Below are 54,320 nucleotides of genomic sequence, written 5' to 3'. Positions count from 1 at the left end.
GCAACCGTCTCCAATCCCAATCAGGATCAAACATCTCTCACCGGTCTCCGGCTTGAGAAGCTCGACCTGACAGAAAAGCTCAACAACACGATCAACGTGGTTGCCGAGCGCAATGACCAGCTGAGCAAGGTCAAGGCGCAGATATCGGATGTGAAGGACGGGGTTCTGAGCGAACTTGGCGCCGTCATCAGCAACGCCCAATCGAACGTCTCGATCTACGAGGCGCGGCTTGCCGAGCAGGATGCGCTGCTGCAGCGCGCCACCGTGCTTTTGAAGAAGGGGATGACCTCCGAAGCGAGTGTCGAGCCGCAGCGCCAGAAACGCAATGCCGCCCAGGGCGAGCTCGATGCAGCCCGCGGCGAACTGAAGCGCAACGAGATCGTCCAATCGCTGGTCAGCCGCGACATCTATACGGGCGGTACGGTCGCAGCCAACCTCCTGACGCTGGAAATGCAGCGCACCAAGCTCGCCGGCGACATCGCCGAAGACAATATCGAGATCAATCAGATGACCGAGCGCAAGGCGCAGGTCGAGAAACTGATCAACCGCGAGGAAGGCCGGCTGGGCAAATCGGGGGCTGCCGAGGTGGTCGCCGATCATCACGGCCAGGTCGTCAGCGTCGACGCCTCCTTCGGCGATTTCGTCATGCAGGGACAGGCGGTCGCCAAGTCGCTCGACTGCACCGAAGCATTCGCTGCGGCGGTCTACAGAAGCCGGGACGTCTCCTCCCTCGATATCGGCACGCCGGCGATGGTCAATTTCCGCTCGCTCGGCGTCAAGAAAAGCGGCCACGTCTACAAGATCGTCCGCTACTTCGACAGCGGCCAGCAGAACCGCTATTTCGCCAAGTTTCCGAAGGCCGAGGGCGACGAGGTCTATGTCCTCGTCAAGGTCGACGACGATCCCGTCGAGCTGACCGCTGCCGGACAACCGAACAACGACAAGTTCTTTGGATGCAATGTCGGTGAGGACGTGATTGTCTCGCTTGGAGAGACCGTCGTCGCGCGCCTCACCCGCTATTCGAAAATGGCCGTCGACAAATTGTCAGAGGCGGACGGCCTGCTCTCCGCGTCGGCCTTTTTCGACAAGGGCCACAAGATGGCGAGCCTCCAGCAGTAACAAGCGCGCTTTCGCTTCACGTTATCGAGCGGCGATAACAGGGAAGACTTTGATATGGTTTTGCGTAGAACGTTCCTAGCGGCGATGCTCGCCATGGCGGCATTTGCCTTCATCCCACCGCCTGCTGCGGCCGCAGGCAAACATGACGAACTGGCCTGCACGCTCTGCGACGGCCTGGCCGCGCTGATGACGGGTGAACCGGAGCAGGCTTTCGTCTTTCGCAGTTTCGAACCGGCGAACGGCGGATCGAAGCTGCACCCGGCGCTCGACAATACCGGCTTCACCTATGACAACGCGCTGGCGATGATGGCGCTCTATGGCTGCGGCCGCGCCAAGGAGGCCAAACGCGTCGCCGATGCGCTGGTGTTGGCGCTGGAAACCGACCGCCACTATCACGACGGACGACTGCGCAACGCCTATCGCTCCGGGCCGGTCACAACAGGCAAGGACGGCATGTTGCTTCCCGGCTACTGGAGCACGGCCAGCAATTCCTGGATCGAGGACGGCTATCAGGTCGGTAGCGCCACCGGCAGCACCGCCTGGGGCGCGCTCGGTCTGCTCGCCGCCTATTCCGAGACCGGCCAGACGGCTTATCTCGACGGCGCCCGCAAGATCATGGACTTCATCCACCGTTCGACTGCCGACCCCAAGAACCCCGGCTATTTCGGCGGCTTCTTCGGTCACGAGCCAACGCCCGACCGGATGACCTGGAAATCCACCGAGCACAACCTCGATATCTACGCCGCCGATCATTGGCTGGCGACCATCGATGAGGCCGGCGACTGGGAGCATGACGGCGAGAGCGCCAAGGACTTCCTCGACGCCATGTGGAACAAGGCAGAGGGCCGCTTCTATATCGGCAGCGTGCCGGACAGCAACGCGCCGAACGTCAACATGTCCGGTCTCGATGCCGAGCTTTGGCCCCTGATCGCCGTCAAGGATTTCGCCGCCAAGGCACCGCAGGTGCTCGAATGGACCGAGGCCAACCACGGCGTTCCCGGCGGCTTCGACTTCAACAACGACCGCGACGGCATCTGGCTGGAAGGCACCGCGCAGGCGGCGCTGATCTATCAGATGGTCGGCGACGCGCAGAAGGCGGAGCCGCTGTTCCAGACCATCTCGGCCCAGATCTCACCCGAGAAACTGATCTACGCCACAGTCGATGAGCAGCTGACCACCGGGCTGCAGGTCGGGCCGAACTCCGAGCCCGGCGACTTCAAATATTATCGCCTGCCCCATGTCGGGGCGACGGGATGGGCCGTGCTCGCGGCGCTCAGGCTCAACCCCTTCAATGCAGATTCCTTTGCGGCCAAGAACGAGGAAAAGCCATGTCCCCAGAAGTAGTCACCCTCTCGGATGCCATCCTCTTCTCGCTGGTGACCCTTGCCCTCATTCTGGGCTGCGCACTGCTGCTCGACAGCAACAGGAGCAAGGACCGCGCCGTCTTCGGCACCATCCTGATCCTGATGCTTGCGAACTACGTCTATTTCCGGCTGACGACGACGCTGCCAGCTTTCGACTGGAGCGCCTACGCGATCTGGCCGCGCATCTACCTGGCTTTCGAGGCCGTGGTCATCCTCTACACACTGCTGTCGATCGTCTTCTTCTTCCGTCGAACCGACCATACGGGAGCAGCCGATACCAGCGAGGCGATGATCTCGCGCATGGGAAAGCCACCGGCCGTCGACGTCTTCATCTGCACCTACAACGAGGATGTCACCATTCTGGAGCGGACGATCCTGGCCGCCAAGGCGATCGACTACGGCAACTTCACCATCTGGATCCTCGACGACGGGCGGCGCGAATGGCTGCGCGACTACTGCGGCGAACTCGGCGTGCGCTATCTGACGCGCGACGACAACAAGGGCGCCAAGGGCGGCAACATCAACAATGCCATCCGCTGGTCGAAGCAGATCACCAACGCCCCCTTCATCCTGATCCTCGATGCCGACTTCGCGCCGCAGCGGCCGATCCTTAAGCGCATCATCGGCCAGTTCGTCGATCCCGAGATCGGCCTGATCCAGACCCCGCAATTCTATTACAACGCCGACCCGGTGCAGCATAACCTTCTGGCGTCCAAAGCCTGGGTCGACGACCAGCGTATCTTCTTCGACGTCATGCAGCCGTCGAAGGACGGCTGGGGAGCGGCCTTCTGCGTCGGCACATCCTGCGTCGTCAGGCGCGATGCCCTTGAACTGATCGGCGGCATGCCCGAGGAGACGGTCACCGAAGACATTCATCTCACCTACCGCCTGATGCAGAAGGGATTGCGCACCCGCTGGCTGAACGAGCGACTCAGCGTCGGCCTCTCCGCCGAAAGCCTGTCGGGCTACATCACCCAGCGCTGCCGCTGGTGCCTCGGCACCATCCAGGTCGCGCTTCTGCGCGACGGCCCGTTCTTCGGCCGCGGCTATACGCTGATGCAGCGGCTGCACTATTTCCATGGGCTACTGTTCTGGTTCTGCCGGCCGTTCATGCTGCTTCTGATGGCAGCGCCTATCCTCTTCTACTTCCTCGGCCTGCCGGCGATCCTGATGGAGCCCGAAGCCTTCTTTCTCTATGCCCTGCCGATGGTCGGCGCCATGTGGACTTTCCACGCCTGGGTCTCCGGCTGGCGCAGCCTGCCGCTGTTCACCGAGGTCTCGCAGATGGTCTCGGCCATTCCGATCACCATCGCCATCTGCCACGCCATCGCCCACCCCTTCGGACGGCCATTCAAGGTAACGGCGAAGGGCGAGGACCGCACCCGCGTCGATATTCTCTATCCGATCGCCACCACCTTCGCGCTGATCATCATCCTCACCTTCACCGGCATGCTGAACGGACCGCTGCTCAGCAACTATAGCGGCCTCGACAGCTTCAGCGTCGCCTGGGGGATGGTGGTCATGGTCTATGCCTTCGTCTCGATGCTCGTCTGCATCGAGTTGCCGCGCGAACCACTGGATGCCATCCGCTTCCCGCTTGGGCGCAAGACGGCGATGACCTGCAACGGCCAGGCCCTGCCCTGCACCGTCGATAGCTTGTCTCTGACACAGGCGGAAATCAGCCTGCAGCAGCCGCGCATCGGCATGAATGCCGGTGTCGGCGATCTGCTTCTCTTTTCGCCCTTCCCCGGCTTCGACGTTGCCGGACGCATCGACCGCGTCGATCAGAACCGGTCGTCATTCACCGTCTCCGTCGTCGCGGTGAAGGAACGGCGCGAAAGCGAGGATATCCACGCCCATCCGGCGATCGTCCGGCGCAAGATGATCCAGCGGCTCTACAGCGAGATGCCGGAAGCAATGCCGGGCCGGGCCTATCCGCTGGCAGCGCTCCGCGCCCTGTTCAGCCGCATGTTCCAGAAGCCGTCCGCCTATTCCGGCCAGACGCGGATGGCAGCCAACACCGTCTCCGTGCGCCGCTCCAGATGGCGCCCGTCGCCGGGCGGCATCCTGGCGAGCGGATCAAGGGCATTGCCGGCGCCGGGCCAGGGATTGCTGCCGCCCGCGGCCGAATAGGTCACTCCGAGGGCGGTTCCCAGGTATCCGGCTCCCGCACCATATGGACGATGCCGGCTGGATTGAAGATCCAGCCGCCGCGAAAATTCTCGCCAAGCGGTTCGATGGCATCGCAGCGCGTCACGCCAGCCTGGCGAAGATGCTCTGCGGCCTGGCCGAAATCCGGCGTCAAGAGCTCCAGCCAGAGTTCCGCCTGGCTCATGCCCGGGCTCTCGTCGATCCAAAGCCGGATCGGCCCGAGTTCGAAGCCGCGCGTACCCTCATTGCCGATTTCCTTCAGCCCGACGACATCGCGGTAAAAATTCAAAACGGGCTGATATTGGTGCGGCGGCACCTTCATCGCGACATCGACGCCGCCCTCGAAAGCCGCGCTCATGTCCGCGCCTCGTAGTCAGGCGCTTCGGCCGGCTCGCCGCGCATCTCGCTAAGGAACATGCCGTCGCGCAGGTTGATGCCGTGCTCGACGAAGGCCTTCATGCAGCACAGCATGTTGGCCCAGCCCTCGCAATTGAGATAGGTGCCGCGCCGCCCGGCTTCGTCTTCGTGCCAGCCGTCTTCGGAGATGGTCACCATCGTGCCGCCATCCTCAAGCGCCTCGAACTTCATTTCGACCGTCGTCTTGTAGCGGACCTTGTCCGCATCCGTTCCGCCTTCCCAGCGCAGCACGATCAGGCTCTCCGGCACCAGATCGACCACCTCCACCGGCGCGTCCTTCCACCAGGTCACCGTGGTTCCCTTGACGAGCCGCGCGCTCGCGCCGCCGACCGTCGTGAAATAGCCCGAGAGCTTCTTCGGATTGACCACCGCATCGAAAACCTCCGCGGCAGGCCGGCCGATCCGGCCTCCGACACGAATACCGAGGGACATGGCATTTCCTCCTCTTTTCCATTGTGATCGGCGCCATTATGTTATAAAAACATAACATGTCAAGCGAATCGGAAAACGACCCCGTCTTCAAGGCCCTCGCCCATTTCCGGCGCCGCGAGATCCTCGACCTTTTGAAGGACGGACCGCGCACGACCGGCATGCTTTGCGAAAATTTTCCGGATATGGACCGCTGCACGGTGATGCAGCATCTGAAGGTTCTGGAGGAATCCGGTCTGGTGATCGCGAAGAAGGAGGGCCGCGAACGCTGGAACCACCTCAACAGCCTGCCGATCAAACATATCTACGACCGCTGGATCAGCGCCTATGCCGGGCACGCTCTTTCGATCATCGACCGGCTGAAGAGCGATCTTGAAGCGCAATAGAAAACGGGCGCCGAAGCGCCCGTTGATTGCACGACCGTTCAGGCCGCCCTGCGCATCGGCTCCGCCGCCGGAACCACCCGCCGGTCGAGAGCCGCACTCTTCAGCGTCAGAAGCAGCGCACCAACGACCAGAATGGCGCCGACCCACGGTGTCGCCTGCAGGCCAAGCGGCGACTCGACGACCAGGCCGCCGATCCAGGCGCCTGCGGCAATCCCGAGGTTGAAGGCGGCGATGTTCAGCGCCGAGGCCACATCGACAGCTGCCGGGCGGACCTGCTTGGCAAGCTGAACGACATAGAGCTGCAGGCCCGGCACATTGGCGAAGGAGAGGAAGCCGAGCGCCACCAGCGTCGGGATCGTCAGCCAGGGAGAGACGGCCGTGAAGCTGAAGAGCACCAGAACCGCGGCCTGGGCAACGAAGAGCCAGGTCAGCGCCCGCACCGGATCCCGATTGGCGATCCGCCCGCCGACGATGTTGCCGGCAGCGATCGCCAGGCCGTAGAGCACCAGGATGAGGCTAACTGAGGAAGCCGAGAAGCCGGTGACCTCCTGCAGGATCGAGGCCAGGAAGGTGAAGGCCACGAAGGTGCCGCCATATCCGAGCGCCGTCATTCCGAACACCATCAGCAGGCGCCCGCTACCGAGGACGCCGGCCTGCTGGCGCAGCGTCGCCGGTTCGGCCTTCGTCAGCGTCGATGGCAGCAGGACGGCAATCGCAATCAAGGCGATGACGCCCAGCCCGGCAACGGCTGCGAATGTCGCGCGCCAGCCGAAAGTCTGGCCGATGAACGTGCCGAGCGGCACGCCGGTGACGATCGCCACCGTCAAGCCCATGAACATCATGGCAATGGCCGAGGCACGGCGATTTTCAGGAACCAGACCGGCGGCGATCGTCGAGCCGACCGAGAAGAACACGCCATGGGCAAAGGCCGACAGCACACGGGCGACCAGCAGCGGCAGGTAGCCTGGGCTGAGCGCGGCCATCGCATTGCCAAGGACAAACAGCGCCATTAGCCCGAGCAACAGCGGCTTGCGCTCGATCCGGCCGGTGAGCGCCGTCAGGATAGGCGCACCGAAAGTGACGCCGAGGGCATAGACGCTGACGATCAGGCCGGCGAGCGGCAGCGTGATGTGAAGGTCATCGGCAACGGTTGGCAGCAGACCGACGATGACGAATTCGGTGGTTCCGATCGCGTAGGCCGCGATCGTCAAAGCAAAAAGTGCAAGGGGCATAATGAGATCCGATGTGAAAGCCGCATCTGACAGGCGCGGCAAATTCTTGTTCGGCTCACAATATGGGCGACCGCCATTGCCAAGATAATCCGGATGGAAACCCCAACACTTGTGAATTCAATTCACCAAATCAAACTCGCTCCGGTATGTGCAACAGCCGTCCGTTTGTAAAAATTGGAAATAGTTTGTGACTAAGTCTATACAAAAGCTGACGTTTTTCGACTTGCGGCGGAAACCGACATACCGGATATTGAAGGCAACTTCGAGGACGCCGTTATGATCAGAATGATTCAAGATCCCGCCGAACTGGCCGGAGAAGACATCACTGGCAAATATATCCTGCGCAAGCTGAACTATCACTGGTTCGCTTACGGCAAGGCCGCGATCGTGACAGCCTGCAAGGGCACGATTCTGCATCTCGACCGCGAAGAGACCGTTTTCTCCGAGCGCTGGGGCCGCCGTGCGTATACCGGCAATGGAAAGCGCTATCCGGGCGGCATCTGTCCGATATCAGCCGTTGCCTGCATCTGCGATACCCCGGAGGACGTCAACGCCGTCATCCAGCTCGATGTCGATGCACAGGACGAGTTCTACCAGCTGATTGCCAAGGCCGAAGCAAGAGTCCAGGCGCTCGCCGCATCCTCGCAGAACACCATCTATCTGGCTGCAGCCGAGTAAGAACTTATTGCTGCGGCCCTGTCTGGCTGAGCAGCCACTGCCTGAAGAGCGCGACTGACGATCTTTCCAGGGCGCCCGCCGGATAAAGCATCGCATAATTCAATGCCGCCGGCTGCTGTTCGACGAAACAGCGCACCAATTTTCCCGACTGAAGATCTGCATCCACCAACGAACTTCGAACGAGCGCAAAGCCTTCGCCCCGGCCGCAGGCTTCCAGCATCTCCTCGAACGTATCGAAGACCTGTGCTTCCCGCACCGCTTCGCCAATATCGAAACCGGCCAGCTCCTGCGAATTCAGGTCGCCACCAACCTGCTCGAACCATCGCTGCCAATCGAGAACTGTATGACGCATGCCGCGATAGGCAAGCAGAGGTGCCGCACGAACCGCACCCCGGCGCGGAAGCCGCGCGGAGACTTCCTGCGCACACACCACGAATTCGTCGTCGAGCAATAAAGATTCGGTCACAAGCTCTGAGCCGCCATGCCCAAGCCAGATCGCCAGATCGACGCTGGTGAAATCGGGGCGCTGATAGGTGACCGCGGTGCGCACCTCAATCTTCGGATAACGGCGGCAGAAGGCTTCCAGACGCGGCGCCAGCCATTGGCTGGAAAATTCAGGTGTCGTGGCAATGACCAGCGAAGGATTGAGGCTTGCCGCGCGGCCCTGATGCAGGGCCGTCTCCAGCGCGGTCATCGCTGCGGAAATTTCCGGATGAAGCTTCGCTCCGAGAGCTGACAGCCTGGCCCCATGCCGCCCGCGGTCGAAAAGCCGCCCGCCAAGCCAGCCTTCCAGCTGCGCGATCTGGTGGCTGACCGCCGTCTGCGTCAGCCCTAGCCGCTCCGCCGCTTTGGCAAAGCCACCGGTTTCCGCAATTGCGCAGAAGGCCTGCAATGTGGCGACAGGCGGCAGAACTCGATTTGGCATGAAAATCCTTCACCATTGAGCGGGGGGAGTTTCATTATACCGCGCTACTCTACAGCAGTAAATTGGCGTCATGGAAGGAAAGACCATGACCGTTTCCATGAAATTTCTGAATATCTTGCTGCGCTTGGTTCAGCCATATCGGGCCAAATCGGCGGCCAAACCGCCCCGCCCCGCCAAGGCCAACGACCTAAGCGCTCACCTGAAGAAGGACGTGGCAATCGGGGAAGGGAAACTGTGAAGGGGAAAAAGTGCGATCCGCGGCAACCGGTGGATGTTTACGATCCTGGGTGCCTACAAACGTAGGTGGGCGCCATATGTCCAGGCCCACGAGCCTAGTCAGGGACAGCTCCCGTTGGATCGAGTATGGCCCCAGGGATTGTGATTCCTGTCGAGAGGCGCAGATCGCCTTCAATATATAAGGGCGTTCTCGAGGCCGCGCCAGTGGCAGAAGACAGTGTTTCGGCGAATTAATTCAGCTCGGCAGGCGTCCGGCCGTTCAGCTTTTCGGTGATGCTACGCAGGCGGCTGGTAACTTCGCCAAGCGCCGATGCCAGCGTCTCCTCGGTGCGCGAGGTCGCGGCAAGCACCGTATCACGGTTGCTGCGCAGACCATCGAGCTCCGCCTCGAGACCCGCCACCCGGCGCGTGAGCTCGGCAATCTCGTCCATCACCATGATACCGGCCATGACAGTGATCCTGAGATCGCCGATTTCGCCGAACTGGCCCTTGAGATGGCCGACATAGCCGTCGAAGCGGTTAGCGAGATCCGTCAGATGGCCTTCCTGGCCTTCCTCGCAGGCCATGCGATAGGCCTTGCCGTCGATCGTAACAGTCACCTGCGCCATGTCGCTGCTTCCTTTACCGGTCCAGAACCGCGCGAATGGTCTCCATCGCCGTTACCAGCCGGCGGGAGACCTCGCGATTGACCTCTTCCAGACGGTTCGCCCGGAATTCCGCCTGATCCAGCTCCTGCGCCAGTTTCGAGCGATCGGCATGAACGCGCCGTACCTCGCCCTCGATATCGCCTTGCTCGCGCTGGCGTTCGATGCGCATGTCGACGGCGTTCTCCAGGCCTGAGATGGCCTGTTTGAGCTCGTTGAGCGCTGCTTCCATGGCGTTGCCTGTCGGCGTCATTGTCTTAAGTCCGGTGTTCCCGCAGAAGACCATTCGAATCGGCAAGCGGTGCCGGTTCAGTGTTTTCAAGAGGATATGCAGCTCGCCAACTGCCCGTCAATAAAGGCGGCATGGGGGCACCGGCCCTATTCTGTGGATGACTGAAATAGTCCCAGTCTTTGCAGTGAATTGGTCTTTTGTAAAATTTGATGGTCAAATGTTAAAAATCGTCGCACCCGTCCCGGATTCGGCCTGCAATTTATTGACTTGGCCGTTCCAACTGCTATGTGTCACCCCGCTCTCATCGATGGTCTTCAGAAGGCTCGAGGCCATCCCCCGACACCCGGAACCCGTGGAATAGCCATGACCTCTCCTGAACAACACGACCGGATGGCAAATGCGATCCGCTTCCTCGCCATGGATGCAGTCGAAAAGGCTAATTCCGGCCATCCGGGCATGCCGATGGGCATGGCTGATGTCGCCACTGTCCTCTTCAGCAAGTATCTCCGCTTCGACCCGAAGAAGCCGCATTGGCCGAACCGCGACCGGTTCGTCCTCTCTGCAGGCCACGGCTCGATGCTTCTCTATTCGCTCCTCTATCTAACCGGCTACCCGGACATGTCGATCGAGGACCTGAAGCAGTTCCGCCAGCTCGGTTCGAAGACCGCCGGCCATCCTGAATACGGCCACGCGACCGGCATCGAAACGACCACCGGTCCGCTCGGCCAGGGCATTGCCAATGCTGTCGGCATGGCGATCGCCGAGCGCAAGCTGCGCGAGGAATTCGGTTCCGACCTGCAGGACCACTACACCTATGTCATCAACGGCGACGGCTGCTTGATGGAAGGCATCAGCCATGAAGCGATCGCCCTTGCCGGTCACCTGAAGCTGAACAAGCTGATCCTCTTCTGGGACAACAACTCGATCACCATCGACGGCGCTGTTTCGCTCTCCGACTCGACCGACCAGATCATGCGCTTCAAGGCGGTTCACTGGAACACGATCGAAGTCGACGGTCACGACCAGGCGGCAATCGCCGCTGCCATCGAAGCAGCCCACAAGTCCGACCGCCCGACCTTCATCGCCTGCAAGACGATCATCGGCTTCGGCGCTCCGAACAAGCAGGGCAGCCACAAGGTTCACGGCAACCCGCTCGGTGCCGAGGAAATCGCCGCTACCCGCAAGGCTCTGAACTGGGAAGCCGAACCTTTCGTCATCCCGGCCGACGTTCTCGACGCATGGCGCACCGCCGGTGCCCGCTCGGTCGATCTGGTCAAGTCCTGGGAAGCTGGCCTCGCAAAGTCGGCTCACAACGCCGAATTCAGCCGCCGCTTCGCTGGTGACCTGCCTGAAGGCTTCGATGCTGCGATCAGCGACCTGAAGAAGAAGATCGTCGAGACCAAGCCGACAGTCGCGACCCGCAAGGCGTCCGAGGACGTGCTTGAAGTGATCAACGGCCTTCTGCCGGAAACGCTCGGCGGCTCCGCCGACCTGACGCCTTCGAACAACACCAAGACCAGCCAGATGGTCTCGATCACGCCAACGGATTTCTCCGGCCGCTACATGCACTGGGGTATCCGCGAGCACGGCATGGCTTCGGCCATGAACGGCATCTCGTTGCACGGCGGAGTGATCCCCTATGGCGGCGGCTTCATGATCTTCTCGGACTATTGCCGTCCGCCGATCCGCCTCGCCGCCCTGATGGGCATTCGCCTCGTCCACGTCCTGACGCATGACTCGATCGGCGTCGGCGAAGACGGCCCGACCCACCAGCCGGTCGAACAGGTGCCGAGCCTGCGCGCCGTTCCGAACCTGCTGGTCTTCCGTCCGGCCGACGTCACCGAGACGGCGGAAGCCTGGCAGATCGCGCTGAAGACGAAGAACCGCCCGACCGCGCTGGCCTTGACCCGTCAGAACCTGACGACGGTTCGTACCGAATATTCGGAAGAGAACCTGACGACCAAGGGCGCCTATACGCTCGCCGGCAAGGCCGACGCCAAGGTGACGATCTTCGCTTCGGGCTCTGAAGTCGAACTCGCCGTTGCCGCCCGCGCCACGCTGGAAGCCAAGGGCGTTTCCGTCCGCGTCGTTTCCGTGCCCTGCACCGAACTGTTCTTCGAACAGCCGGATGCCTACCGCAAGGAAGTGCTCGGCAACTCGCCGGTCAAGATCGCCGTCGAAGCCGCCGTTCGCGAAGGCTGGGATGCGTTCATCGGTCCGGAAGGCACCTTCATCGGCATGAAGAGCTTCGGCGCTTCCGGCCCGGCCAAGGACGTCTTCAAGCATTTCGGCATCACGGCAGACGCCGTCGTCGCTGCCGCAGAAGCAAAGCTCTGAGTTTCAGGGAGAGCGCTCCGGCGCTCTCCACTCCATCCGCAAGCCCCATGTCTAGGGAGTGAATGCAAATGACTGTAAAGGTTGCCATCAACGGCTTCGGCCGCATCGGCCGCAACGTTCTCCGCGCTATCGTCGAATCCGGCCGCACCGACATCGAAGTCGTGGCGATCAACGACCTCGGCCCGGTCGAAACCAACGCTCACCTGCTGCGCTACGATTCGATCCACGGCAAGTTCCCGGCGACCGTCAAGGTCGAAGGCGACACGATCATCGTCGGCAACGGCAAGCCGATCAAGGTGACCGCCGTTCGCGATCCGGCACAGCTGCCGCACGGCGAACTCGGCGTCGATATCGCGCTCGAGTGCACCGGCATCTTCACCTCGCGTGACAAGGCTGCTGCCCACCTGACGGCCGGCGCCAAGCGCGTCATCGTTTCGGCTCCTGCCGACGGCGCTGACCTGACCGTCGTCTTCGGCGTCAACCACGACCAGCTGACCAAGGAACACTTGGTCATCTCCAACGCATCCTGCACGACGAACTGCCTCGTGCCGGTCGTAAAGGTTCTCGACGACGCCGTCGGTATCGATCATGGCTTCATGACCACGATCCACTCCTACACGGGTGACCAGCCGACGCTCGACACCATGCACAAGGACCTGTACCGCGCCCGCGCTGCAGCCCTGTCGATGATCCCGACCTCCACCGGCGCTGCCAAGGCCGTCGGCCTCGTGCTGCCGCACCTGAAGGGCAAGCTTGACGGCACGTCGATCCGCGTCCCGACCCCGAACGTCTCGGTCGTCGACTTCAAGTTCGTCTCCAAGAAGGCAACGACCGTCGGCGAAATCAACGAAGCCATCAAGGCTGCCTCCAACGGCAAGCTGAAGGGCGTTCTCGGCTACACCGACGAGCCGCTGGTTTCCCGCGACTTCAACCATGACGACCATTCGTCGATCTTCGCGACCGACCAGACCAAGGTCATGGAAGGCAACTTCGTCCGCGTTCTGTCCTGGTACGACAACGAATGGGGCTTCTCGAGCCGCATGTCCGACACGGCCGTCGCCTTCGCAAAGCTCATCTAAGCTTCGCTTTTGCGAAAAGCAGATCGAGAGAGCGGCCCGGGAAACCGGGCCGTTTTTGTTTTAAATGACGGCCGAAAAGGGGAGAACGGTATCTTGGTGGATCTCAGAATTCGAAAAGCGCGCGCAGCCGATGCCGATGAACTCACCATGCTCCTCAACGAGATCATCGCCGCTGGCGGCACGACGGCCATGGAAGAATCCTTCTCTCCCGATCAACTGCGAGACTGGTTCATAGACGGCCAGTCGGCGCTGACGTGCCATGTCGCTGAGACGGATGACGTCCTTGCGGGATTTCAGTTCCTAAGTCTCTATCCAGATCTTCCCGAGGGATGGGCCGACATCGGGACATTTTCCCGCAAGCACCCCAAAATCCCCGGCGTCGGCACTGCCCTGTTCGCGGCAACGCTTGCCGCCGCCCGGACGCTCGGTATGGAGTTCATCAACGCGACGATCCGCGCCGACAATACCGGTGGTCTGGCCTACTATGCGAAAATGGGCTTCGAGACCTACAGCGTCACGAAGGATGTTCCCCTTCTCGACGGCACGCCGGTCGATCGCATCAACAAGCGCTTTCAGGTCAATCGCCGATAAGCGCCGCCTTATCGGCAAAAGCGATGCTCATCTCAGTTTTTGCCCTGCTCTCGCCTGATTTGCCTATACATTCTTTATAGAGATTCTCTCCCGTAGCATTCGTTGGTGAGCCGTCCGGCTCTCCGTTCAGCAGCATGACGCCGCAGCCCAGCAAGGTTAAGCCGCAAGGCCTACCCTTCCGGTCTGTTTTGCCGTTTACTGGCGGAAGCGCAGCAAGGACGAGGATCGAGCAATGGTTGCGGTTTCCGGGGGCGGGCCGCGGCGCGGATGTGAAAGGGGATGGACGTGGAAGCATTCTATATCGTCGTGCTGGTTTCGACGGCGCTGGTGCTTCTTGCGGCCTTCTCCAGCCTGCTCGCCTTCCGTTTCGGCGCCCCCTTGCTGCTGCTCTTCCTCGGCATCGGCCTGCTGGCCGGTGTGGATGGCCTCGGCATCGAGTTCAGCAACAATTATCTTGCCTATATCCTTGGCTCCATCGCGCTCGCCGTCATCCTCTTCGATTCCGGCTTCGGCACGCCAATTCAGGCCTTCAAGCTTGCCGCTATACCCTCGCTGACGCTTGCATCCGTCGGCGTTCTGATGACCGCCGCCCTTGTCGGCTTCGCCGCTACCTGGCTGCTCAATTTCAGCTGGCTGGAAGGCATGCTGCTCGGCTCCATCGTCGCCTCGACCGATGCCGCCGCTGTCTTCTTCCTGCTGCGCATCGGCGGCATCAATATTCGCGACAAGGTGCGCTCGACGCTGGAAGTCGAGTCCGGCACAAACGATCCGATGGCGATCTTCCTCACCATCGTCCTCGTCGAACTGCTGGCGAGCGGCGAAGGCTATTCCGGCATCAATCTGTCGATGCTGGCCCTCTTCATCGAGGAAATGGGTCTCGGCGTCATCCTCGGCATGCTCGGCGGCATGATGATCGCCCAGGTGGTCAGCCGCCTCGATACCGATCGCGGCCTGACGCCGATCTTCGTGCTCGGCCTTGCCATGCTGGTCTTCGCCTTCACCGGCGCGGTCGGCGGCAGCGGCTTCCTCGCCGTCTATGTCGCGGGCATCTATGCCGGTAACCGCAAGCTTCCGGGCCTTGCCGCCATCAAGCGCTTCCAGGACGGCATGACCTGGCTGGCACAGATCATCATGTTCCTCGTGCTCGGGCTTTTGGCAACGCCGTCGCAGTTTCCGGCAATCATCCTGCCCGCCGTGGCGCTGGCGCTGTTCCTGATCTTCGTCGCCCGGCCGCTGGCCGTATGGCTATCGCTGCTGCCCTATGACTATACGCAGCAGGAAATCGGTTTCGTCGCCTGGGTCGGCCTGCGCGGCGCCGTCTCGATCCTGCTCGCCATCATGCCCATCCTCGGCGGCCTGCCAAATGGCCATGTCTATTTCAACGTCGCCTTCATCATCGTCCTCGTCTCGCTCCTCGTCCAAGGATGGACGATCAAACCGGTGGCGAAGAAGCTCGGCCTCATCATTCCGCCGCGCATGGGCGCCGTCGACAAGGTCGAGATCGATCTGCCGGGCTCTGCAAACCATGAACTCCTCGCCTACCGCGTCATCAAGGACAGCCCCGTCCTCCGTGGCGAGCGCATCCCGCGCTGGGCCACACCGTCGCTGGTCATCCGCGACGGCAAGTCGCTGCGCTATCAATATGCCGGGCGGCTGCGCGAAAACGATCTGGTCTATCTCTTCATCGTGCCGAGCTACGCGCGCCTGCTCGACCGTCTCTTTGCGAGCAAGGCGCCTGTCGATGAGGATGATGCGGATTTCTTCGGGGCGTTCGCGCTCTCGCCGATCCGTCCAGCCGCCGATCTCGATGCCGCCTATGGGCCGGGTCTGCTGAACGAATCCGAGAAGGGCCTGACGATCGCCGAACTGATGAAGCAGCGGCTTGGCGGCAAGGCCGACTATGCCGATCGTGTCCGTCTCGGCTCGATCATCCTCATCGTTCGCGACCTCGACGACCAGGATCACATCAGCTCCGTCGGCATGTCTCTGGAAGCGGTGGAACCGGCAATTACCCTGCCGATCTTCATCAACATGCGCGATATCATCCAGCGCATCCGCGACCGCTTCAAAGGCCGCCATGTGCCGGAGCCCGCGCATGTGGGACGGGTGCCGGAGAGCGACGAAAACGCGCGTGAAAAGCACGGCTGAACACCTTGCGTCGCGGGGCATCCTTGCTATGGTCGGCCACCTTCCAAGGCACTAACGAACGGATACTCCCATGCCAGCTTTCAAGACCCTCGACGACCTCAACGGCATCGCCGGCAAGCGCGTTCTCGTCCGCGTCGATCTCAACGTTCCGGTGAAAGACGGCAAGGTTACCGACGCAACCCGCATCGAGCGCGTCGCACCGACGATCCTCGAACTGTCGAAGAAGGGCGCAAAGGTCATCCTGCTTGCCCATTTCGGCCGCCCGAAGGATGGTCCCTCGCCTGACCTTTCGCTGTCGCTGATCGCAGCCGACGTCGCCAAGGTTCTCGGCAAGCCCGTTGCCACCGCCACGGACTCGATCGGCGATGCAGCATCCGCCGCCGTCGCCAAGCTGCAGGACGGCGATATCCTGCTGCTCGAAAACACCCGTTTCCACAAGGCCGAAGAAAAGAACGACGCCGAACACACCAAGGCGCTCGCCGCCAACGGCGACATCTATGTCAACGACGCCTTCTCCGCGGCCCACCGTGCGCATTCCTCGACCGAAGGTCTCGCCCACCTGCTGCCTGCCTATGCCGGACGCACGATGCAGGCGGAGCTGGAAGCGCTGGAAAAGGGTCTCGGTGAGCCGGTTCGCCCGGTCGTCGCCATCGTCGGCGGCGCCAAGGTCTCGAGCAAGATCGACCTGTTGATGAACCTGGTGAAGAAGGTCGACGCCCTCGTGATCGGCGGCGGCATGGCCAACACCTTCATCGCCGCCCGCGGCACCAATGTCGGCAAGTCGCTCTGCGAGCATGATCTCGCCGAAACCGCAAAGCAGATCATGATCGAAGCCGCATCCGCCGGCTGCGCCATCATCCTGCCGGAGGACGGCGTCGTCGCCCGCGAATTCAAGGCGGGAGCCGCCAACGAGACGGTCGCCATCGAAGCGATCCCTGCCGATGCCATGGTTCTCGACGTCGGCCCGAAGTCGGTCGAAGCCGTCAAGGCCTGGATCGACCGTGCGCAGACGCTGGTCTGGAACGGCCCGCTCGGCGCTTTCGAGATCGAGCCCTTCGACAAAGCGACGGTTGCGGCGGCACAATACGCTGCCGAGCGTACCAAGGCCGGCAAGCTGACTTCGGTCGCGGGCGGTGGCGATACCGTTTCGGCGCTCAACCATGCTGGCGTCGCCGACGACTTCAGCTACGTCTCGACGGCAGGCGGCGCCTTCCTGGAATGGATGGAAGGCAAGGTCCTTCCAGGCGTTGCCGTTCTCAAGGGCAAATAATCAGCCAAAGCTGATTTAACAATTTTTACATGTGGATAGGACCGCGGAAGCACCTCGCTTTTGCGGTCTTTTGCTCAGTGGGGCCAAAACTGCCCAAACTTTCAAACGATTGAAATGATTTCAATCGTTTCAATGGTTTAGCGCTCCATTCTCCCGCTCATAAACTTCTGTTATCCGCGAATGATAGCCATTGAGCCGTAGGCGCCTAGCGCGCCGATTTTTGGGATAGGAGCAGCATGGTAGACGCGAAGATGTTGGATAAGATGAGCTCTGCACCGGGTTTCATTGCAGCGCTGGATCAAAGCGGTGGCTCGACGCCGAAGGCACTGCGTCTTTATGGCGTATCTGAATCGGATTATTCCGGTGACGAGGAAATGTTCCGACTGGTCCATGCCATGCGCGCCCGCATCATGAGCGCGCCTGCCTTTTCGGGCGAGAAGGTCATCGCCGCGATCCTCTTCGAACGAACCATGGACGGCGAAGTCGATGGTCAGGCTGTCCCCTCCTACCTCTGGGAAAAGCGCGGCGTCGTTCCCTTTCTGAAGATCGACAAGGGCCTCGAAGCCGAGGAAAACGGCGTTCAGGTGATGAAGCCGATGCCGGATCTGGACGCGCTCCTGATCCGCGCCCGGCAGAAGGGCATATTCGGCACGAAGATGCGCTCGGTCATCGCCCATGCCGACAAGGCAGGGATCGCCGCCGTCGTGAAACAGCAGTTCGAAGTGGCGCGCCAGATCATCGGCCACGGCCTCATCCCGATCGTCGAGCCGGAAGTCTCGATCAACAGCCCGACGAAGCAGCAGGCCGAGGCCATCCTGCGCGACGAGATCCTAAAGGAACTGGACAAGCTTCCCGCCGGTGAAAACGTCATGATCAAGCTGACGATCCCGACCGTTGCCGATCTCTATGGGCCGCTGATCGCCCACAAGTCGGTGATCCGCGTTGTCGCCCTTTCAGGCGGATACAGCACCGAGGAAGCCTGCGAAAAACTCAGCCATAACCACGGCATGATCGCCAGCTTCTCCCGCGCTCTGGCGGAAAATCTGCGCGTGACGATGAGCGACGCGGAATTCGACGCAAGCCTGACCAAAACGATCGCCCAGATCTATGCGGCAAGCGTCGATAAGTCCGACGCGCGCGAGAGCGCCCTCGTTTGATCAAATATGGGCGGCCTTGGCCGCCCATTTTCTTTGTCACGGCGACAAGTTTGCCCCTTCTGCGACAGGCGCTCCCGGCTAATCATGGTGGCCTGCCGAACAGGAGCCTGCCGTGCCCAATCTTGCCTACACCACCCTCGACGTCTTCACCTCCGTTCGCTTCGAGGGCAATCCGCTTGCCGTCATTACCGGCGCCGAGCATCTCGATACGACCGAGATGCAGAAGATCGCCGCCGAGTTCGGCTATTCCGAAATCACCTTCGTGCTGCCGCCGAAGGATCCTGCCAACACCGCGCATGTCCGCATCTTCACGCCGACCATGGAAGTGCCCTTTGCCGGCCATCCGAATGTCGGCACCGCCTATTTCATCGGCCAGCAAAGCGACATCTTCGGCAAACGGGTCGGCGACCGGCTGCGCTTCGAGGAAGCCGCCGGTATCGTCGAGGTCGATCTGCGCCGCAGCAATGGACAGGTGACCGCAGCGACGATCCGTGCGCCAAAACCGCTGCAGGTAGGCGCTGCAATCCCGGAAGCCGATATTGCCCGCTGCATCGCCATACGACCGGACCAGATCGCCACCGCACGCCACCACCCGCTTTTCGTCTCCGTCGGCCTGGAATTTGCCGTTGCCGAACTCGCGAACCTCGAGGCACTTGCCGCAGCGGTGCCCAACCCCGCCCTGTTCCGAGAGGCCGCCGGGAACCGCGGCGAGAACAACCACGACTTCTCGCTGTTCCTCTATGTCCGCTCGAAGGAAGACCCCTGGCATCTTCGTGCGCGCATGTTTGCGCCACTCGATAACGTCCCTGAAGACCCGGCGACCGGCAGTGCCTCCGCCGCCCTCTCGGCATATCTGGTTTCCCGGACGCCCGGAAACGACAGCCAACAACGCATCACGATCGAACAGGGTGTCGAGATGGGCCGTCGGAGCATCATTGAGGTCGATGTGACGAAAGCGGGCGGACCGATCACCGATGTCCGCATTTCCGGCAGCTGCGTCTTCGTCATGCGCGGCGAGATTCTCGCCTAGCCGAAGAACTCGCGCCCAAGCAGCGCCACCGTCCAGATCGCGAAAGCGATCAGCGCAATCTTCCAGAAGTCCATCCGCCGTCGCAAACCGGGCAGCCCGAACGGCTTGATGATGTGTATGACCATGGCCAGGATGAGCAGCAATGCGAGCAGCTTGGTCATGGTTTTATTTTTCCAATATTATCATAATGTCACAGGACCGACATTATTCCGGGCGAACACAGAATTTCTTCATGCCGTAACGGCATTCCGGGGCACAATCAACACCATTGGGACTGGGCGGGACATCGTCTCGGCTATGTCTTTTTGAAATCGAACTCGTCGAGAGTGGGCATATGAGAAGAAATCTGCTGTCCGTCGCCGCGCTGCTTTTCGGAACGCTTTTCCTCTTCATGGGCAATGGCCTGCAGGGCATCCTGCTCCCCGTCCGCGGGAACATCGAAGGTTACGCCACCACCACGCTCGGTCTGCTCGGCACATCTTGGGCCGGCGGCTTTGTTATCGGCTGCCTCGTGGCGCCGAATATGGTGCGCCGTGTCGGCCATGTGCGCGCTTTCTCCGGTTTCATCGCCATCATCGCCATCAGCGCGCTGTTCAGCGGTATCGTCATCGATCCGGTCTGGTGGATTGCGCTGCGCGCCGTCACCGGCTTCTCCACCGCCGGCACCTCGATGATCATCGAAAGCTGGCTGAACGAACGGGCGACGAACGAAAGCCGTGGCGCGATCTTCTCGCTCTATATCGCCATTACGCTGTTCGGCGTCGTCGGCGGCCAGATGATGATCCCGCTGGAGGATGTGCGCACGCCCATCCTGTTCATGATCTGCGGCGTCTTCTATTGCGTCGCCATGCTGCCGACGACGCTGTCGACGGCGGCTTCTCCGCAGCCGCTGAAGGCCGTGCGCCTCGACCTGCCGGCGCTCTACCGCAATTCGCCCGTCTCATGCCTCGGCATCCTGCTCGTCGGCATTGCCAATGGTGCCTATGGTACGCTGGGCGCCGTCTTCGGCGCAGGTGCCGGGCTGTCGGATACCAGCATCGCCATCATGATGAGCGCCACGATCTTTGCCGGCGCCGTCATGCAGTTTCCAGCCGGCCGTCTCTCGGACCGCATCGACCGCCGTTACGTTCTGGCCGCCATGTCCGGCCTTGCTGCTCTCGCCGGTATTCTGATCGTTCTCTTCAGCCCGTCCGACCCCTTCTGGGTGATCGGCCTCGTTGTGTTCTACGGCGCCGTCGCCAACACGCTCTATCCGATCGCCGTGGCGCACGCGAACGACTTCGCCTCCTCCGAGGATTTCGTGAAGGTCTCCGGCGGACTGCTGCTGCTCTACGGCATCGGCACCGTCATCGGCCCGACGATCGGCGGGCCCGTCATGTCCATGGTCAGCCCGCACGCGCTGTTCCTCGTAACGGCGATCGCTCACGTGCTGATCGCCGCCTATGCGATCATCCGCAGCCRCCTTCGCGCTGCCATCCACCCCGATGCCCGTGACGCCTACACGACGATCCCGACGGCAACATCGCCGATGATCACGCCCGAAAGCATGACGCTTGCCGACCGCGGATCCAACAAGTCTCCCGAAAGTGGCGATCCTGCTGTAAAGTATGGTTGAAAAGCCAAACTGAACGAAAGGGAGGATTGCCATGAGCTTCTTTGACGAGGAACGGCCAGTGAAGAAGACCGCCCACGAGATTGGTGCGGATCTTTCGCTGTTGTCGGTCGGTGAGCTCGAGGAGCGAATCGAGCTGCTGAAAAGCGAGATCGCAAGACTGGAGGCCGAGTCGGCCAGGAAGGCTTCCGGGCGCGCCGCCGCCGAGGGCCTGTTCCGCACCTGACTTCAGAAAAGAAGTCACAGGCAAGCGCAAAACACGCTTCGCCCAGTCTTAATGCTGAACAGTATTAACAGGATATTAAGCTTTACGAGCTACTACTTAAACCATCCAGATTTCGTCTGGATCTCAGACAGTTTTCCATGCGGTGAATTGGTCTGATTTTTCTCCCTGTTTTACCTTGAGAGCCGCTTTTGCGGCTCTTCTTTTTTGCCTGCACGGCCGTTCACCACGAATCTGTGGAAGTTAACCCTTTCTTAAGAAACGCCTTGCGCATTTAGGGTAATGATACCATCTTAAAGACATAAAGACCGGCCCTTGAAACTTTTACTTCAGGCTGGCGTTACCTGACCATATGTAGACGCGTGCAACAGGGACAAATTGAATGTCGGAACTTGGTTTGAATACGATCAGCTTCGCCGGACGCGCCGCCGCATCGTCGCAATTCAAGACGCTTTATGCCGAGGGCATGTCGCTTGTCGAAGAAACCGCAGCCTACCTCGACGGTAACGGCCGCGCAGCTTCCAAGGTCCTCCCCCGCATGGCGTCGGTACTTTACGCAGCGGAATCGATGCGCCTCACCACCCGCCTGATGCAGATGGCATCGTGGCTGCTGCTGCAGCGCGCCGTCAACAACGGCGAGATGTCTCGCGATCAGGTTCTGGCTGAAAAGAACAAGGTTCGCCTCGACGGCTTCAACGTCGATCGCAACGCTCCCGGCTGGGGCGACCTGCCGGAATCCTTCCGCGATCTCGTCGAGCGCTCGCTGCGCCTGCAGAACCGCATCGCCCTTCTCGACCGCGAAATCTATCGCCCGTCGGAAGCCCCAATCGTTCCCGACAATCAGAACAGCGTTCAGGCGCAGCTCAGCTTGCTGCAGACCGCTTTCGGCAACAACTAAGTTTACTCAGAAGTATATTTAAATCCGGCCGGTTGCGTTCCCTGCGCAACCGGCCTTTTTCATTGGCGGAAAGCGCAGCCCCAAAACCGGGCAATAAAAAAGCCCGGTAGAAACCGGGCTCTTTTCAAATTCAGTACCGCAGAAGCGATTAGAGGCCGAGGCCGCCGAAACGCTTGTTGAACTTGGAAACGCGGCCACCGCGGTCCATGAGCTGCTGGTTGCCGCCCGTCCATGCCGGATGGGACTTGGAATCGATTTCGAGGTTCATGACAGCGCCTTCCGAACCCCAGGTCGAGCGGGTTTCGTATTCGGTGCCGTCAGTCATCACAACCTTGATGGTGTGGTAGTCGGGATGGATATCAGCCTTCATAACAATCTTCCTGCGATGCCAGGGTCCAATTTGACGCATGTCATTKCGGCAAGAGGCCCGATTGAATAAATGAAGCCGCAGTCTCGAAGGCTACGGCTTCCCATTCGGATGCGGTGCCTATACATGAAGGCCTAAAGGATAACAAGTGCCAACAAGCTGGTGATCAACGGTTTGAGGGCGATTGGAGCTGATTTGACAGACGCAGTGCAGGGCGGGGAAAAGAAGTCGCGGTCGCTGAAGCCTCTCGGGCGCCTGACGCCTTATGTCATGCGCTACCGCGGCCTGGTGACCGGCGCCCTCGTCGCGCTGGCGCTCGCCGCCGTCACCTCGCTTGCCCTGCCGCTGGCCATCCGCCGGATGATCGATCACGGCTTCACGCAGCCGGACGGCTCCTTCATCAACAGCTACTTCGCGATGCTGATGGTGATGGCGATCGTTCTGGCGATCGCCAGCGCGCTGCGCTACTATTTCGTCATCACGCTTGGGGAGCGCATCGTCTCGGATCTGCGCCGCGATGTCTTTGCCCATGTGACCCGCCTCTCCGCCTCGTTTTTCGACGTCAACCAGTCGGGCGAGATCGTATCCCGCCTGACCGCCGACACGACACAGATCAAGTCCGCCGTCGGCGCCACCGCCTCGGTCGCGCTTCGCAACCTGATCCTCTGTCTCGGCGCCATGGGCATGATGGTTGTTACCTCGCCGAAGCTGGCAAGCCTGGCGCTCGGCGCCATCCCGCTGATCGTCTTCCCGCTGGTCGCCTTCGGCCGCTCGGTACGCAAGCGCTCGCGCGCCGCCCAGGATACGCTCGCGGAAGCCTCTGCCTTTGCCAACGAGACCATTGCCGCCACGCGCACCGTCCAGGCCTTCAACGGCGAGGATGCCGCTGCCGCCCGCTATGGCATGGCGGTCGAATCCGCCTATGAAGCCGCCCGCTCGGCAATCCGCTCGCGCGCCCTGCTCACCGGCATCGCCATCACCCTGATCTTCGGCAGCGTCGTCGCCGTTCTCTGGGTCGGCGCCCACAATGTTCTGACCGGAACGCTGTCGGCCGGCACGCTCGGCCAGTTCCTGCTCTATTCGGTCATCGCCGCCGGCTCGCTCGGCGCACTCTCCGAAGTCTGGGGCGAACTCTCGCAGGCGGCCGGTGCCGCCGACCGGCTGACCGAGCTTCTAGACGAAGTATCGCCGATCGCAGCACCGCCCCAGCCCGAGATCCTGCCGGTGCCCGCCCGCGGCCGCGTCGAGTTTTCAAACGTCCATTTCGCCTATCCGTCTCGCCCCGGAAAATCGGCACTGCATGGTTTGAGCTTTCACGTCACCCCCGGCGAGACTGTCGCCATTGTCGGGCCATCGGGCGCCGGCAAAAGCACGATCTTCTCGCTGCTGCTGCGCTTCTACGACCCGCAGCAAGGGATTGTCGCCATCGACGGCCTCGATGCCCGCGCAACCGACCCTGATGATCTGCGCGAGCGCATGGCGATCGTCCCGCAGGACGTGACGATCTTTGCCGCCTCGATCCACGACAATATCGCCTTCGGCCGCCCGGAAGCAACGCCGGAGCAGGTCCGCGCCGCCGCGATCGCCGCGCAGGCCGACGAATTCATCGCCCGCCTCGACCGCGGTTACGACACGCAGGTCGGCGAACGCGGCATCACGCTATCGGGCGGCCAGCGCCAGCGCATCGCCATCGCCCGCGCGATCCTGAAGAACGCGCCGGTCCTCTTGCTCGACGAAGCCACCTCGGCGCTCGATGCCGAGAGCGAGACGCTGGTCCAGAAGGCCCTCGACGGCCTGATGCAGGGCCGCACCACCCTCGTCATCGCCCACCGCCTGGCAACCGTCCTGAAAGCCGACCGCATCCTCGTGCTCGACCAGGGCCGCATCGTCGAGGAAGGCACCCACCAAAGCCTCATCCGCCACGGTGGCATCTACGCCAAGCTCGCCAAGCTGCAATTTGATGCAGGCGCGGAAGAGTTTTTGGCGATCGCTAAGTAATGGCTTTCACCCCTGCGGGAACGTAAACACGTCCACCGGCTCTCCCAATCCGCGGAGCGGGTAGGTGCCGACCGGCTCCAGTTCGGCGCCGCATTTTGCCATGTCGACGAAAGCCTTCGATATCAGCACGGGACGGCCGACCTCCTTGGTCAGGGTTTCGAGCCGTGACGCAACATTCACCGCCGGGCCGATCACCGTGAAGTCCAGGCGCTTGCGCGAGCCGATATTGCCATACATCACATCGCCGACATGGACGCCGACGCCGTAGCGGAGTTCGACGACGCCGCGTTCGGCATTGAACTTGTTGAGGTCGTTGATAGCCGTGCGGGCTTCCTTCAGCGACAGGAGAAGATTGCGGCAGGCATCGGGATTGCTGAGCGGGAAGATCGCCAGCAGCCCATCGCCCATGAATTTCAGGATCTCGCCGCCATGGCGCTCGATCGGCTCGGACATGGCATCGAAATAGGCGTTCAGCAGTTCGATCACGTCGTCGCGCGGCCACATGTCGGAGATCGTCGTGAAATCGCGGAGATCGCATATCAGGATCGCCGCACCAACCGTGCTGCCGCTGCCCCGCGTCGTGGCGCCGGCGAGGATCTGTTCGCTGGCATGCGGGCCGACATAGGTCTGCAGCAGGGTGCGCGCCAGGATGTTCTTGACGCGGATCTCGCTGACCAGCGTCAGGGCCGGGAGAAGATCGCGCAGGAACGAAATATGCTCGGCCGTGAATCCGCCCGGCCGATTGCTGGAGAAGGTGACGACATGGCGCTTGCCGAGCGTATGCTCCAGCGGCCAGGCGATATAGTCGGTCAGTCCCTCGCCGTGCAACTCCTCATAGAGCGCATAGTCGCTGCGGATCTCGCCTTCGAGGTTCTGGCGAACTTCCGACGCGCCGCTGAAGATCTCGTTCATCGGGCTGCTGAGGAACTGCGGCGTGTTCTCGACACCATAGCCGAAGGTGGTGATCTTGCCTTCCTTCAGCCCCGGCCGCCAGAGAACGCGCGCGCCCATCCATTGCGGATGTAACGTGCGGAAATGCAGCGTCGCGCGGCCGAGCGGCACGCCTGCTTCCAGGAGCCTTTCATTCATCTCGACGAAGATGTTGTCGATGAAGCGTTCGCCGCGCGTCTCGTTGACCAGCCAGTCGAGAATACGGCGGCGGCGAAGCGGCCAGGCGCCGTCTTCGGCATCCGTGAAAGTGGCCATCGCATCGGGGGACAGATGCATATCAAACCTCATGAAATCCGCTTGCAGCGGCAAGCGGTGGAATTCTGTTTTACCCTTAGATGGTTATCGAAGGTGCAAATGTAATATCAATCCCCCATTCCAAGGCGACTAAAGTCGCATGCCCTCAAGCAATCGCACCGGTTGCCTTTACCCCACCCTGCCCTAACCTCCTCCTGCCCGGCCAGACGCAGCCGGGCGACTGAGCTGTTGAATTCTGGGAGGAGAATCGAATGGCGCCTTTTACCTTTACCCGCCGGGCAAGTATTGCCCTCGGCATCGGATTGCTGACCGCACTTGGCGCGGGACCGGCGCTGGCCGAAGGATTTCCGGATCGCACCATCACCATGGTGGTGCCGTTCGCCGCCGGCGGATCGACCGATGTCGTCGCCCGCATCATCGCCGAGAAGATGTCTGCCGATCTCGGCCAGCAGGTCATCGTCCAGAACGTTGCCGGTGCCGGCGGCAATCTCGGCGCCGATAATGTCGCCCGCGCCGAACCGGATGGCTACACCATCCTGATGGGCACCGTTGCCACCCACGCGCTGAACCCGCTGATCCTCAAATCGACGCCCTACGATCCGCAGAAGGATTTCGCCCCGGTCTCGCTGCTTGTCGTGGTGCCGAACGTGCTGGTCGTCAATCCGGAACTGCCAGCCAAGAACGTAAAGGAGCTGATCGCGCTGCTGAAGGCCGAGCCGGACAAGTGGAGCTACGCATCCTCCGGCAACGGCACGCCGCTGCATCTCTCCGGCGAGCTTTTCAACGCCATGGCCGCAACGAAGATGCAGCACATCCCCTATAAGGGCGCAGGCCCGGCGCTGACCGACCTGCTCGGCAACCAGGTCTCGATCATGTTCGACAACCTGCCTTCGTCCTCTCCGCACATCAAGAGCGGCAAGCTGCGCGCGCTGGCGGTGACAACGGCCAAGCGGGCGACATCCTTCCCGGATATTCCGACGATCGCCGAATCCGGCGTTCCCGGCTACGAGACCTACACCTGGAACGCGCTCTTCGCCCCGGCCAATACACCGGCCGATGTGGTGGCAAAACTCAACGATTCAGCCAACAAGGCTCTGAAGGATCCTGCGGTCGCCGGGCGAATGAAGGACTTCAGCGCCACGATCGTCGGTTCGACGCCGGAAGAGCTTGGTGCTCACGTAAAGGCCGAATTGGCCAAGTGGGAACCGATCGTTAAAGGTGCAAATATCCAGATGGAATAGATTGAACTTTTGCTCTAGATTGCTCTTTGTTACCGGGGCAACTTCCTGATTTTGGGAGACAATCGATGTATAAGTTCGAAGTGTACAAAGACAAGGCTGGTGAATTCCGTTTCCGCTTCAAGGCGTCAAACGGCGAGCAGATGTTCGGCTCGGAAGGCTACAAAGCAAAGGCATCCGCGCTGAGCGCCATCGAATCCATCAAGAAGAATGCGCCCGGCGCAACGGTCGACGATCAGACCAAGCCAACGGCATAATTTAAGGGAGGCGGCATCCCGAATGCGGTGCCGCCTTCACACCGCCCGCCCGGCCACCCGGCCGGAGAAAATGCAACCGCCGAGGAAGGTTCCCTCCAGCGCGTTGTAGCCATGCATGCCGCCGCCGCCGAAGCCGGCGACTTCGCCGGCCGCATAGAGACCGGGTATGGCATCGCCATTTGGGCCGATCACCCGGGCCGAAAGATCCGTCTCCAGACCACCCAGCGACTTTCGCGTCAGGATATGCAGGCGCACGGCAATCAGTGGCCCCTTGGCCGGATCGAGCAGCCTGTGCGGCCGGGCCGTCCTCAGCAGCTTGTCGCCGATATAGCGCCGTGCGCCGCGGATCGCCGTCACCTGCGCATCCTTGGAAAAGCTGTTGCCGATCTCGCGGTCGCGCGCTTCGATCTGCCGGCGGATATGCGAAACGTCGAGCAGCCTTTCGCCGGTCAGCGCATTCATGCCGTCGACCAGCTGCTCCAGCGTGTTGCGAACGATGAAATCCTCGCCCTTGTCCATGAAGGCTTTCACTGGTCTCGGCGGTTCCCTGCCGAGACGCTGAAGCAGCAGCTTGATATCCTTGCCCGTCAGATCCGGGTTCTGCTCGGAGCCCGAGAGAGCAAACTCCTTCTTGATTATCGCCTTGGTGAGGATGAACCAGCTGTAGTCGTGGCCAGTCTGCTTGATCGCCTTCAGCGTCCCGAGCGTATCGAAGCCCGGCATGGCAGGGGCGGCAAACCGGTTGCCGCGCGCATCGCACCAGAAAGAGGACGGCCCCGGCAGGATGCGGATGCCATGATTTGCCCAGACCGGATCCCAGTTCCGCAGCCCTTCGGTATAGTGCCACATGCGATCGCCATTGATGACGCGGGCACCGGCCCGTTCGCCGATCTCCAGCATGCGCCCATCGACATGGGCGGGCACACCAGCGACCATCGCGGCCGGTGGAGGCCCCAGCCGCTGCTGCGGCCAGTTTCGCCGGACGAGATCGTGATTGCCGCCGATACCGCCCGAGGTGACGATGACGGCGCCGGCGCGGATCTGGAACGTGCAGGAAATCATCCGCGCCGTTGCTTTGCCGCGTGGCGCATTGTCAGGCACCAGCACGGTGCCGAAAGCGCCGACGACCGTGCCGTTCTCGACGATCAGATCATCGACTCGATGGCGAAAGCCGAAGGTGATCTTGCCCTGTTCTTCCGCTTCGCGCACACGGCGAATAAAAGGCTCGAGAACGGCCGGCCCTGTTCCCCAGGTCAGATGAAAGCGCGGCACCGAGTTTCCATGGCCATGCGCCATGCCGCCGCCGCGTTCGGCCCAGCCGACGACGGGAAACCAGCGCATGCCCTGCTGATGTAGCCAGGATCGCTTTTCGCCGGCGGCAAATTCCAGATAGGCTTCGGCCCAGAGCCGCGGCCAGTAATCTTCCGGCCGGTCGAACCCCGCCGAGCCAGACCAGTCCTGCCGCGCCAGATCGATACCGTCGCGGATACCCAACCGGCGCTGTTCGGGACTGTTGACGAGAAACAGCCCGCCGAGAGACCAGAAGGCCTGCCCGCCCAAGCTCTGCTCGCCTTCCTGATCGACAATGCAGACCTTGTGTCCGCGATCGGCAGCCTCGGCAGCCGCTACTAATCCAGCCAGGCCAGCGCCGATGACGAGCACATCACATTCCATCCCGAACGCCTCCCCCGCATTCACGAATCCAAGGTTATGCAGTGGCAGCGTCAGCCGCAACTGCTGGATTTCACTCTCTGAAATTTGGGGCGATGGCAGGGCGGCCAGATGCCGCCCCCAGCTTATTTCTCAGTGAGCTTGAGCTCGATACGGCGGTTCGTCGCTCGCGCTTCCGGCGTATCGCCGGGTGCGATCGGCTGGAATTCGCCAAAGCCTGCGGCCACCAATCTATCTGCCGGGACGCCCTGCGAGATCAGATATTTGACGACCGAGATGGCGCGCGCCGAGGAGAGCTCCCAGTTGTCCCGGTAGCGCCCGGTACCTGACAGCGCCACGTTGTCGGTGTGTCCATCGACACGCAGCACCCAGTTGATCTCAGGCGGGATTTCCTTGGCAAGATCGAGAAGGGCAGCGGCGAGCTTGCCCATCTCGGCGGTACCGTCCGGATTGAGATCCGAGCTGCCCGACGGGAACAGCACTTCCGACTGGAAGACGAAGCGGTCGCCGACAATGCGGATGTTTTCGCGATCGGAGAGAATCTCGCGCAGACGGCCGAAGAAATCGGAGCGGTAGCGGTTCAGCTCCTGCACGCGCTGCGCCAGCGCCACGTTCAGCCGCCGCCCGAGATCGGCGATCTTCGTCTGTGAGGTCTGATCTTTCTGTTCGGATGCCTGAAGCGCCACTTCGACGGCAGCAATCTGGCTGCGAAGTGCAGCAATCTGCTGGTTGAGCAGTTCGACTTGGCTCATCGCGCGCTCGCTGACCTGCTTCTGCTCGTCGAGTTCCTTGGTCAACCCGCCGATTCGCTGCTGGGCAACGTCCTGCCCGCCGGAACCGGCATCGAGCAACGCCTGCAGCCGCGAACGCTCGCTCTCGGCGCCGGCAAGTGAGGCCTGCAGGTTGGCGACGGAATCTTCCAGATCCTGCTTGCTGCCCTTTTCGAGCGCCAGCAGCTGGGTGAGTTCGTTGATCTGGCTGTTGAGGCGCGTCAGCACCTCGTCACGGCCGCTGATTTCGCGGCTGAGGATGAACTGGCCGACGACGAAGACCGTCAGCAGGAACATGATGGAAATCAGCAGCGTCGACAGCGCATCGACAAAGCCCGGCCAATAATCGACCGTACGCTCGCGGCGGCGGTTCCTGGCGAGAGCCATGGCTTACTTGCCCTCGCTCTTCTCTGTCTGACTACTGCGATAGCCACGCTCCTGCGCCCCGATCCGCTCGGCTAGCCGGTCGAGCGTGCGGCGCATCGCCTTGGCCTCGTCCTGCTGCGCCTCGATCCAGTCGCGCAGCATCTGCTGCTCGTTTCGCATGTTCTTGACCAAGCCCTGGATACCCTCCGCGAGGCTCGCCATAGCGGCAACGGAACGTTGATTGCCGGCACCGCCGTCTTCCGAAACCTTCTTCAGATATTCTGAGAGCGAACGCACATCTTCCGAAGAGCCGCCTGCAGCATCGATCATAGGAACCGGCATGTCCGAGCCAACGTCGGTCACCGACGAAAGCCAGTTTTCCAGCTCCATGTAGAAGCGGTTCTGCGCGCGGCCGGCCTGCAGATCAAGGAAGCCGAGGATCAGCGAGCCGGAAAGACCGAGCAGCGACGACGAGAAGGCCTGGCCCATGCCCGAAAGCGGCGTCGAAAGACCTTCCTTCAGTGTCGCCAGCACATCGCCGGAGCCATTGGTGCCGGCATCGAGAGATTGAATGACATTGCTGATCGAACCGATGGTGCCGATAAGGCCCCAGAAGGTACCGAGCAGACCGAGGAAGACCAGGAGGCCGATGAGATAGCGGGACGTATCGCGGGATTCATCGAGACGGGTCGCAATCGAATCCAGGATCGAACGCAGCGCCGTCGTCGACAGTGTTGCCGTCGATTTGCGGCTGCCGATCAGCGCACGCATCGGCGCGAGCAGCTTCGGATTGCGATTCACTTTGTCGGCGCTGCCGGCGGCGCGGAACGAGTTGAACCAGCGCACTTCGGGCCTGAGCGCCAGCACATGGCTGAACACCAGAATGATGCCGACAGCGAGCACGCCGAGGATCAGGCCGTTGAGGCCCGGATTATGCATGAAGGCGGTTTGCGTCTGCCTGAAAAGGATCGCAGCAATGAAGCCGACGATCACCAGAAAGAGGACCATCGTCCACAGAAAGGACATCGGGCTGGAGAGTTTGTGCGTATAGGTACCGCTCGGTTTTTCGGTCGAGCCGAACTCCGCCGCATTCACGTTTTCCATGGTCTCGCAGCCTCCGCATTGCTTGCACTGCGAGACTAGAGCAACATTGTGCCGAATTGAAGTATGCCGCGACAGAAAACCGTGTGTTTACAACAGCCGGTTTTGATGAGGAATTACTTCGAAGGGATAGGGCGCTTGATGGTTTCGGTGAGTGCCTTGTGAATGTACTCGTTGCCCGCTACCACCGCGCCGCCTTCGACGACGTCAGCGCCGCCGTTCCAGTCGGTTGCGTAACCGCCGGCTTCGCGGATCAGCAGGATACCGGCAGCGATATCCCAGGGGGAAAGGCGGTCTTCCCAGAAGCCATCGAAGCGGCCGGCGGCTACGTAGGCGAGATCCAGAGACGCTGCACCCATACGGCGGATACCGGCGACTTCGCCCATCACATGGCGCAGCTCGACGAGGAATTTGCCGTGATTGCCGCGGCCGAGATGCGGAACGCCACAGGCGATGACGGCATCGGACAGCACGCGGCGGGCGCCGACGCGCAGACGGCGATCGTTGAGGAATGCGCCACCGCCGCGCTCGGCGGTGTAGAGCTCATCGGTCGCCGGGTTGAAGACGACGCCGGCGACGATCTCGCCGTTGCGCTCCAGCGCGATCGAGACCGCAAACATCGGAATGCCGTGCAGGAAGTTGGTGGTGCCGTCGAGCGGATCAACGATCCAGCGATGCGCGCCGTCCGTGCCCTTGATCTCTTCGCTTTCCTCGCCGAGGAAGCCATAGGTCGGACGCGCCTTCAGCAGCTCCTCCTTAACGATCTTCTCGGCCTTGCGATCGGCATTAGAAACGAAATCGCCCGGACCCTTGACCGAAACCTGCAGGTTCTGAACTTCCCCGAAATCACGCCCCAGCGACTTGCCTGCCTTGATGGCAGCCTGAACCATGACATTGAGAAGAGCAGAACGGGCCATGTTGGCAATTTCCTTGGAACTGGTACGGGGTCGCTGTCAGGGCGGGAAGTGTCCCTGATCGCCGGAAAAGGCAGCGCTTTATAAGATTGGCGGCCTCAAGACCACAAAATCGGGGAAATTTCAAGGGGAGACGACGCCCACCCTCGTCGCCAGACGAAAACCGGCGGCCAAGGCCGCCGGTTTCTCTAAAACTTCTGCTGTGTCAGCAGCACTTCGCGGGCGATCTGGTCAAGCGGCAGAACGCGGCTGACGCCGCCCTTGGCGATCGCTTCCTTCGGCATGCCGAAGACCACGCAGCTCGCCTCGTCCTGCGCCACAGTATAGGCGCCGGCCTGGTGCATCTCGAGCATGCCGCGCGCGCCGTCGTCGCCCATCCCGGTCATGATGATGCCCATGGCGTTGGAGCCGGCAGAACGCGCGGCCGAGCGGAACAGCACGTCGACGGAGGGGCGGTGGCGGGAAACCAGCGGCCCTGTCTTCACCGACACATGATAGCGCGCGCCCTGGCGTTCGAGCAGCATATGCCGGTCGCCGGGCGCGATCAGCACATGGCCGCGCAGTACCGCATCGCCATCGACGGCTTCCTTGACCTCGACCTCGCAGAGACCGTTGAGGCGCTTCGCGAAGGCAGCGGTGAACTTCTCCGGCATGTGCTGGACGATGACCATGCCCGGCGCGTTGGCGGGTAGCGCCTCCAGAAATTCGCGCAGCGCCTCGGTTCCGCCTGTCGATGCGCCAACGCAGACGACCATCTCGGTGGTCTTCGCCATGGCGCGACCCGTCGGCGGCGGCAGCATCGCATCGGCCGTGAGCTTCTTCGCCGGGCCATCAGCGGATGCCGAACGCACCACGCCCACACCACGCCGTACCGACGGCAAGCGGGCATGGGCGGCGCCCTTCACCACTTCGCGGATGCGGATCGCATCGTCAGCCAGGCTGTCGGCAGCGCCGATCTTCGATTTGAGGATGATATCGACGGCGCCGGCTTCCAGCGCCTGGATGAGCGTCTCAGAACCGGTCTCCGTCAGCGACGAGCACATCACAACTGGGATCGGGTGCTGCGACATCAGCTTGCGCAGGAAGGTAATGCCATCCATGCGTGGCATTTCCACATCCAGCGTGATGACATCAGGGACGTCTTCCTGCATCTTGCGGGCGGCCATGAAAGGGTCGGTCGCCACGCCCATGACTTCGATATCGGGGTCTTCTTCGAGAATGCGGACCAGCGTCTGGCGAACACTGGCGGAATCGTCGATGACGAGGACGCGAATCTTCTTTCCCATCTCAATCCTGCTTTACGTCTTCTGGAATACCGTGTTCGAAACCTGCTTCAGCGGCAGGTCGAATCCGGTGATCGATTCCGAATGGCCGATGAACATGTAGCCGCCGTCGGCCAGGCAGTCGCAGAGCCTGCTCAGCACACCCTGCTGCGTCGGCTTGTCGAAATAGATCAGCACATTGCGGCAGAAGATGATCTGCATCGGCTCGCCGACCGGATATTTGTCGTCCATCAGGTTCATGCGCGCAAAGCCGACCTTGCTGCGCAGCGACGGTGCGATGCGCACATCACGGCGGCCCGGCTGCTTGGCAGTCATCACATATTTGCGCTGCAGATCGTGAGGTACTGGCTGCACCAGATCCTGCGGATAGATGCCGCGGCGCGCCGTCTGCAGCACATCGGTGCTGAGGTCGGTGGCCAGCACGCTGTAGGACAGCCCGGCCCGCTCCTCGACGAATTCGGAGAGCACCATCGCCATCGTATACGGTTCGGCGCCGGTCGAGCAGGCCGAACTCCAGGTGCGGATCTTGCGCGCACCACCTGCAACAAGCGCCGGAAGCGCCGTCAGCTGCATATATTCGAAATGCTTGGCCTCGCGGAAGAAGTCGGTCTTGTTGGTCGTCACCACGTCGATCAGGTAAACCGTTTCCTGCTCGAGACCGCCATGATCGAAGAGGAAGTCGCAGTAATCGTCGAAACTGGAGTGATGGGTGGCCCGAAGGCGGCGGCGCAGGCGGCCCTCGAGCATCGTCAGTTTCGTCGGAGGCATTTTGATGCCACTATAATCGTAGATGAACCGGGCAAGCTTGTCGAAATTACGCTTGCTGATCCGGTCGCCCGGCAATTGGGCTTCCACTGCTGCCATACTCATGTACGCAATACTCCAAAGGCGGCAGCGCTAGGCCGCCGATTGCAATGCCGAGGCATCCTCGCGCGACAGCAGCCGCGCGAGATCGACGATCACCACGAAACCATCGTCGCGGCGGACCACGCCGGCGATATAATCCGAACGCCAGCGGACGCCGATATCCGGCGCCGCCTCGATCTGGTCACGCCGGAAAGGCGTGACCTCGAAGACCCGGTCGGCAACCAGACCCAGCGTCAGCATCCGGCTCTCCATCGGAATGTCGAGAACAAGAACCCGCGTGTGCGAGGTCGGCTGCGTCTTCGACATGCCGAGCTTCAGCCGGAGATCGATGGTCGGCACGCCCTGGCCGCGCACGTCGCGAAGGCCGAGCAGGTAGTCCGGACCGTTAGGGATCTTGAACGCTTCCGCGTAGTCAAGAATTTCCCTGACCACTTCCACCGGGACGGCGAAGATTTCATCGCCGAGGCTGAAAGTCACGAATTGAGCTTCCTGGGACGCTGTCGCCATGATTATGCGCTTTCCTTGAATTCGGCATCGCCCTCGTCGGGACCGCCCATTGACATATCAAGGGCAAAGCCCTTTGCGCGTGCCTGCTGGCTGGCAATGCTGTTGRCAGCCGGAGCCTTGGACGGCTTGCGAACCGCCGGAGCCGGGATACGGCTGACCGACATGCGAGCCGCCGGCACCTTCTGCTGACGTCCGGTCGCCATATCGACGCGGAAGAAGGCGATCGAGGCCTGCAGTTCTTCAGCCTGCGTCGCAAGCTCTTCGGAGGTTGCAGACATCTGCTCGGATGCACCGGCATTCTGCTGGGTCACCTTGTCGAGCTGCTGGATCGCTTCGTTGATCTGAGAGGCGCCGACATCCTGCTCGCGGCAGGCAGCACTGATTTCGGAAACCAGTTCTGCGGTCTTGCGGATATCCGGAACCAGACGTCCCAGCATGTCGCCGGCCTCGGCGGCGGCCTTGACCGTGTCACCGGACATGGCGCTGATTTCAGCGGCAGCCGACTGGCTGCGTTCGGCAAGCTTGCGGACTTCGGAGGCAACGACCGCAAAGCCCTTGCCGTGTTCGCCTGCACGGGCCGCTTCGACAGCGGCGTTCAGGGCGAGAAGGTCGGTCTGGCGGGCGATTTCCTGAACGATGCCGATCTTCTGGGCGATGGTGCGCATCGCTTCGACAGCGCGGGTCACCGCTTCGCCGCTGATTTCGGCATCCTTTGCCGACTGGCGGGCGATCTTCTCGGTCTGCGCGGCATTGTCAGCGTTCTGCTTGATGTTGGCCGCCATTTCCTCCATGGCCGCGGAGGCTTCTTCAGCCGAGGCAGCCTGTTCGGTAGCACCCTGCGAGACCTGCTCCGAGCTGGAGGACAGTTCCTGGCTTCCGGCCGAGACATTCTCGGCGGCCGCGATCGCATCGGCGACAACACCACGCAGACGCTCGACCATCCGCTCCAGCGCAATGCCGAGCGTATCTTTGTCCGACAACGCCTTCGGCATGACGGTCAGGTCGCCATTGGCGATCTGGTCGGCGATACCAGCCGTGTTGCGGAGATTGGCGGTCATGGTGTTCAGCGCGTCCACCAGGTCCTTGACCTCGTCATTGGAATTGACGGTGGCCGTGGCGGCAACATCGCCGAGTGCAACCGCGCTTGCCAGCTCGGTAGCGGCGGCGAGGTTGCGCTTGATGGCGTTGGTGACGAAGATGACGACGCCGATCGCAGCCAGCGTGATCAGCAGACCGCTGATGACGGTGAGCTGGATCAGCGAATGGAACAGCGCGATGCCCTGCTCTCTGAGTTCCTTCGCAGCTTCCAGCTGGTATTCAGTGAGCTTGCCGATCCCGTCAGTGGTCGGATCGATTGCCGGGTAGAGGTCATTCTTCACGAAGCCATCGAGCTTGGCGGCATCGTGGGACTTCAGGATATCCTGCAGTTCCTCGACCTTGGTGTCGGACTTGGCCATGTCGCTCTTCACCTTTTCGGCGATCAGGCTTTCCTGCGGCGTCAGCTCGGTCGAGAGATAGGCCGACCATTGGTCGGAGATCGTACGCTTTGCGCCTTCGATGCTGGTCGCGGCCTGCTGCCAGTCGAGCTTGTCAGCATGCAGCTTGTGCGTCGTATCGACGATGCTAACGGCATAGGCGTCAGAGACAAGCTTCAGCTGCTGCAATGGGACGACGCGATCGTCATAGATCGACTTCATCGATTCAGTCATGGCATTCATGCCGTAATAGGCGCCACCGCCAATGACGCTGGCAATGGCAATGCTGGACGAGATCTGGATCGCAAGAATCTTGGTGCCGATGGAACTGAAGAGTCCTTTTTTGCGGCTGGCAGTCATAGGGCATTCCTCACTAGAGATTGTCTGATTATTCCGCCGCGGCAACGCGGCGTTTGGATCGCGCCGCGGTAAGCGGCACGCATCACGAGACCATTCGCTTGTTCCAGATCATCGTCGCTTGAGCCGGCAGCCAATCAGGACGCACCCGGGCTTCGGCGACCGGCAGGCAGACATCGCCGGTCGAAACCGGCGCATCCATCACGCCGGGCATTTCCCTGCCGCGGGCCCATCAGGCCCGCGGCAATCTCATCGAAGCTTCAGCGTTCAGGCGCTTTCGCGGAAGTCGTCATCATGCGCGTCCGGACCGCCCATCGACATGTCGAGCGCAAAGCCCTTGGCGCGAGCCTGCTGGCTCGAGACCGACTGACCGTGAGCGAAGTGATCGTTGGTGGGCTTGCGGGCAGCAGCCGGGGCCTTGACGAACTTGGCGGTGGTCTTGACCGGAGCAGCCTTCTTGACACCAGCGCGGGTGGCGCCGGCCGTATCGACCTTGAAGAAGGCGATCGAGGCCTGCAGCTCTTCTGCCTGGGCAGCGAGTTCTTCAGACGTTGCCGACATTTCTTCCGATGCCCCCGCGTTCTGCTGGGTCACCTTGTCGAGCTGCTGGATCGCTTCGTTGATCTGCGAGGCACCGATATCCTGCTCGCGGCAGGCAGCGCTGATCTCGGAGACCAGTTCGGCGGTCTTGCGGATATCCGGCACCAGGCGGCCGAGCATTTCGCCGGCATCGGCAGCAGCCTTCACCGTATCGCCCGACATCGAGCTGATTTCGGCGGCAGCAGACTGGCTGCGTTCGGCAAGCTTGCGGACTTCCGAGGCGACGACCGCAAAGCCCTTGCCATGTTCGCCTGCACGGGCTGCTTCGACAGCGGCGTTCAGGGCGAGCAGGTCGGTCTGGCGGGCGATTTCCTGAACGATACCGATCTTCTGGGCGATCGTGCGCATCGCCTCGACGGCGCGGGTGACGGCTTCGCCAGATGCTTCGGCGTCCTTGGCCGACTGACGGGCGATCTTTTCCGTCTGGGCGGCGTTGTCTGCGTTCTGCTTGATGTTGGCAGCCATCTGCTCCATCGAGGCAGATGCTTCCTCGGCGGACGCAGCCTGCTCCGTTGCGCCCTGCGAAACCTGCTCGGAAGAAGCCGACAGTTCCTGGCTACCCGACGAAACGTTGTCGGCAGCCGACAGCGCATCGGCGACGACGCCGCGCAGACGCTCGATCATCACGTTGACGTTGCCGAGCAGCTCGCCGATTTCGTCGCGGTTGGTGATCTCAGCCGTCTTGGTGAGGTCGCCTTCGGCAACTTCGCGAACGACGGTGTTGGCGCGGGTTAGACCCTTGCTGATGGTGTTGGCGATCCAGAACGCGGTGACGGCAGCGAGCAGCAGAGCGACGCCGGCGATAGAGATCATGACCGTACGGGTCGATGAAAACTGCAGGTCGGCGCTATCGTCGGCATCCTTCATGCGCTGCTTTTCGAGCACCAGAATATCGTCGAGCGCCGCATCGATCTTGTTGGCAGCATCGCGCGCGGTGGAGACCGAAATGGTGTTAGCAGCATCCATGTTCCCGGCCTTCATCAGGTCACGAATCTGATCGTCGGCCTGGTTGAACGCCTTGGAGAATTCGGCAATCTGCGCCCAGCGCGGCTTGCCTTCTTCACTGGCGATCGCAACAACGCTGCTGAATGCGTCAGAGAAGTCCTTGCGGGCCTGATTGCCCTTCTGAATCGAAGAGGCGATATCGTCTGGCGTGCGGGAAGTCAGCAGGTTCTTCTGCTGACGGATCGCTTCCAGCTGCGCGATATTGATCTGCTGCGCGAGATCGAGGCGTGCCGCCGGACCGGCAAGCAGATTGCCGAGCGTGTCGTTCAGTGCGCCCAGGCTCATGACGCCGTAACCGGCGGTACCCACGAGCATTAATATGATGAAGGTGAACGCAGTCACCAGTTTTGCTTTAATTGTCAGTCGCATCGTCCAGCCCCCTAGCTGATATCAACGGCGTTTCAGTGTGAGTTGCCGGCGCTGTCGTGCCGGGAGGAAAAGATTGCCTGCAGGTTGGGGATGATGATGAATTCCCCTCCCCGTTTGACGAGGCAGTTGATGTAGTCGGCGCGCCAGCGCATGCCGACACTCGGCGGTGGTTCGCTCGCCGTCTTTGCGAGCGTGGTGACTTCATTCACCTTGTCGGTCCTGAGGCCGACGAGCGTCTGCTCGCCGTGCAGGTCGATTTCAATAACGATGATGCGGCTGTCGATCGTCGCTTCGGTCGCTTCCATTCCGAAGGCGAGGCGCAGATCGGCAAGCGGGATGACCTTGCCGCGAAAGTTGATGACGCTGGCCACGAAGGACTGAGCGCCGGGAACGGCGGTCTCAGGCAGAAGGTCGAGGATTTCCTGGACCATCACAGCTTCGAGCGCGAAGGTTTCGCCATTCATGTCGAATGTCAGAACCTCGACTTCGTCGGCATAGGACCAGAACTGGTCCACTCTCTCGGCTACCGCACTCATCCTGCCACCCTCATCTGAGATTCCTGTTGCTGACCGGCGGCCACGAGATGGCCGACGTCGAGAATGAGGGCGACGCTGCCGTCGCCGAGAATGGTTGCGCCCGAGAAGGTCGCAACGTCGTCATGCAGCTTCGACATCGACTTAATGACCGTCTGGTGGTCGCCGATAATCTGATCGACAACGAGGCCGACACGCTCAGTGCCGGTCGAGATGACCACCACCTTCTGGTGAACGTCAGGCTTGGTGCCGGTGCGGAACAGATCGCGGAGCCGGAGGAACGGGACCAGGCTGTCGCGCAGCGAGATGAAGCTCCGCCCGCGCGAACGCAGGTCTTCTTCTAGCGAAAGCTCAAGGCATTCCTCGACCGCCGACAGCGGAATGACGTAGCGGCCGGAGCCGACACGAACGAGCAGCCCGTCGATGATCGCCAGCGTCAGCGGAATGCGAAGCGACACATCCGAGCCTTCGCCCGGCTTGCTTTCGATATCGATAGCGCCGCGCAGCGCCTCGACCGTCTTCTTGACCACATCCATGCCGACGCCGCGGCCGGAAAGATTGGTGATCGCCGCGGCCGTCGAGAAGCCCGGCGCGAAGATCAGCTGCAGCAGTTCGGAATCCGACAGCGACTGGCCCGGCGCAATCAGGCCTGACGACTCCGCCTTGGCACGGACCCGTTCCCGGTTAATGCCGCGGCCGTCGTCCTTGATGGAGATGATCACCTCGCCGCCGGACTGGCGGGCAGACAGCGTCACCGTGCCGGTTTCGCTCTTGCCGGCAGCAAGACGGTCGGCAGGCGTTTCCAGACCGTGATCGATGGAGTTGCGGACCAGATGCACCAGCGGATCGGCAAGGCGCTCGATGACGGTCTTGTCGACCTCGGTGCTCTCGCCTTCGGTGACCAGCTCGATCACCTTGCCAGTTTCGCGGGCCAGATCGTGGACGAGGCGGCGGAAGCGCGAGAACAGCGTTGCGACCGGCACCATGCGCAGCACCATCATCGTGTCGCGCAATTCGCCCGACAGCCGCTCGATTTCTTCCGAGACGGAGCGAAGGGCGATATCGGCACTGGAGCTGGCAAGCTGGCTGAGACGCGACTGGGCAATGACGAGCTCGCCGACGCGGTCCATCAGCTCGTCGAGGCGCTCGGCCGGAACTCGGACATTTTCCTGCGCCTTGGCCTGCCGGCCATCTGCAACAGCGGGTGCCTCGCGCTTGGCCGGCACTGCCTCGACCGGCTTGAAGGCCGGAACAGCAGCAGCAGCCGGCGTCGCGGGTGCGGGAATGGCTGCAGGTGCAGGTTCGACGGCCTTCACGGGCTCGGCAGCAGGTGCCGGGGCGTCAACGATATCGACGACTTCGAGCTCCATGTCATCCATTACGAAGATGAAGACATCGTCGATCGCCGAACGATCCTGTTCGCTCTTCAGCACCACTTCCCACGAGACGTAGAGCTCGTTCGGGACCAGTTCGTTCAGCGGCGGGATGGCTGCGGTATTGGCGCGGACGGTGCACTCGCCGAGTTCGCGCAGCTCGTCGAGCAGGCCGAGCGGATTGGTGCCGTTGGCCATCGCATTCGACGGCAGGCTGAAACGGATGCGCCAATGGTTGAGCTTCTTCTGCTGCGCTGGTGCGGCGGCGGCCGGAGCAGCGACGGCAGGCGCCGCCTCTTTCGCAGCAGAACCGCCGACAGCTGCCTGCAGCAGGGCAAGCAGCTTCTGTCCGGTATCGCCGTGATCGGCATCTGGCTGATCGACGAGAGCGCGCATGTGGTCCTGCGCTGCCAGAACCGCGGCCACCAGTTCAGCGGTCGCCGGCACTTCGCCCTTGCGGACCCGGTCGAAAGCCGTCTCGCAGTGATGCGTGAAGGCGGCAAGCGCCTCGAAGCCGAACATCGCGCCCGAACCCTTGAGCGTGTGCAGGCCGCGGAAGACGGCATCGACGAGACCCTTGTCGTCGAGCTGATGGGTGAGATCGAGAAGGCCCGCCTCGATTGCCTCCAGGCATTCGGCGGCTTCCATGCGGAAGACTGCGACCGGATCGAGCGTGCTCATCTGCCTAAGACCTTCTTGACGATCTTCACCAGGTTCTCAGGATCGAACGGCTTGGTCAGCCAGCCGGTCGCACCGGCGGCCTTGGCGCGCGCCTTCAGATCGGCGTCGGACTCGGTCGTCAGGAAGATGATCGGAACGCCAGCCTGGCTCGGCAGCTTCCGCAGCTCCTCGATCATCGTCAGGCCATCCATAACAGGCATGTTCAGATCGGTGACGATCAGATCGAACTGGGCGGTCTGCGCGGTGGCAAGACCCTCCGCACCGTTGACCGCCTCGGTCACGGCGTAGCCTGCATTGGTCAGCGTGACCTTGGTCGTCAGCCGGATGCTGGCGGAATCGTCGACTGTCAGGATGTTGGCGCTCATGCTGTAACCTCTTTATGCAACCAGAACTTCGCGTCCTCGGCGGTGAAGGCTTCGACGAAGCCGGCCCGTTCGAGAACCTTGAGAAGACGTTCGCCAACAGGCGAGGAGAGTGTCAGGGATTTGCCCAGCGCCTTTGCTTGCCGCCGTGCCGATTCAACCAGCTGCACGAAGCTCAGGTCGGCTTCGGCACCAGCCGGAATCTCAAATACAATCCGCTCATTACTATCGAGCGCCGAAATAATATTCGCACGCAGATCGGATACGTTTCTGATGCTCAGAACATCAGGAAATAATACAGAATCACGGAGTTGATTATCCATGTTCAAGTCAGCCCTCGCGGCATGAGAAATACTTGTATTCCTTTAAAGGACTCTCACGACAGGCTTAACGGGGAGTAAATTCTGGTTGTAACCGATCTGCAATTGGAGCGAGTCGGGACTCCCGAATTTTTACCTAAGATAAGTTGTAGTATGGCTTTCCCGCTCTTTAAAAAACAAAATGAAAACAGTCTGTTATTTTAATATTAGGGCTAAAGCGGACAAAGGGCGCTGGAATCTTTACGCAGCATTAATCACAACGTACGCGAGTCGGAACTGTTTACCCCTCATTTCCATCCTGCCCGTAAAGATAGCACCAGATTTCCAAAAGTTATAAGTAAAGGGAACAGGGTGAAACACGGGGCGGTATCGGCACAGCCGACAATCTTGACGGCGGGCACGGATGTAAGCCGGACGCTGGAAACGGCGCGCAGCCAGGTCGAAGAGCGCTTCCTCGAAGGCGGCACGGTGCTGCTTTCGGTGATGGATGTTCTCAACCGTTTGCTGAATTCCCTCGATAACATCACCAAGGCGCTCGACAACAATGAGTCGAGCAATGCCGATGCCGATTTGCGCGCGACCGTCGAGAGCCTGACGGCCCTGCCGGTCACCGAACAGGCCCGCCAGAACGCCCTGACGGTCCTTGCACAGACCGGCAGCGATCTGCACAAGCACATTGCCGAAATGCAGGAGACCATGCGCTACCTGCGGACTTTTGCGGTGACCGTGAAGATCACCGGTGCCGGCCTTCCCGAATTCGCCGGCTTCGCCCAGGAAATCCTTGAACGCATCTATTCCGGTACCGAGGAAGTCAACCGCTTCGCCGGCCATCTCGACAGCCTGCAGAAGGAAGTCAAAGTGGCGCTGAGCTTTGGCGTCAATCTGTCGAAGAGCTATTCTGAAACCGTTCCTGCCGTGGCTTCGGCGCTCCGCCAGGATGCGCAGAAGATTGCCGGCCACCGCCAAAATCTTGGCGCCATCGCCCGAGACGTCGGCGCCATCGCACGCGGCGTCCAGTCCAAGGTCGCCTCGACGCTGTCGGCACTGCAGATCGGCGACATCACCCGTCAGCGCATCGAGCATGTGCAGAGCAGCTTTGCCCTGCTCGACGAGTTTCTGGATGGCGACGGCAAATCGCTCGACGCCGACCAGCGCGAGCGTTTGCGTAACGTCATCAACCACCTGACCGCCGCACAGATGGCGGATATGTGCACCGACTTCCACCGCGACTCGCAGAATGTCGTGCAGACCATCAAGAGCTTCAGCCACGACACGCACGAGATCATGAAGCTCCGCGATCAGATGGGCGGCGGCGGCGAAAACAACTTCATGCGCGCCCTGGAATCGAGCGTCTCGGCAGCCCACGAGATCGTCAAGCAGGTCGATGCGGCCACCCGGCAGGCGGACCAGGTCAGCCAATCGACCCTGGGCACTGCTGCCAAACTGTTGGAATCGATCGGCAACATCCGTTCGGTCAAGACCGATATCAATTACATGGCTCTGAACACCAACCTGCGCTGCAGCCGCCTCGGCGAAGAGGGCAAGTCGATCAACGTCGTCACCGCCGAGCTGCGCATCTTTGCAAGCAAGCTCGACGATTCCGCCGACTCCATCGTCAACGGCCTTCCGGCACTGGAAGCGGCCGCCGGCAACATGGCGCCCTCAACCGGCAATTCCGGCGGCCTCGCCGAGAACCTGACGGCCGCCGTCGGCAGCATCCGCTCTGCCGCCAACATGATGGAAGAAGAACTGAAGGTGCTGGCCGAGCACGGCCGCGAGGTCGCAAGCAAGATCACCCTGATGATCGGCAAGCTCGATTTCGAACACGATCTCGGCGAAACGCTGGCTCGCTGCGCCACTGTTCTGGAAGATGCCGCCGGTCAGGAAATCGCCTCCATCGACGACATCGCCGAGGCTGTCGCGCCGCTCGATCGCAAGATCTTCAAGCTCTACACCATGGTCCAGGAGCGGCACGTCCACCGCCACATCATCCCGCAGATGGAAGACGAAGCCGCGCCCGCGCCGGTGGCAGCAGCGCCCGCAAGCGCGGGTGGTGACGAGGATCTCTTCGCCGATGCGCTGTTCTAGGAACTACGGCAGCCGGCGGAACTTGTTCGCCCGGTCGATCCCCGCCTTCTGCTGATCGTCCTCGATCCCCAGAAAGAAATCCTCAAGCTCCGGGTCGGGCAGTCCGGCCCGGCGCGATAGGACATACCACTTGGCAGCCTCGATCGGATCAGGTTTGGTGCCGAGCGCATAGATGTAGAGATGCGCCAGCTTGTTCTGCGCCACGACATTGCCGCGGTTGGCGGCAAGCTGCATCCATTCGAAGCCGCGCACGAAATCGCGCGGGCCGTTCTGGCCATTCACGAGCCAGACAGCCAGATCGACCTGGGCGGTATCGAAACCGGCACGCGCCGCGCGCGCCATCCATTCACGTGTCCGCCGGCGCTTTTCTTCCGGCAGGTCGGGCAAGGTCGAATAGAGTTCGGCAACGGCATATTGCGCGTCGGCGATCCCCTGCTCGGCTGACTTTTCATAGTAAGGCAGCGCCAGCTTCAGCCCCTCCTGTCCGGGATGATCGGATGTCAGGATCTGCGCCCAGTTGAATTGCGCCGAAGAATTGCCGGAATCGGCCGCCTTCTTCATGTAGTCGTCGGCTTTCGCCTTGTCGCGCTGCACGATCTCGCCGGCCATCAGCATCAGCGCATATTTGAACATCGCCGCCGCATCGCCGCCCTCGGCCGCCTTGCTGTACCAGAAGGCCGAACTCTTCAGATCGCGGCGCACGCCAAGCCCGGCATATTGCATCTCGGCAACCAGCGTCTGTGCCGAGGGATCGCCAAGCTGCGCCCGCGGCAGCGCAAGCTGCATCGCCGTCAGGTAGTAGCCGCGCTGATAGGCGCCGTAGGCGTCATCGACGGGTCCGTGGTAATTCTTCTCGGGCGGCAGATCGGGCAGCTTCGCACCCATGCGATCCAGCACACCGAGCCCGGACGAGGGCTGCGCACCCTCTGCCGGGCGGCCCTTCTTCAGCGGCTCGGCATCGCCGCCGGCTGGCCGTGTCACCACATTGTCGATCGTCTGCGCGGCAGCAACGTGGGGCAGCGCCACGGCGAGCGTGGCGGCAGCAAGGAAGAATCGGCGCATCTGAACGGCAAGGATCGGCATAAGCGCGACTTCAATCCTCAAACCGTGGCGCTTTTTCGTCAAGAAGTGCGTTGACCTGAGCAACGATTGCAGGCGCCTGTGCCGGATCGCCAAAGACCGCCAGACGGAGGGCGACAAATTCGGCGCCGGATTCGGCAACGACAAGCGCCGAGGCCGGATCCGTTCCGCCCATCACCATGCACGGGATCTCGATCATCGAGGCCCACCATTCGCCGAGCGCAACGTTCTTCGGATGCGCCTCCGGCTTGATGTCGCCGTCGAGCTTGCCGAAGAAGATGTAGTCCGGGCGGGCCTCGCCGATCTCCAGCGCCGTATGCCTATCGGTCGCGTTGCCGCCGCCGACGATCAGCTTGTCGGCATATTTGTCGATCGCCTCGGCCAGGGCTGCAGCCGGCTCAGCCATATGCAGCCCGTCAGCCCTCGCCCGTCCGACGATACGGCTGTCGCCCGATATCAGCGCTGCAGCGCCGGCATCCTGGATAACCGGGACAAGCTTTTCGGCATGTTTCTGAAAGGCGCCGTCATCGAGACCGTATTGCGGAACGATCACCGAGGCGACATCGCCGCCCTTCAGCGCGTCGCCGACGATCTTCGTCCTCTCATCGGCATCGGCGATGTCGGGGGCGATCAGAACTAGGCGGCAGCGGTTTTCCGGGTCGGTGGTCATGACGTCTTTCCATTTTCCGCGGATTCCGCCAGCAGGCGGCAACTCCGCACTCGTTTTGTGTGAGTAATTCCGATAGACGGGGCTGGCAAGGGGAGGACTTGAAAAGCATGCTGCCGGAACTGTCATTCTTTTACGCGGCGGTGCCCGCGGTATTGCTCGTCGGGCTGGCGAAGGGAGGCATGGGAGATGCCCTCTCACTGATCGGCGTCCCCTTTCTGGCGCTCGTCGTCTCCCCGGTCGAAGCCGCCGCCATCCTGCTGCCGATCCTCGTTTTCATGGACATCATCTCGCTGATCATCTGGCGCCAGCATGGCGACTGGACGACGCTGAAGATCATGCTGCCCGGCGCCCTCTTCGGGATCGCGCTCGGCTGGGCAACATCGGCGCTCATTCCCGGCAATGTGCTGCGCATCATCATCGGCACGGTTACGGTGCTTTTCTGCCTGCGCTACTTCTGGAACAATTTCGGTCCCGGTGCAGGCAAGGTCATTCCGCCCCGCGGTCAGCGGCCGTTTCTTGCCAGTGCCTGGGCCACGCTATCCGGATATGGCAGCTTCGTTGCTCATGCCGGCGGTGCGCCCTTCCAGATCTACGCCTTGCCGCTGAAATTGCCGCCGCGCGAATTCACCGGCACCAGCGTTCGTTTCTTCGCAATCCTCAACGCCGTGAAGCTGATCCCCTATTTCGCTCTTGGCCAGCTCGACACCAAGAACCTCGTCACCTCGATGACGCTGCTGCCCTTCGCGCCACTGGCGACGATCGCCGGCGCCTGGTGTGTGCGCCGCATGAAGCCGGAGATCTTCTATCCGTTCATGTACGCGATGGCGCTGATCGCTGCCTTCCTGATCATCCGTGAGGGTCTCGGCTATTAATCTTCCGAGCGACTTGGATTGTCGCGGTCGCGCTCGTAGCTGCGAACCCAGGTGAATTTCGGCAGCCATGCCTCGCGGCGGATCGTCCAGAGCTCGTAGGTCGGCTTGAACTGGCCGGGCACATCGAACGAGCCGAGGTTCAGCTCGATCTCATCGCTGCTGCGGCCGAAGACCGGAGAGCCGCAGCGCGGACAGAAGAACCGTCCGGCATAGCTCCCCGTCTCGCCTTGAACCTCGACCGCATCGGCAGGATAGATCGCCGAGGCATGAAACAAGGTGCCGTGATGCTTGCGGCAATCGAGACAATGGCAGATGCCGACCCGGTATGGGGCTCCCGTTGCAACAAAGCGGACGCTGCCGCAAAGGCAGCCGCCGGTAATGCGGTCCATCCTGATCCTCCTCAAAATGAAGCTGAGCAGATATCTAGGGCGGCAGACGGCAAAGCTGCAATCGCGCTTGCTGCACCGCACAATTCCCTTGCCGGAATGCGCCCTTTGCCGTAGCGTTCCGGCATGTCGAGCGCTGACCCTTTCGCCGCGATATCAGATCCTAACCGGCGGTTCCTGCTGGAAGAGCTGAGGCGCGCGCCGAAGACGGTCAACGAACTCGCCGAAGGCCTGCCGATCAGCCGCCCCGCGGTCTCGCAGCACCTCAAGGCGCTCTTGGACTCCAACCTCGTTTCCGTGACATCCGAAGGCACACGCCGCATCTACGCGGTCAACAACCGCGGCTTCGACAAGCTCAATCTCTGGCTGGATCAGTTCTGGGCCTAGCGCCCGCCTTACATAAAAAATGCGCCAGTCCAACTCCGCACTGAATGGACTGGCGCATGATGTCTTGGGATCGGCTCTGTCTTGCTAAACCTTTTGAAAGATTATGTTTATGTCCTTATGGACCGCAATTGACCGAGCAATGATCTCTCAATTATTCGATTAGTGAACGGAAGATTTCAGACGTTGGATCTCGTCTTTGATACGCAGTTTCCTGCGCTTGCACTCCGCAATGTCTGCGTCTCTTTTGGAGGGAGCTGTCATCAGCGAATGTAACTCTTCCTCCAGAGCTACATGCTTCTTCTGTAGTGACTCAAGATGAGCTTGAACAGTCATTAGACCCTTCCTTCCTCTTGCCTTCCCCAGCCATCCATCGCTGGAGTTCTAGGCGTCAACCTTTCGACTGTGACATATTTTTGAAGGCTTGTCGAAGGCGAAAACATGGTGTGTCGATGGCAAATTCATGATCAACACTAACTTCCCGTTACCGCTATTTGGTGATAGGAGCTTGCGGAAATCATCGGCAGACCGGACAACGTCCGAAGACGATAATGGGGAATGTAAATGGCCGATCAGGAACAGGCGGAAGTCAGGCTCATCGCGGCTCGCCTGCGTCAGGAACACGAAGACTATGATGCCGCGATCAATGCCATGATTGCCACTGGCTGCGATGCTCTGCGCGTTCAGCGCATGAAGAAGAAGAAGCTTGTGATCAAGGACAAGCTGTCGAAGCTCGAGGACCAGATCATTCCGGATATCATCGCCTGAAGAGGACGTGCCGTTGACGATGACAGACAGACCACCCGTTGCCATCATCATGGGTAGCCAATCCGACTGGGAAACCATGAAGAACGCTGCCGACACGCTCGAGGCGCTCGAGATTCCCTACGAGGCGCGCATCATCTCCGCCCACCGCACGCCCGACCGGATGGTCAGCTTCGCCAAGGGCGCTCGCGACGAAGGTTTCAAGATCATCATCGCCGGCGCTGGCGGTGCGGCCCATCTTCCGGGCATGACGGCCGCCTTCACCCCGCTTCCGGTCTTCGGTGTACCGGTGCAATCCAAGACGATGTCCGGCCAGGACAGCCTGCTGTCGATCGTGCAGATGCCGGGCGGCATCCCTGTCGGCACGTTGGCGATCGGCAAAGCCGGCGCGATCAACGCCGCCCTGCTGGCCGCTGCCGTTCTTGCCCTTTCCGACGACGATATTGCCGATCGCCTCGATGAATGGCGCGCACGCCAGAGCGATGCGATTGCCGAATACCCCATGGACGATAGATGAGCGCAAAGACAATCGGCATCATCGGCGGCGRCCAGCTCGGCCGCATGCTGGCCATGGCTGCTGCCCGCCTGAATTTCCGCACGGTCATTCTGGAGCCGCAGGCCGATTCCCCGGCAGCCCAGGTCGCCAACCACCAGATCACCGCCGCCTATGACGATCCGCCAGCCCTTGCCGAGCTCGCCAGCCTCTGCGACGTCGTCACCTACGAATTCGAGAATGTGCCCGTCGCCGCCGCCGAGACGCTGGCCGCAAGCGTCCCGGTCTATCCGCCGCCGAAGGCATTGGAAGCCGCCCAGGACCGTCTGGTCGAAAAGCGCTTCATCAATGACTGCGGCATCCCAACGGCCAAGTTTCACGCGATCGACAGTCAGGCCGACCTTGAGGCGGCGCTGAAGGACTTCGGTGGCCAGGGGGTCCTGAAGACCCGGCGCCTCGGCTATGACGGCAAGGGCCAGAAAGTGTTCCGTTCGGCCGCAGACAGCGCCGAAGGCGCCTTTGCGGCGCTCGGTGGTGTGCCGCTGATTCTGGAAAGCTTCGTCGCCTTTGAGCGCGAAGTGTCGATCATCGCCGCCCGCGCGACTGATGGCACGGTCGTCGCCTTCGATCCGGCAGAGAATATCCACAGAAACGGCATTCTCCACACCTCGACGATCCCGGCCTCGATTTCCGACGCCACGGCAAAGGCTGCCCGCCAGGCCGCGGATGCAATCCTGACCTCGCTCGGCTATGTCGGCGTCATCGGTATTGAGTTCTTTGTGCTCGCCGACGGCAGCCTGATCGCCAACGAGATGGCGCCGCGCGTCCATAATTCCGGCCATTGGACGGAAGCCGCCTGCGTGGTTTCCCAGTTCGAGCAGCATATCCGGGCCGTCGGCGGGTTGCCGCTCGGCGATGCCGGCAGGCATTCGGATTGCGTGATGCAGAACCTCATCGGCGATGATATATTGACCGTTCCGGACTGGCTGAGGCGCAAGGACGCGCTCGTCCATCTCTACGGCAAGACCGAGTCCCGCCCTGGCCGCAAGATGGGCCATGTGACGGTGCTGACGGCGAAAACCTAGGATTTTGCCGGATAAAAGGCCTTCATGTGGTTGACACAGGAATGCCATCGGGTTATCTGCCTGCCCAACCTAAAGGCGCGCCACGAGCGCGCTTTTGAATGTTTGAAGATACGGGCGAATGTGAAATTCCCCCCAGAGATCGCGGATCAGAAAAATGAAGATCAAGAATTCGCTCAAGTCGCTCAAGGCTCGTCACCGTGACAACCGTCTGGTTCGCCGCAAGGGCCGCATCTACATCATCAACAAGCTGAACCCGCGCTTCAAGGCTCGTCAGGGCTGATTGCGCGTTCCGGAGGCGATTGACGGCGTAGCCGCTTGATCGCTCATTTCCGGTGGGTCGCTTTGGTGATCACGTCAAATTTTCTTTGATCTTGTGTGATGGCGGGCTACATTGTCCGCCATGCGCTTTTTTGCTTTACTCTTGGCGGCCGCGCCGCTCGCCACCGGTTTTCTCGCTCCTGCCTTCCCCGCCGAAAGCGCCGAGAAGGACGTCATCGTCGAGCAGCCGGATACCAACGCCTCGCCGAAGCAGAGGCTCGACAATCTCTACGCCCAGCTGAAACGCGAACGTGACCCCGAAAAGGCCAACGGCATCGCGCAGGAAATCCGCACGGAATGGAACGATTCCGGCAGCGCCACCGTCAATCTTCTGATGCAGTGGGCCGACAAGGCGATCGAGGACAAGCGCAGCGCCGCCGCCCTCGACTTTCTCGACCAGGCGATTGCCCTGAAGCCGACCTATGCCGAGAGCTGGAACCGCCGCGCCACCCTCAACTACGCCTCAGGCAATTATCGCAAGTCGATGTCGGACATCGAGCATGTGCTGGATCTCGATCCCCGTCACTTCGGCGCGCTATCAGGCATGGCCGCGATCCTGAATGACACCGGCAACGAACAGCTGACGCTGAAGGCATGGGAACGCTTCCTGGAGGTCTTCCCGGCCAACCGCACGGCGCAGGAGCAGGTGAACACGCTGTCCGAAAAACTGGCCGGCAGCCGCACCTGATCTTGACGGCGGCCGAGCGAGCCCAATTTTAGGAAGCAGTCACAGAGTTCACCGCCGGTCCGTCCATGCTTGCCGAAGTTTCCGCCCTTCTTGCCCCTCTCGCCGCCGCGATCGGCTACAGCTCCTTCAAAGCCCGGCAGTTCGAGCAGGCTTTCCCCAATGTCGGCGAGCTGACCGATATCGGCGGCTATCGCATGAACGCCCTGCATATCCCGCGTCCAGACACGGCCGACCTGCCGGCGATCGTCTTCATTCATGGCGCCAGCGGCAATCTGCTGGATCAGGCTGGCGCCTTTCTGCGGCCTTTGCAGGGCCGCGCCGAAATGCTCTTCGTCGACCGCCCCGGACACGGCTACTCCGAGCGCGGTGGCCCCGAAAATGCGGTGCCGTCCGGCCAGGCAGAAGCCATTGCCCGGCTGATGGAAAGGCGCGGCATCGAAAAGGCGATCATCGTCGGCCATTCCTTCGGCGGCGCCATCGCGGCCGCCTTCGGCGTCCATCATCCGGAGAAGACGGCGGGGCTGCTCTTCCTTGCGCCGGCGACTCACCCGTGGCCGGGCGGCGTGGACTGGTACTATCACGCTGCAACAGCCCCGCTTCTTGGCTGGCTCTTCAATCACGCGCTCGTCGTGCCGATGGGATTGCGGCGGCTGGAACAGGGCACGATGAACGTCTTCCGGCCGAACGTCCGGCCGGCCGACTATATCGCCAGCACCGGCCCGTCACTGGTCCTGCGGCCCGGCACCTTCCACAACAACGCCACGGATTTCACCCGCCTGCTCGGCTATCTCAAGGCCGAGTCCCATCGCTATCGGGAGATCACCGCGCCGACCGTCATCATGACCGGTGACAGCGACGACATCGTCTGGGAACACCTGCACTCCCAAGGCCTTGCCCGCGATATCGCCGGCTCGGAACTGGTGACCATACGGGGCGTCGGGCACAAGCCGGATTATCTGGCGACGGATGTGGCCATCGCCGCGCTGGAAAAGATTGCAGGCATGCCGCGCGATCTGCAGGCAGCCGCCCGTATCGCCGAAGAGCGGCTGGCCGGCGATATCGCTGCGACCACCAACTGAAAGCCTTGCACCCGGCGCAGGCCGAACCATATCACACCCCATAGTTTATTCTTTGGAGGGGATATCATGGATCGGCTGCAAGCCCGGACCGTCTCGCTTTTCACTGCTTTCGCTTTGGCGCTCGGCCCGGTCACCGTGCATGCCGCCTCGCCTGCCCCGGTGGAGGGCGAGCATGGCATGGTCGTCACGGCGCAGCATCTGGCAACCGATGTCGGCGTCGAGGTTCTGAAGAGCGGCGGCAACGCCGTGGATGCAGCTGTGGCCGTGGGTTATGCGCTCGCCGTCGTCTATCCCACCGCCGGCAATATCGGCGGCGGCGGCTTCATGACGATCCGGACCAAGGACGGAAAAAGTACTTTCCTGGACTTCCGCGAACGCGCACCGCTAGCCGCCACCAAGACCATGTATCTCGATGCCAAGGGCGATATCGTTCCCCGCGCCAGCCTCGACGGCTATCTCGCGGTCGGCGTGCCGGGATCAGTGATGGGCTTCGAGACCGCGCGCGAAAAATACGGCACCAAACCCCGTGCCGACCTGCTCGCTCCGGCGATCGCTTTCGCCAAGGACGGCTTCACCTTCGAGCAGGGAGATGCAGCCTCGCTCGCCGGCAGCGCAAAGCGCCTCGCCAAAGACGAGGCGGCTGCCAAGATTTTCCTGAAGCCCGATGGCAAACCTTACGCCGAAGGCGAGAAGCTTGTGCAGCCGGAACTCGGCGCCGTACTTCAGGCGATATCCGAGAAAGGCCCCGACGCCTTTTACAAGGGCACCCCGGCAGACGCGATCGTCAAAGCCAGCCAGTCAAAGGGCGGCATCCTCTCCAAAGAAGATTTCGAGCAATATTCGGTTCGCGAGTTAAAGCCGATCGAATGCAATTACCACGGCTACGACATCATCTCCTCGCCCCCGCCCTCCTCCGGCGGCGTCATCATCTGCGAGATCCTCAACGTTCTCGAAGACTACCCGCTCTCCTATCTCGGCTACGGCTCGGCCGAGACCGTGCATGCGATGGTCGAGGCGATGCGCTACGCCTATGTCGATCGCAACGCCGCACTCGGCGATCCTGACTTCATCGACAATCCGGTCTCCAAGCTGCTCGACAAGGCCTATGCCACCGAGATCCGGGAGAAGATCGATCCCTACAAGGCCGGAAAATCGGCCGATCTGAAACCGCTCGGCGGCAAGGAAAGCACCGAGACGACCCACTATTCGATCATCGACGACGAAGGCAATGCCGTTGCGGTGACCTACACCCTGAACGGCTCCTTCGGCGCCGGTGTGGTGGCGCCGGGCACCGGCATCCTCTTGAACAACGAGATGGACGACTTCACCTCCAAGCCCGGTGCGGCGAACCTCTACGGCCTCGTCCAGGGCGAAGCCAACGCCATCGCCCCGAAGAAGACGCCGCTCTCCTCGATGAGCCCGACGATCATTACCAAGGACGGCAAGCCCTTCATGGTGATCGGCAGCCCGGGCGGCTCGCGCATCATCACCATCACACTCGAAGCGATCCTCAATGTCATCGATTTCGGCATGGACATCAGCCAGGCAGTGAATGCCCCGCGCATCCATCACCAATGGCAGCCGGACAAGGTCTATCTTGAGCCCTATGCACTGTCGCCTGACACCGAAAAGGCGCTCGCCGCCATGGGCTACAGCTTCGACGGCGGCAACGATGCACCTCTCTGGGGCCAGGCCGCAGGCATTCTCGTTGGCGGCAAGAGCCTTACCGATATCGCGAAGGGCGGCGGCTCACGCTACTATGGCGCCATGGACAGCCGTGCCGCGGAAGGTTCGGCCAAGGGCTACTGATCAGCGGATCCGGGCGCGGACATAATCGCCCCGGATCGCCACCTGCGGCTTTGCCCCCGGCACACTCGGCGTCAGTGTATCGACCAGCGACGCCTTGGCCGTCACCGTGTAGTCGACCGGTACATGCTCCCCGAAGCCAATATAGGCATCGAGCGACTGCGCCTCGATACCTATCATTTCGTCCCGGGTGATCGAGGCATAGGTAAGGTTCGCCCGTACCGCGGTTCCCGCGATGTCGACCTCAGATGCGTGACCGTTGAGTGTAATATCCGCAGCCTTGCCCGATGTCCGAAACGCGGAAAAGTTTCCATCAAGCCTTGCCATGAAGGTCTGCTGGTTGATGCTGACAGCGGCACCCGCAGGCACGTTGGCGGAGACTTCAGGCGTGCAATCGGCAATGTCGCTCCACGCCGAGACGCCGACATCGATCGTCATTGCCGTGCCGTCGATCCGCACCCGGCTTTCATCCTTGCAGGCATTGAAGAACCAGCTCGAATACCAGGATGAGAACCAGCCGCTTCGGCGGCCGGATGTCACGGCTTCATAAGGCTTCCCGGCATCGGTGGTGATCCTGATCGAGCTGGAATCGCCCTGGATGACGATGGAGCGGACCCCGGTGATGTCGAAGATTTCTCCAGGCGTGTTCGAGCCACCGAAGGCGGAAACGAGGCTCATGAAGAAAAGAGGTATGGAAAGGATAATGGTCATCGGTTTGCTCCCTGTTTGACACCGGTCGATCCGGCGCAAGCAAAGGTGAGGTCCGACACGCTTTCTTGAGACCTTGATCGTGTTCCGGGTCGCCCGCAATTGCGATCAAGGCCAAT

The 54,320-nt window shown here is 61.6% G+C and carries 57 protein-coding genes, 1 other RNA gene and 3 pseudogenes (1 of these 61 only partly in view); 29 read left to right on the top strand and 32 right to left on the bottom strand.

The genetic code is table 11. The features are described 5' to 3' along the window. The 3 genes in view from AC1DIJ_RS21635 to AC1DIJ_RS21625 are tightly spaced (at most 54 nt apart) and all read left to right on the top strand, a layout consistent with a single transcriptional unit that may run on beyond the window. Positions 1-1,119: the 3' portion of an HlyD family secretion protein gene (locus AC1DIJ_RS21635; protein ID WP_442210124.1), read on the top strand. It extends 180 nt beyond the left edge of the window; only the last 1,119 of its 1,299 coding nucleotides appear in the window; its start codon lies beyond the left edge, outside the window; the stop codon is at positions 1,117-1,119. Between the two features lie 54 nt (positions 1,120-1,173). Further along, the gene (locus AC1DIJ_RS21630) at positions 1,174-2,463 is read left to right on the top strand and encodes a YyaL domain-containing protein (protein WP_112385462.1); all 1,290 of its coding nucleotides are present in this window, start codon (positions 1,174-1,176) and stop codon (positions 2,461-2,463) included. Continuing rightward, the gene (locus AC1DIJ_RS21625; RefSeq protein WP_112385463.1) at positions 2,448-4,616 is read left to right on the top strand and encodes a glycosyltransferase family 2 protein; all 2,169 of its coding nucleotides are present in this window, start codon (positions 2,448-2,450) and stop codon (positions 4,614-4,616) included. Before AC1DIJ_RS21630 ends, AC1DIJ_RS21625 begins: the two co-directional genes overlap by 16 nt. 1 nt (position 4,617) lies before the next feature. Here AC1DIJ_RS21625 and AC1DIJ_RS21620 read toward each other — a convergent pair whose 3' ends face one another. Together AC1DIJ_RS21620 and AC1DIJ_RS21615 are read right to left on the bottom strand one after the other, a co-directional pair. Further along, positions 4,618-4,992, bottom strand: coding sequence for a VOC family protein (locus AC1DIJ_RS21620; RefSeq protein ID WP_112385464.1), 375 nt, complete (start codon positions 4,990-4,992; stop codon positions 4,618-4,620). Next, positions 4,989-5,483 (bottom strand): SRPBCC domain-containing protein, encoded by a 495-nt coding sequence (locus AC1DIJ_RS21615; RefSeq protein WP_112385465.1) that lies wholly within the window; start codon positions 5,481-5,483, stop codon positions 4,989-4,991. Before AC1DIJ_RS21615 ends, AC1DIJ_RS21620 begins: the two co-directional genes overlap by 4 nt. Positions 5,484-5,539: 56 nt before the next feature. On the opposite strand from AC1DIJ_RS21615, the gene AC1DIJ_RS21610 reads away from it, so the two are divergent. After that, positions 5,540-5,866, top strand: a complete 327-nt coding sequence (locus tag AC1DIJ_RS21610; protein WP_112385466.1) for an ArsR/SmtB family transcription factor — start codon at positions 5,540-5,542, stop codon at positions 5,864-5,866. A gap of 38 nt (positions 5,867-5,904) precedes the next feature. On the opposite strand, the gene AC1DIJ_RS21605 is transcribed toward AC1DIJ_RS21610, so the two are convergent. Next, positions 5,905-7,098: an MFS transporter gene (locus AC1DIJ_RS21605; protein ID WP_112385708.1), complete on the bottom strand. Its 1,194-nt coding sequence runs from the start codon at positions 7,096-7,098 to the stop codon at positions 5,905-5,907. Positions 7,099-7,374: 276 nt separating this feature from the next. Here AC1DIJ_RS21605 and AC1DIJ_RS21600 point away from each other — a divergent pair, with 276 nt between their 5' ends. After that, positions 7,375-7,776, top strand: a complete 402-nt coding sequence (locus tag AC1DIJ_RS21600) for a hypothetical protein (protein WP_112385467.1) — start codon at positions 7,375-7,377, stop codon at positions 7,774-7,776. Between the two features lie 4 nt (positions 7,777-7,780). On the opposite strand, the gene AC1DIJ_RS21595 is transcribed toward AC1DIJ_RS21600, so the two are convergent. Further along, positions 7,781-8,470, bottom strand: a complete 690-nt coding sequence (locus tag AC1DIJ_RS21595; RefSeq protein WP_477831551.1) for a LysR substrate-binding domain-containing protein — start codon at positions 8,468-8,470, stop codon at positions 7,781-7,783. Between the two features lie 42 nt (positions 8,471-8,512). Further along, positions 8,513-8,701, bottom strand: a pseudogene (locus AC1DIJ_RS21590) (helix-turn-helix domain-containing protein); the annotation flags it as partial. Between the two features lie 85 nt (positions 8,702-8,786). Here AC1DIJ_RS21590 and AC1DIJ_RS21585 point away from each other — a divergent pair. Beyond that, on the top strand, positions 8,787-8,939 hold the full coding sequence (locus AC1DIJ_RS21585) for a hypothetical protein (RefSeq protein WP_162698732.1): 153 nt from the start codon (positions 8,787-8,789) through the stop codon (positions 8,937-8,939). A 10-nt stretch (positions 8,940-8,949) separates the two neighbouring features. Here the strand turns inward: AC1DIJ_RS21585 and ssrS are convergent. From ssrS to AC1DIJ_RS21570, 3 genes are all read right to left on the bottom strand, one after another. Further along, a non-coding RNA gene (gene ssrS, locus AC1DIJ_RS21580) (6S RNA) lies at positions 8,950-9,108 on the bottom strand. Positions 9,109-9,168: 60 nt separating this feature from the next. Then, a complete protein-coding gene (locus AC1DIJ_RS21575) occupies positions 9,169-9,546 on the bottom strand; it encodes a cell division protein ZapA (RefSeq protein WP_112385469.1) in 378 nt (125 codons plus the stop codon). Positions 9,547-9,559: 13 nt separating this feature from the next. Further along, positions 9,560-9,835 carry a DUF4164 domain-containing protein gene (locus AC1DIJ_RS21570; RefSeq protein ID WP_112385709.1) on the bottom strand — a complete coding sequence of 92 codons (276 nt, stop codon included), beginning with the start codon at positions 9,833-9,835 and terminating at the stop codon, positions 9,560-9,562. Positions 9,836-10,177: 342 nt separating this feature from the next. On the opposite strand from AC1DIJ_RS21570, the gene tkt reads away from it, so the two are divergent. The 3 genes from tkt to AC1DIJ_RS21555 all read left to right on the top strand — a co-directional run bounded on the left by tkt (position 10,178) and on the right by AC1DIJ_RS21555 (position 13,821). Next, on the top strand, positions 10,178-12,151 hold the full coding sequence (tkt, locus tag AC1DIJ_RS21565) for a transketolase (RefSeq protein WP_112385470.1): 1,974 nt from the start codon (positions 10,178-10,180) through the stop codon (positions 12,149-12,151). A gap of 68 nt (positions 12,152-12,219) precedes the next feature. Then, the gene (gene gap / locus AC1DIJ_RS21560; RefSeq protein ID WP_112385471.1) at positions 12,220-13,230 is read left to right on the top strand and encodes a type I glyceraldehyde-3-phosphate dehydrogenase; all 1,011 of its coding nucleotides are present in this window, start codon (positions 12,220-12,222) and stop codon (positions 13,228-13,230) included. Between the two features lie 93 nt (positions 13,231-13,323). Beyond that, a complete protein-coding gene (locus AC1DIJ_RS21555; RefSeq protein ID WP_477831546.1) occupies positions 13,324-13,821 on the top strand; it encodes an N-acetyltransferase family protein in 498 nt (165 codons plus the stop codon). Here AC1DIJ_RS21555 and AC1DIJ_RS21550 read toward each other — a convergent pair. Beyond that, positions 13,808-13,957: a hypothetical protein gene (locus AC1DIJ_RS21550; protein ID WP_162702613.1), complete on the bottom strand. Its 150-nt coding sequence runs from the start codon at positions 13,955-13,957 to the stop codon at positions 13,808-13,810. The two genes, AC1DIJ_RS21555 and AC1DIJ_RS21550, sit on opposite strands and share 14 nt — an antisense overlap. A 143-nt stretch (positions 13,958-14,100) precedes the next feature. Between AC1DIJ_RS21550 and AC1DIJ_RS21545 the strand changes: the two genes are divergently transcribed. The 4 genes from AC1DIJ_RS21545 (at position 14,101) to AC1DIJ_RS21530 (ending at position 19,426) form a co-directional block, all read left to right on the top strand. Beyond that, on the top strand, positions 14,101-15,969 hold the full coding sequence (locus tag AC1DIJ_RS21545; protein ID WP_442210111.1) for a potassium/proton antiporter: 1,869 nt from the start codon (positions 14,101-14,103) through the stop codon (positions 15,967-15,969). A 70-nt stretch (positions 15,970-16,039) separates the two neighbouring features. Next, positions 16,040-17,239 carry a phosphoglycerate kinase gene (locus AC1DIJ_RS21540; RefSeq protein ID WP_112385472.1) on the top strand — a complete coding sequence of 400 codons (1,200 nt, stop codon included), beginning with the start codon at positions 16,040-16,042 and terminating at the stop codon, positions 17,237-17,239. Positions 17,240-17,475: 236 nt separating this feature from the next. Continuing rightward, positions 17,476-18,396 (top strand): fructose bisphosphate aldolase, encoded by a 921-nt coding sequence (locus tag AC1DIJ_RS21535; protein WP_112385473.1) that lies wholly within the window; start codon positions 17,476-17,478, stop codon positions 18,394-18,396. 112 nt (positions 18,397-18,508) lie between these two features. Next, positions 18,509-19,426, top strand: coding sequence for a PhzF family phenazine biosynthesis protein (locus tag AC1DIJ_RS21530; RefSeq protein WP_112385474.1), 918 nt, complete (start codon positions 18,509-18,511; stop codon positions 19,424-19,426). On the opposite strand, the gene AC1DIJ_RS21525 is transcribed toward AC1DIJ_RS21530, so the two are convergent. Continuing rightward, positions 19,423-19,587, bottom strand: coding sequence for a hypothetical protein (locus tag AC1DIJ_RS21525; RefSeq protein ID WP_310297279.1), 165 nt, complete (start codon positions 19,585-19,587; stop codon positions 19,423-19,425). The genes AC1DIJ_RS21530 and AC1DIJ_RS21525 overlap by 4 nt on opposite strands. Before the next feature lie 173 nt (positions 19,588-19,760). Between AC1DIJ_RS21525 and AC1DIJ_RS21520 the strand changes: the two genes are divergently transcribed. The 3 genes from AC1DIJ_RS21520 (at position 19,761) to rcdA (ending at position 22,159) form a co-directional block, all read left to right on the top strand. Then, complete coding sequence (locus AC1DIJ_RS21520) at positions 19,761-21,041, top strand: MFS transporter (protein WP_477831545.1); 1,281 nt, start codon at positions 19,761-19,763, stop codon at positions 21,039-21,041. Between the two features lie 31 nt (positions 21,042-21,072). Continuing rightward, complete coding sequence (locus AC1DIJ_RS21515) at positions 21,073-21,264, top strand: DUF1192 domain-containing protein (RefSeq protein WP_112385476.1); 192 nt, start codon at positions 21,073-21,075, stop codon at positions 21,262-21,264. A 379-nt stretch (positions 21,265-21,643) separates the two neighbouring features. Beyond that, positions 21,644-22,159: a protease adaptor protein RcdA gene (gene rcdA / locus AC1DIJ_RS21510; RefSeq protein ID WP_112385477.1), complete on the top strand. Its 516-nt coding sequence runs from the start codon at positions 21,644-21,646 to the stop codon at positions 22,157-22,159. Between the two features lie 148 nt (positions 22,160-22,307). On the opposite strand, the gene rpmE is transcribed toward rcdA, so the two are convergent. Next, complete coding sequence (rpmE, locus tag AC1DIJ_RS21505) at positions 22,308-22,529, bottom strand: 50S ribosomal protein L31 (protein ID WP_007527409.1); 222 nt, start codon at positions 22,527-22,529, stop codon at positions 22,308-22,310. Between the two features lie 192 nt (positions 22,530-22,721). On the opposite strand from rpmE, the gene AC1DIJ_RS21500 reads away from it, so the two are divergent. Continuing rightward, positions 22,722-24,524, top strand: coding sequence for an ABC transporter transmembrane domain-containing protein (locus AC1DIJ_RS21500; protein ID WP_477831544.1), 1,803 nt, complete (start codon positions 22,722-22,724; stop codon positions 24,522-24,524). A gap of 6 nt (positions 24,525-24,530) precedes the next feature. On the opposite strand, the gene AC1DIJ_RS21495 is transcribed toward AC1DIJ_RS21500, so the two are convergent. Next, positions 24,531-25,751 (bottom strand): adenylate/guanylate cyclase domain-containing protein, encoded by a 1,221-nt coding sequence (locus AC1DIJ_RS21495; protein WP_112385478.1) that lies wholly within the window; start codon positions 25,749-25,751, stop codon positions 24,531-24,533. Positions 25,752-25,981: 230 nt separating this feature from the next. On the opposite strand from AC1DIJ_RS21495, the gene AC1DIJ_RS21490 reads away from it, so the two are divergent. Beyond that, positions 25,982-26,971, top strand: coding sequence for a tripartite tricarboxylate transporter substrate binding protein (locus tag AC1DIJ_RS21490; protein ID WP_112385479.1), 990 nt, complete (start codon positions 25,982-25,984; stop codon positions 26,969-26,971). A gap of 65 nt (positions 26,972-27,036) precedes the next feature. After that, positions 27,037-27,225: a YegP family protein gene (locus tag AC1DIJ_RS21485; RefSeq protein ID WP_112385480.1), complete on the top strand. Its 189-nt coding sequence runs from the start codon at positions 27,037-27,039 to the stop codon at positions 27,223-27,225. Positions 27,226-27,261: 36 nt separating this feature from the next. Here the strand turns inward: AC1DIJ_RS21485 and AC1DIJ_RS21480 are convergent, their stop codons facing one another. From AC1DIJ_RS21480 to AC1DIJ_RS21410, 15 genes and pseudogenes are all read right to left on the bottom strand, one after another. Continuing rightward, complete coding sequence (locus AC1DIJ_RS21480) at positions 27,262-28,899, bottom strand: FAD-binding dehydrogenase (RefSeq protein ID WP_112385481.1); 1,638 nt, start codon at positions 28,897-28,899, stop codon at positions 27,262-27,264. A gap of 122 nt (positions 28,900-29,021) precedes the next feature. Further along, complete coding sequence (locus AC1DIJ_RS21475; RefSeq protein ID WP_112385482.1) at positions 29,022-30,053, bottom strand: peptidoglycan -binding protein; 1,032 nt, start codon at positions 30,051-30,053, stop codon at positions 29,022-29,024. 3 nt (positions 30,054-30,056) lie between these two features. Further along, positions 30,057-31,136 (bottom strand): MotA/TolQ/ExbB proton channel family protein, encoded by a 1,080-nt coding sequence (locus AC1DIJ_RS21470; RefSeq protein WP_112385483.1) that lies wholly within the window; start codon positions 31,134-31,136, stop codon positions 30,057-30,059. A gap of 113 nt (positions 31,137-31,249) precedes the next feature. Beyond that, positions 31,250-32,050, bottom strand: coding sequence for an inositol monophosphatase family protein (locus AC1DIJ_RS21465; RefSeq protein ID WP_112385484.1), 801 nt, complete (start codon positions 32,048-32,050; stop codon positions 31,250-31,252). A 185-nt stretch (positions 32,051-32,235) separates the two neighbouring features. After that, on the bottom strand, positions 32,236-33,333 hold the full coding sequence (locus AC1DIJ_RS21460) for a protein-glutamate methylesterase/protein-glutamine glutaminase (protein ID WP_112385485.1): 1,098 nt from the start codon (positions 33,331-33,333) through the stop codon (positions 32,236-32,238). Between the two features lie 12 nt (positions 33,334-33,345). Next, positions 33,346-34,200 carry a CheR family methyltransferase gene (locus tag AC1DIJ_RS21455; RefSeq protein ID WP_112385486.1) on the bottom strand — a complete coding sequence of 285 codons (855 nt, stop codon included), beginning with the start codon at positions 34,198-34,200 and terminating at the stop codon, positions 33,346-33,348. Between the two features lie 27 nt (positions 34,201-34,227). Beyond that, the gene (locus tag AC1DIJ_RS21450; RefSeq protein ID WP_112385487.1) at positions 34,228-34,704 is read right to left on the bottom strand and encodes a chemotaxis protein CheW; all 477 of its coding nucleotides are present in this window, start codon (positions 34,702-34,704) and stop codon (positions 34,228-34,230) included. A gap of 2 nt (positions 34,705-34,706) precedes the next feature. Then, positions 34,707-35,855 (bottom strand): annotated as a pseudogene (locus AC1DIJ_RS21445) (methyl-accepting chemotaxis protein); the annotation flags it as partial. A gap of 132 nt (positions 35,856-35,987) precedes the next feature. Continuing rightward, a pseudogene (locus tag AC1DIJ_RS21440) lies at positions 35,988-36,539 on the bottom strand (MCP four helix bundle domain-containing protein); the annotation flags it as partial. An 82-nt stretch (positions 36,540-36,621) separates the two neighbouring features. Further along, positions 36,622-36,750, bottom strand: a complete 129-nt coding sequence (locus AC1DIJ_RS21435) for a hypothetical protein (RefSeq protein WP_310297247.1) — start codon at positions 36,748-36,750, stop codon at positions 36,622-36,624. A gap of 53 nt (positions 36,751-36,803) precedes the next feature. Further along, a complete protein-coding gene (locus tag AC1DIJ_RS21430) occupies positions 36,804-38,510 on the bottom strand; it encodes a methyl-accepting chemotaxis protein (RefSeq protein WP_112385489.1) in 1,707 nt (568 codons plus the stop codon). A gap of 32 nt (positions 38,511-38,542) precedes the next feature. Beyond that, positions 38,543-39,046 carry a chemotaxis protein CheW gene (locus tag AC1DIJ_RS21425; protein WP_112385490.1) on the bottom strand — a complete coding sequence of 168 codons (504 nt, stop codon included), beginning with the start codon at positions 39,044-39,046 and terminating at the stop codon, positions 38,543-38,545. After that, complete coding sequence (locus tag AC1DIJ_RS21420) at positions 39,043-41,097, bottom strand: chemotaxis protein CheA (RefSeq protein WP_112385491.1); 2,055 nt, start codon at positions 41,095-41,097, stop codon at positions 39,043-39,045. The genes AC1DIJ_RS21425 and AC1DIJ_RS21420 overlap by 4 nt, the downstream gene beginning before the upstream one ends. Beyond that, positions 41,094-41,462 carry a response regulator gene (locus AC1DIJ_RS21415; protein ID WP_112385492.1) on the bottom strand — a complete coding sequence of 123 codons (369 nt, stop codon included), beginning with the start codon at positions 41,460-41,462 and terminating at the stop codon, positions 41,094-41,096. The genes AC1DIJ_RS21420 and AC1DIJ_RS21415 overlap by 4 nt, the downstream gene beginning before the upstream one ends. Next, positions 41,459-41,788: an STAS domain-containing protein gene (locus tag AC1DIJ_RS21410; protein ID WP_442210093.1), complete on the bottom strand. Its 330-nt coding sequence runs from the start codon at positions 41,786-41,788 to the stop codon at positions 41,459-41,461. Before AC1DIJ_RS21410 ends, AC1DIJ_RS21415 begins: the two co-directional genes overlap by 4 nt. Positions 41,789-42,130: 342 nt before the next feature. Between AC1DIJ_RS21410 and AC1DIJ_RS21405 the strand changes: the two genes are divergently transcribed. Continuing rightward, the gene (locus AC1DIJ_RS21405; protein ID WP_112385494.1) at positions 42,131-43,867 is read left to right on the top strand and encodes a methyl-accepting chemotaxis protein; all 1,737 of its coding nucleotides are present in this window, start codon (positions 42,131-42,133) and stop codon (positions 43,865-43,867) included. Between the two features lie 3 nt (positions 43,868-43,870). Here the strand turns inward: AC1DIJ_RS21405 and AC1DIJ_RS21400 are convergent, their stop codons facing one another. Both AC1DIJ_RS21400 and AC1DIJ_RS21395 read right to left on the bottom strand, forming a co-directional pair. Continuing rightward, complete coding sequence (locus AC1DIJ_RS21400; RefSeq protein ID WP_112385495.1) at positions 43,871-44,950, bottom strand: tetratricopeptide repeat protein; 1,080 nt, start codon at positions 44,948-44,950, stop codon at positions 43,871-43,873. A gap of 10 nt (positions 44,951-44,960) precedes the next feature. Further along, complete coding sequence (locus tag AC1DIJ_RS21395) at positions 44,961-45,617, bottom strand: thiamine phosphate synthase (RefSeq protein WP_112385496.1); 657 nt, start codon at positions 45,615-45,617, stop codon at positions 44,961-44,963. A gap of 107 nt (positions 45,618-45,724) precedes the next feature. Between AC1DIJ_RS21395 and AC1DIJ_RS21390 the strand changes: the two genes are divergently transcribed. Then, a complete protein-coding gene (locus AC1DIJ_RS21390) occupies positions 45,725-46,489 on the top strand; it encodes a sulfite exporter TauE/SafE family protein (RefSeq protein WP_112385497.1) in 765 nt (254 codons plus the stop codon). Here AC1DIJ_RS21390 and AC1DIJ_RS21385 read toward each other — a convergent pair. Further along, the gene (locus AC1DIJ_RS21385; protein WP_112385498.1) at positions 46,486-46,878 is read right to left on the bottom strand and encodes a GFA family protein; all 393 of its coding nucleotides are present in this window, start codon (positions 46,876-46,878) and stop codon (positions 46,486-46,488) included. The genes AC1DIJ_RS21390 and AC1DIJ_RS21385 overlap by 4 nt on opposite strands. 123 nt (positions 46,879-47,001) lie before the next feature. Here AC1DIJ_RS21385 and AC1DIJ_RS21380 point away from each other — a divergent pair, with 123 nt between their 5' ends. Continuing rightward, on the top strand, positions 47,002-47,262 hold the full coding sequence (locus tag AC1DIJ_RS21380; RefSeq protein ID WP_112385499.1) for an ArsR/SmtB family transcription factor: 261 nt from the start codon (positions 47,002-47,004) through the stop codon (positions 47,260-47,262). Between the two features lie 159 nt (positions 47,263-47,421). On the opposite strand, the gene AC1DIJ_RS21375 is transcribed toward AC1DIJ_RS21380, so the two are convergent. After that, entirely contained in the window at positions 47,422-47,595 is a 174-nt protein-coding gene (locus AC1DIJ_RS21375; RefSeq protein ID WP_112385500.1) for a YdcH family protein, read from the bottom strand. 228 nt (positions 47,596-47,823) lie between these two features. On the opposite strand from AC1DIJ_RS21375, the gene AC1DIJ_RS21370 reads away from it, so the two are divergent. From AC1DIJ_RS21370 to ggt, 7 genes are all read left to right on the top strand, one after another. Next, the gene (locus AC1DIJ_RS21370; protein WP_112385501.1) at positions 47,824-48,027 is read left to right on the top strand and encodes a YdcH family protein; all 204 of its coding nucleotides are present in this window, start codon (positions 47,824-47,826) and stop codon (positions 48,025-48,027) included. Between the two features lie 19 nt (positions 48,028-48,046). Next, entirely contained in the window at positions 48,047-48,541 is a 495-nt protein-coding gene (gene purE, locus AC1DIJ_RS21365) for a 5-(carboxyamino)imidazole ribonucleotide mutase (RefSeq protein ID WP_112385502.1), read from the top strand. Beyond that, a complete protein-coding gene (locus AC1DIJ_RS21360; RefSeq protein WP_477831543.1) occupies positions 48,538-49,602 on the top strand; it encodes a 5-(carboxyamino)imidazole ribonucleotide synthase in 1,065 nt (354 codons plus the stop codon). Before purE ends, AC1DIJ_RS21360 begins: the two co-directional genes overlap by 4 nt. A 154-nt stretch (positions 49,603-49,756) precedes the next feature. Next, on the top strand, positions 49,757-49,882 hold the full coding sequence (gene ykgO, locus AC1DIJ_RS21355) for a type B 50S ribosomal protein L36 (RefSeq protein ID WP_003566454.1): 126 nt from the start codon (positions 49,757-49,759) through the stop codon (positions 49,880-49,882). Between the two features lie 111 nt (positions 49,883-49,993). Beyond that, entirely contained in the window at positions 49,994-50,608 is a 615-nt protein-coding gene (locus tag AC1DIJ_RS21350) for a tetratricopeptide repeat protein (RefSeq protein WP_112385504.1), read from the top strand. A gap of 65 nt (positions 50,609-50,673) precedes the next feature. Further along, positions 50,674-51,687, top strand: a complete 1,014-nt coding sequence (locus AC1DIJ_RS21345) for an alpha/beta fold hydrolase (RefSeq protein WP_112385505.1) — start codon at positions 50,674-50,676, stop codon at positions 51,685-51,687. Positions 51,688-51,753: 66 nt separating this feature from the next. Then, complete coding sequence (gene ggt / locus AC1DIJ_RS21340) at positions 51,754-53,496, top strand: gamma-glutamyltransferase (RefSeq protein WP_112385506.1); 1,743 nt, start codon at positions 51,754-51,756, stop codon at positions 53,494-53,496. Here the strand turns inward: ggt and AC1DIJ_RS21335 are convergent, their stop codons facing one another. Further along, complete coding sequence (locus tag AC1DIJ_RS21335) at positions 53,497-54,204, bottom strand: hypothetical protein (RefSeq protein WP_112385507.1); 708 nt, start codon at positions 54,202-54,204, stop codon at positions 53,497-53,499. It abuts the gene before it with no gap. Between the last annotated feature and the right edge of the window lie 116 nt (positions 54,205-54,320).

This window comes from Rhizobium sp. 10N427, from assembly GCF_056394605.1.
The sequence above is the reverse complement of the archived record's forward strand: the minus strand, read 5'-3'. Positions and strand labels throughout refer to the sequence as shown.

Excerpts from the sequence above, each read along its gene's own strand:
- AC1DIJ_RS21630 (WP_112385462.1), top strand. The coding sequence starts at position 1,174 with ATGGTTTTGCGTAGAACGTTCCTAGCGGCGATGCTCGCCATGGCGGCA.
- AC1DIJ_RS21625 (WP_112385463.1), top strand. The coding sequence starts at position 2,448 with ATGTCCCCAGAAGTAGTCACCCTCTCGGATGCCATCCTCTTCTCGCTG.
- AC1DIJ_RS21620 (WP_112385464.1), bottom strand. The coding sequence starts at position 4,992 with ATGAGCGCGGCTTTCGAGGGCGGCGTCGATGTCGCGATGAAGGTGCCG.
- AC1DIJ_RS21615 (WP_112385465.1), bottom strand. The coding sequence starts at position 5,483 with ATGTCCCTCGGTATTCGTGTCGGAGGCCGGATCGGCCGGCCTGCCGCG.
- AC1DIJ_RS21610 (WP_112385466.1), top strand. The coding sequence starts at position 5,540 with ATGTCAAGCGAATCGGAAAACGACCCCGTCTTCAAGGCCCTCGCCCAT.
- AC1DIJ_RS21605 (WP_112385708.1), bottom strand. The coding sequence starts at position 7,098 with ATGCCCCTTGCACTTTTTGCTTTGACGATCGCGGCCTACGCGATCGGA.
- AC1DIJ_RS21600 (WP_112385467.1), top strand. The coding sequence starts at position 7,375 with ATGATCAGAATGATTCAAGATCCCGCCGAACTGGCCGGAGAAGACATC.
- AC1DIJ_RS21595 (WP_477831551.1), bottom strand. The coding sequence starts at position 8,470 with ATGACCGCGCTGGAGACGGCCCTGCATCAGGGCCGCGCGGCAAGCCTC.
- AC1DIJ_RS21585 (WP_162698732.1), top strand. The coding sequence starts at position 8,787 with ATGACCGTTTCCATGAAATTTCTGAATATCTTGCTGCGCTTGGTTCAG.
- AC1DIJ_RS21575 (WP_112385469.1), bottom strand. The coding sequence starts at position 9,546 with ATGGCGCAGGTGACTGTTACGATCGACGGCAAGGCCTATCGCATGGCC.
- AC1DIJ_RS21570 (WP_112385709.1), bottom strand. The coding sequence starts at position 9,835 with ATGACGCCGACAGGCAACGCCATGGAAGCAGCGCTCAACGAGCTCAAA.
- tkt (WP_112385470.1), top strand. The coding sequence starts at position 10,178 with ATGACCTCTCCTGAACAACACGACCGGATGGCAAATGCGATCCGCTTC.
- gap (WP_112385471.1), top strand. The coding sequence starts at position 12,220 with ATGACTGTAAAGGTTGCCATCAACGGCTTCGGCCGCATCGGCCGCAAC.
- AC1DIJ_RS21550 (WP_162702613.1), bottom strand. The coding sequence starts at position 13,957 with ATGCTGCTGAACGGAGAGCCGGACGGCTCACCAACGAATGCTACGGGA.
- AC1DIJ_RS21545 (WP_442210111.1), top strand. The coding sequence starts at position 14,101 with ATGGACGTGGAAGCATTCTATATCGTCGTGCTGGTTTCGACGGCGCTG.
- AC1DIJ_RS21540 (WP_112385472.1), top strand. The coding sequence starts at position 16,040 with ATGCCAGCTTTCAAGACCCTCGACGACCTCAACGGCATCGCCGGCAAG.
- AC1DIJ_RS21535 (WP_112385473.1), top strand. The coding sequence starts at position 17,476 with ATGGTAGACGCGAAGATGTTGGATAAGATGAGCTCTGCACCGGGTTTC.
- AC1DIJ_RS21525 (WP_310297279.1), bottom strand. The coding sequence starts at position 19,587 with ATGACCAAGCTGCTCGCATTGCTGCTCATCCTGGCCATGGTCATACAC.
- AC1DIJ_RS21515 (WP_112385476.1), top strand. The coding sequence starts at position 21,073 with ATGAGCTTCTTTGACGAGGAACGGCCAGTGAAGAAGACCGCCCACGAG.
- rcdA (WP_112385477.1), top strand. The coding sequence starts at position 21,644 with ATGTCGGAACTTGGTTTGAATACGATCAGCTTCGCCGGACGCGCCGCC.
- rpmE (WP_007527409.1), bottom strand. The coding sequence starts at position 22,529 with ATGAAGGCTGATATCCATCCCGACTACCACACCATCAAGGTTGTGATG.
- AC1DIJ_RS21495 (WP_112385478.1), bottom strand. The coding sequence starts at position 25,751 with ATGCATCTGTCCCCCGATGCGATGGCCACTTTCACGGATGCCGAAGAC.
- AC1DIJ_RS21490 (WP_112385479.1), top strand. The coding sequence starts at position 25,982 with ATGGCGCCTTTTACCTTTACCCGCCGGGCAAGTATTGCCCTCGGCATC.
- AC1DIJ_RS21485 (WP_112385480.1), top strand. The coding sequence starts at position 27,037 with ATGTATAAGTTCGAAGTGTACAAAGACAAGGCTGGTGAATTCCGTTTC.
- AC1DIJ_RS21480 (WP_112385481.1), bottom strand. The coding sequence starts at position 28,899 with ATGGAATGTGATGTGCTCGTCATCGGCGCTGGCCTGGCTGGATTAGTA.
- AC1DIJ_RS21475 (WP_112385482.1), bottom strand. The coding sequence starts at position 30,053 with ATGGCTCTCGCCAGGAACCGCCGCCGCGAGCGTACGGTCGATTATTGG.
- AC1DIJ_RS21470 (WP_112385483.1), bottom strand. The coding sequence starts at position 31,136 with ATGGAAAACGTGAATGCGGCGGAGTTCGGCTCGACCGAAAAACCGAGC.
- AC1DIJ_RS21465 (WP_112385484.1), bottom strand. The coding sequence starts at position 32,050 with ATGGCCCGTTCTGCTCTTCTCAATGTCATGGTTCAGGCTGCCATCAAG.
- AC1DIJ_RS21460 (WP_112385485.1), bottom strand. The coding sequence starts at position 33,333 with ATGGGAAAGAAGATTCGCGTCCTCGTCATCGACGATTCCGCCAGTGTT.
- AC1DIJ_RS21455 (WP_112385486.1), bottom strand. The coding sequence starts at position 34,200 with ATGAGTATGGCAGCAGTGGAAGCCCAATTGCCGGGCGACCGGATCAGC.
- AC1DIJ_RS21450 (WP_112385487.1), bottom strand. The coding sequence starts at position 34,704 with ATGGCGACAGCGTCCCAGGAAGCTCAATTCGTGACTTTCAGCCTCGGC.
- AC1DIJ_RS21435 (WP_310297247.1), bottom strand. The coding sequence starts at position 36,750 with ATGCCCGGCGTGATGGATGCGCCGGTTTCGACCGGCGATGTCTGCCTG.
- AC1DIJ_RS21430 (WP_112385489.1), bottom strand. The coding sequence starts at position 38,510 with ATGCGACTGACAATTAAAGCAAAACTGGTGACTGCGTTCACCTTCATC.
- AC1DIJ_RS21425 (WP_112385490.1), bottom strand. The coding sequence starts at position 39,046 with ATGAGTGCGGTAGCCGAGAGAGTGGACCAGTTCTGGTCCTATGCCGAC.
- AC1DIJ_RS21420 (WP_112385491.1), bottom strand. The coding sequence starts at position 41,097 with ATGAGCACGCTCGATCCGGTCGCAGTCTTCCGCATGGAAGCCGCCGAA.
- AC1DIJ_RS21415 (WP_112385492.1), bottom strand. The coding sequence starts at position 41,462 with ATGAGCGCCAACATCCTGACAGTCGACGATTCCGCCAGCATCCGGCTG.
- AC1DIJ_RS21400 (WP_112385495.1), bottom strand. The coding sequence starts at position 44,950 with ATGCCGATCCTTGCCGTTCAGATGCGCCGATTCTTCCTTGCTGCCGCC.
- AC1DIJ_RS21395 (WP_112385496.1), bottom strand. The coding sequence starts at position 45,617 with ATGACCACCGACCCGGAAAACCGCTGCCGCCTAGTTCTGATCGCCCCC.
- AC1DIJ_RS21390 (WP_112385497.1), top strand. The coding sequence starts at position 45,725 with ATGCTGCCGGAACTGTCATTCTTTTACGCGGCGGTGCCCGCGGTATTG.
- AC1DIJ_RS21385 (WP_112385498.1), bottom strand. The coding sequence starts at position 46,878 with ATGGACCGCATTACCGGCGGCTGCCTTTGCGGCAGCGTCCGCTTTGTT.
- AC1DIJ_RS21380 (WP_112385499.1), top strand. The coding sequence starts at position 47,002 with ATGTCGAGCGCTGACCCTTTCGCCGCGATATCAGATCCTAACCGGCGG.
- AC1DIJ_RS21375 (WP_112385500.1), bottom strand. The coding sequence starts at position 47,595 with ATGACTGTTCAAGCTCATCTTGAGTCACTACAGAAGAAGCATGTAGCT.
- AC1DIJ_RS21370 (WP_112385501.1), top strand. The coding sequence starts at position 47,824 with ATGGCCGATCAGGAACAGGCGGAAGTCAGGCTCATCGCGGCTCGCCTG.
- purE (WP_112385502.1), top strand. The coding sequence starts at position 48,047 with ATGACAGACAGACCACCCGTTGCCATCATCATGGGTAGCCAATCCGAC.
- ykgO (WP_003566454.1), top strand. The coding sequence starts at position 49,757 with ATGAAGATCAAGAATTCGCTCAAGTCGCTCAAGGCTCGTCACCGTGAC.
- AC1DIJ_RS21345 (WP_112385505.1), top strand. The coding sequence starts at position 50,674 with ATGCTTGCCGAAGTTTCCGCCCTTCTTGCCCCTCTCGCCGCCGCGATC.
- ggt (WP_112385506.1), top strand. The coding sequence starts at position 51,754 with ATGGATCGGCTGCAAGCCCGGACCGTCTCGCTTTTCACTGCTTTCGCT.
- AC1DIJ_RS21335 (WP_112385507.1), bottom strand. The coding sequence starts at position 54,204 with ATGACCATTATCCTTTCCATACCTCTTTTCTTCATGAGCCTCGTTTCC.